Annotated in this window: 46 protein-coding genes and 1 tRNA gene (1 of these 47 only partly in view); 31 read left to right on the top strand and 16 right to left on the bottom strand. The window is 41.9% G+C overall.

Going from position 1 to position 57671, the window contains the following annotated elements:
* On the top strand, positions 1-2780 hold the 3' portion of the coding sequence (locus GSF04_RS01970) for a response regulator (RefSeq protein WP_211857349.1). The gene continues 4 nt to the left of window position 1, outside the view; only the last 2780 of its 2784 coding nucleotides appear in the window; its start codon lies beyond the left edge, outside the window; the stop codon is at positions 2778-2780.
* Positions 2781-2825: 45 nt separating this feature from the next.
* On the opposite strand, the gene GSF04_RS01965 is transcribed toward GSF04_RS01970, so the two are convergent.
* A complete protein-coding gene (locus GSF04_RS01965; protein WP_211857347.1) occupies positions 2826-7313 on the bottom strand; it encodes an EAL domain-containing protein in 4488 nt (1495 codons plus the stop codon).
* 481 nt (positions 7314-7794) lie between these two features.
* On the opposite strand from GSF04_RS01965, the gene GSF04_RS01960 reads away from it, so the two are divergent.
* Positions 7795-7989, top strand: a complete 195-nt coding sequence (locus GSF04_RS01960) for a (2Fe-2S)-binding protein (RefSeq protein ID WP_010375238.1) — start codon at positions 7795-7797, stop codon at positions 7987-7989.
* Positions 7990-8021: 32 nt separating this feature from the next.
* Here GSF04_RS01960 and bfr (GSF04_RS01955) read toward each other — a convergent pair whose 3' ends face one another.
* Together bfr (GSF04_RS01955) and bfr (GSF04_RS01950) are read right to left on the bottom strand one after the other, a co-directional pair.
* Complete coding sequence (bfr, locus tag GSF04_RS01955) at positions 8022-8486, bottom strand: bacterioferritin (RefSeq protein WP_010375235.1); 465 nt, start codon at positions 8484-8486, stop codon at positions 8022-8024.
* A gap of 15 nt (positions 8487-8501) precedes the next feature.
* On the bottom strand, positions 8502-8969 hold the full coding sequence (gene bfr / locus GSF04_RS01950) for a bacterioferritin (RefSeq protein ID WP_010607507.1): 468 nt from the start codon (positions 8967-8969) through the stop codon (positions 8502-8504).
* Positions 8970-9241: 272 nt separating this feature from the next.
* Here bfr (GSF04_RS01950) and GSF04_RS01945 point away from each other — a divergent pair, with 272 nt between their 5' ends.
* From GSF04_RS01945 to GSF04_RS01865, 17 genes are all read left to right on the top strand, one after another.
* Complete coding sequence (locus tag GSF04_RS01945; RefSeq protein WP_045987649.1) at positions 9242-9568, top strand: DUF2946 family protein; 327 nt, start codon at positions 9242-9244, stop codon at positions 9566-9568.
* 380 nt (positions 9569-9948) lie between these two features.
* Positions 9949-11058 (top strand): efflux RND transporter periplasmic adaptor subunit, encoded by a 1110-nt coding sequence (locus tag GSF04_RS01940; RefSeq protein WP_211857345.1) that lies wholly within the window; start codon positions 9949-9951, stop codon positions 11056-11058.
* Positions 11059-11071: 13 nt separating this feature from the next.
* Entirely contained in the window at positions 11072-14200 is a 3129-nt protein-coding gene (locus GSF04_RS01935; protein WP_211857343.1) for a CusA/CzcA family heavy metal efflux RND transporter, read from the top strand.
* Positions 14201-14257: 57 nt separating this feature from the next.
* Positions 14258-15142 carry a cation diffusion facilitator family transporter gene (locus GSF04_RS01930; RefSeq protein ID WP_211857342.1) on the top strand — a complete coding sequence of 295 codons (885 nt, stop codon included), beginning with the start codon at positions 14258-14260 and terminating at the stop codon, positions 15140-15142.
* A 107-nt stretch (positions 15143-15249) separates the two neighbouring features.
* Positions 15250-15768 (top strand): hypothetical protein, encoded by a 519-nt coding sequence (locus GSF04_RS01925; protein ID WP_211857341.1) that lies wholly within the window; start codon positions 15250-15252, stop codon positions 15766-15768.
* A gap of 14 nt (positions 15769-15782) precedes the next feature.
* Positions 15783-16394, top strand: coding sequence for a superoxide dismutase (locus tag GSF04_RS01920; protein WP_211857339.1), 612 nt, complete (start codon positions 15783-15785; stop codon positions 16392-16394).
* 142 nt (positions 16395-16536) lie between these two features.
* Complete coding sequence (locus GSF04_RS01915; protein ID WP_211857337.1) at positions 16537-17895, top strand: AlkA N-terminal domain-containing protein; 1359 nt, start codon at positions 16537-16539, stop codon at positions 17893-17895.
* Positions 17892-18353, top strand: a complete 462-nt coding sequence (locus tag GSF04_RS01910) for a methylated-DNA--[protein]-cysteine S-methyltransferase (RefSeq protein ID WP_039491647.1) — start codon at positions 17892-17894, stop codon at positions 18351-18353. The genes GSF04_RS01915 and GSF04_RS01910 overlap by 4 nt, the downstream gene beginning before the upstream one ends.
* A 104-nt stretch (positions 18354-18457) precedes the next feature.
* Positions 18458-19183 (top strand): amino acid ABC transporter substrate-binding protein, encoded by a 726-nt coding sequence (locus tag GSF04_RS01905; RefSeq protein ID WP_249122359.1) that lies wholly within the window; start codon positions 18458-18460, stop codon positions 19181-19183.
* A gap of 56 nt (positions 19184-19239) precedes the next feature.
* Complete coding sequence (locus tag GSF04_RS01900) at positions 19240-19818, top strand: thymidine kinase (RefSeq protein ID WP_010374832.1); 579 nt, start codon at positions 19240-19242, stop codon at positions 19816-19818.
* 179 nt (positions 19819-19997) lie between these two features.
* Entirely contained in the window at positions 19998-21392 is a 1395-nt protein-coding gene (locus GSF04_RS01895; RefSeq protein WP_211857335.1) for an ATP-binding protein, read from the top strand.
* A 401-nt stretch (positions 21393-21793) separates the two neighbouring features.
* The gene (locus GSF04_RS01890) at positions 21794-23050 is read left to right on the top strand and encodes an HlyD family efflux transporter periplasmic adaptor subunit (RefSeq protein WP_039491639.1); all 1257 of its coding nucleotides are present in this window, start codon (positions 21794-21796) and stop codon (positions 23048-23050) included.
* 14 nt (positions 23051-23064) lie between these two features.
* Complete coding sequence (locus GSF04_RS01885) at positions 23065-23787, top strand: ABC transporter ATP-binding protein (RefSeq protein ID WP_045964506.1); 723 nt, start codon at positions 23065-23067, stop codon at positions 23785-23787.
* Between the two features lie 3 nt (positions 23788-23790).
* Positions 23791-25104 carry an ABC transporter permease gene (locus tag GSF04_RS01880; RefSeq protein WP_211857334.1) on the top strand — a complete coding sequence of 438 codons (1314 nt, stop codon included), beginning with the start codon at positions 23791-23793 and terminating at the stop codon, positions 25102-25104.
* 18 nt (positions 25105-25122) lie between these two features.
* Complete coding sequence (locus GSF04_RS01875) at positions 25123-26325, top strand: FtsX-like permease family protein (RefSeq protein WP_211857333.1); 1203 nt, start codon at positions 25123-25125, stop codon at positions 26323-26325.
* Between the two features lie 106 nt (positions 26326-26431).
* Positions 26432-27772, top strand: a complete 1341-nt coding sequence (locus GSF04_RS01870) for a sigma-54 dependent transcriptional regulator (RefSeq protein WP_211857332.1) — start codon at positions 26432-26434, stop codon at positions 27770-27772.
* Between the two features lie 8 nt (positions 27773-27780).
* On the top strand, positions 27781-29070 hold the full coding sequence (locus GSF04_RS01865) for an ATP-binding protein (protein WP_211857331.1): 1290 nt from the start codon (positions 27781-27783) through the stop codon (positions 29068-29070).
* Between the two features lie 39 nt (positions 29071-29109).
* On the opposite strand, the gene GSF04_RS01860 is transcribed toward GSF04_RS01865, so the two are convergent.
* From GSF04_RS01860 to GSF04_RS01840, 5 genes are all read right to left on the bottom strand, one after another.
* A complete protein-coding gene (locus GSF04_RS01860; RefSeq protein ID WP_211857329.1) occupies positions 29110-29754 on the bottom strand; it encodes a 2OG-Fe(II) oxygenase in 645 nt (214 codons plus the stop codon).
* 63 nt (positions 29755-29817) lie between these two features.
* On the bottom strand, positions 29818-30291 hold the full coding sequence (locus GSF04_RS01855) for a low molecular weight protein-tyrosine-phosphatase (protein ID WP_039491626.1): 474 nt from the start codon (positions 30289-30291) through the stop codon (positions 29818-29820).
* Positions 30292-30419: 128 nt separating this feature from the next.
* On the bottom strand, positions 30420-31589 hold the full coding sequence (hmpA, locus tag GSF04_RS01850; RefSeq protein ID WP_211857328.1) for an NO-inducible flavohemoprotein: 1170 nt from the start codon (positions 31587-31589) through the stop codon (positions 30420-30422).
* Positions 31590-31614: 25 nt separating this feature from the next.
* The gene (locus GSF04_RS01845; RefSeq protein ID WP_211857327.1) at positions 31615-32832 is read right to left on the bottom strand and encodes an NnrS family protein; all 1218 of its coding nucleotides are present in this window, start codon (positions 32830-32832) and stop codon (positions 31615-31617) included.
* The gene (locus GSF04_RS01840) at positions 32833-33057 is read right to left on the bottom strand and encodes a hypothetical protein (protein WP_010374807.1); all 225 of its coding nucleotides are present in this window, start codon (positions 33055-33057) and stop codon (positions 32833-32835) included.
* Between the two features lie 161 nt (positions 33058-33218).
* Between GSF04_RS01840 and norR the strand changes: the two genes are divergently transcribed.
* The 8 genes from norR (at position 33219) to GSF04_RS01800 (ending at position 43874) form a co-directional block, all read left to right on the top strand.
* Positions 33219-34781 carry a nitric oxide reductase transcriptional regulator NorR gene (gene norR, locus GSF04_RS01835; protein ID WP_211857326.1) on the top strand — a complete coding sequence of 521 codons (1563 nt, stop codon included), beginning with the start codon at positions 33219-33221 and terminating at the stop codon, positions 34779-34781.
* A gap of 241 nt (positions 34782-35022) precedes the next feature.
* Entirely contained in the window at positions 35023-35493 is a 471-nt protein-coding gene (gene bfr, locus GSF04_RS01830; RefSeq protein ID WP_010374801.1) for a bacterioferritin, read from the top strand.
* Positions 35494-35496: 3 nt separating this feature from the next.
* Positions 35497-35979 (top strand): bacterioferritin, encoded by a 483-nt coding sequence (bfr, locus tag GSF04_RS01825; RefSeq protein ID WP_211857325.1) that lies wholly within the window; start codon positions 35497-35499, stop codon positions 35977-35979.
* Between the two features lie 152 nt (positions 35980-36131).
* On the top strand, positions 36132-37361 hold the full coding sequence (locus GSF04_RS01820; RefSeq protein ID WP_211857324.1) for an ABC transporter substrate-binding protein: 1230 nt from the start codon (positions 36132-36134) through the stop codon (positions 37359-37361).
* Positions 37358-40669 carry a response regulator gene (locus GSF04_RS01815; protein WP_211857323.1) on the top strand — a complete coding sequence of 1104 codons (3312 nt, stop codon included), beginning with the start codon at positions 37358-37360 and terminating at the stop codon, positions 40667-40669. The genes GSF04_RS01820 and GSF04_RS01815 overlap by 4 nt, the downstream gene beginning before the upstream one ends.
* Positions 40670-40747: 78 nt before the next feature.
* Positions 40748-42901 carry an exonuclease domain-containing protein gene (locus tag GSF04_RS01810; protein ID WP_211857322.1) on the top strand — a complete coding sequence of 718 codons (2154 nt, stop codon included), beginning with the start codon at positions 40748-40750 and terminating at the stop codon, positions 42899-42901.
* 1 nt (position 42902) lies between these two features.
* Entirely contained in the window at positions 42903-43271 is a 369-nt protein-coding gene (locus tag GSF04_RS01805; RefSeq protein ID WP_211857320.1) for a DUF1294 domain-containing protein, read from the top strand.
* 90 nt (positions 43272-43361) lie between these two features.
* Complete coding sequence (locus tag GSF04_RS01800) at positions 43362-43874, top strand: Mpo1-like protein (protein ID WP_211857318.1); 513 nt, start codon at positions 43362-43364, stop codon at positions 43872-43874.
* 48 nt (positions 43875-43922) lie between these two features.
* Here the strand turns inward: GSF04_RS01800 and GSF04_RS01795 are convergent, their stop codons facing one another.
* Entirely contained in the window at positions 43923-44879 is a 957-nt protein-coding gene (locus tag GSF04_RS01795) for an FHA domain-containing protein (RefSeq protein ID WP_211857316.1), read from the bottom strand.
* Positions 44880-45469: 590 nt separating this feature from the next.
* Here GSF04_RS01795 and GSF04_RS01790 point away from each other — a divergent pair.
* Positions 45470-46057, top strand: coding sequence for a CBS domain-containing protein (locus GSF04_RS01790; RefSeq protein WP_039491599.1), 588 nt, complete (start codon positions 45470-45472; stop codon positions 46055-46057).
* Between the two features lie 120 nt (positions 46058-46177).
* On the opposite strand, the gene GSF04_RS01785 is transcribed toward GSF04_RS01790, so the two are convergent.
* Entirely contained in the window at positions 46178-47095 is a 918-nt protein-coding gene (locus tag GSF04_RS01785) for a M14 family metallocarboxypeptidase (RefSeq protein WP_211857314.1), read from the bottom strand.
* Between the two features lie 91 nt (positions 47096-47186).
* Entirely contained in the window at positions 47187-47594 is a 408-nt protein-coding gene (locus GSF04_RS01780) for a hypothetical protein (RefSeq protein WP_010374784.1), read from the bottom strand.
* Positions 47595-48020: 426 nt separating this feature from the next.
* Between GSF04_RS01780 and GSF04_RS01775 the strand changes: the two genes are divergently transcribed.
* Positions 48021-48413 carry a hypothetical protein gene (locus GSF04_RS01775; RefSeq protein WP_017218137.1) on the top strand — a complete coding sequence of 131 codons (393 nt, stop codon included), beginning with the start codon at positions 48021-48023 and terminating at the stop codon, positions 48411-48413.
* Between the two features lie 124 nt (positions 48414-48537).
* Here GSF04_RS01775 and GSF04_RS01770 read toward each other — a convergent pair whose 3' ends face one another.
* Positions 48538-50082 carry a PAS domain-containing methyl-accepting chemotaxis protein gene (locus GSF04_RS01770; protein ID WP_249122357.1) on the bottom strand — a complete coding sequence of 515 codons (1545 nt, stop codon included), beginning with the start codon at positions 50080-50082 and terminating at the stop codon, positions 48538-48540.
* A gap of 358 nt (positions 50083-50440) precedes the next feature.
* Between GSF04_RS01770 and GSF04_RS01765 the strand changes: the two genes are divergently transcribed.
* A complete protein-coding gene (locus GSF04_RS01765) occupies positions 50441-51151 on the top strand; it encodes a MauE/DoxX family redox-associated membrane protein (protein WP_211857468.1) in 711 nt (236 codons plus the stop codon).
* Positions 51152-51206: 55 nt separating this feature from the next.
* On the opposite strand, the gene GSF04_RS01760 is transcribed toward GSF04_RS01765, so the two are convergent.
* Entirely contained in the window at positions 51207-51974 is a 768-nt protein-coding gene (locus GSF04_RS01760) for a DNA/RNA non-specific endonuclease (RefSeq protein WP_211857313.1), read from the bottom strand.
* Positions 51975-52364: 390 nt separating this feature from the next.
* Here GSF04_RS01760 and GSF04_RS01755 point away from each other — a divergent pair, with 390 nt between their 5' ends.
* Complete coding sequence (locus GSF04_RS01755; RefSeq protein ID WP_211857312.1) at positions 52365-52865, top strand: hypothetical protein; 501 nt, start codon at positions 52365-52367, stop codon at positions 52863-52865.
* A 507-nt stretch (positions 52866-53372) separates the two neighbouring features.
* Here GSF04_RS01755 and GSF04_RS01750 read toward each other — a convergent pair.
* The 3 genes from GSF04_RS01750 to GSF04_RS01740 all read right to left on the bottom strand — a co-directional run bounded on the left by GSF04_RS01750 (position 53373) and on the right by GSF04_RS01740 (position 57362).
* Positions 53373-55094, bottom strand: coding sequence for a hypothetical protein (locus GSF04_RS01750; protein WP_211857311.1), 1722 nt, complete (start codon positions 55092-55094; stop codon positions 53373-53375).
* A gap of 609 nt (positions 55095-55703) precedes the next feature.
* Positions 55704-55780, bottom strand: a tRNA-Pro gene (locus tag GSF04_RS01745).
* 163 nt (positions 55781-55943) lie between these two features.
* Entirely contained in the window at positions 55944-57362 is a 1419-nt protein-coding gene (locus GSF04_RS01740) for a sodium:alanine symporter family protein (RefSeq protein ID WP_010607547.1), read from the bottom strand.
* Positions 57363-57671: the final 309 nt, after the last annotated feature.

Below are 57671 nucleotides of genomic sequence, written 5' to 3'. Positions count from 1 at the left end.
ATCAAAAGCAAGCGCTCATCATAACTTTAGTCTTAGGTGTATTAGGCGGGCTGGCCAATCTGTTGCCAATTTGGTTTTTGGATAGCTCTGAGTTTCTTTTTGGCCAGCTGTTTGTACTATTTATCCTGCTACTATGCGGATGGCGCTATGCCATTATTGCTGTGATTATTGGTGCCGGCTTTATTTGGTATCGATGGGAGCATGCTTGGCCCTCTGTGGTTTTTTTCTTCGAAGTGTTGTGGCTTCACTTTGTTTGTGTCCGTTTCGCCAAGCCATTTTTTGTTCGGGGTATCGTTTATTGGATTTTGTTGGGTTTGCCTGCATTATTTATTTTTGGCTATTTTGCCCTCGAATTACCGTTACTCGTTATATTCACTGCACTGGCTAAGTACCTAATCAATGCAGGGATTTGTCTCGCTGTGGTCGACTTGCTGAGCTTTTTCTTTACTCGCAGCAAGTGGCAAGGGATGCCGCTCAATCAAATTCTTAATTCTACCGTCAACCTTGTTATCGTTTTGGTTGTATTGATGACAACCGTTGTATTGACAAACAATTACTACAAAAGAATTGAAGCTGAGATAAAAACACAGCTTGAAGAAGCCTCTGGTTCTATTGTCGCTCAAATTGATGACTACCTTGATGCATATCGTCGCGCGATGGTGATATCCGCAACAGATGTATCCTTAGGGATTGATGCCGACTATGTTATCGAGCGTTTGCTAAAAACTCATGCGAATTTTAGAACCGCGATTGTCGCGGACAAAGATGCTAATGTCACTCACCTTTATCCGCAGCATTTTGCTGATACGATGAAGGGAACAAATGCCAATGTATCTGATAGAGATTATTTTATTAAAGCATCTGAATACCCAGAAGGATTTGTTTCAGGCATATTTCAAGGACGTGGTTTTGATGAAGCACCTATCGTAGCAATTTCAGCACCAATCTTTATCGCTGAAGAGTTTAAGGGGATTGTGGAAGGGTCTTTAATATTTGGCTCGTTTGAACGCTTTATTCCAAAAATTCTTGCTGAAGATGCTAATTTGATTGTGTTGGATAAACACAAAAGGGTCGTTTATAGCTCGTTAAAGACCGAATTTAAAACCCTAGATATGCCAAGTGATGTGGTGTTGCAAGCCTTATTTGATAAGGAATCCTCAACTTTTGAAGATTCTACCGAGCAAATCTTATTTAAACAGGCTGCGGTATCTAAACAATATGAATGGTCAGTTATCACTATGCTCGACCGTAAATATCTTAACTTAGTTGCTGCTGAGGCTTGGTCAGATGCATTGGGACTTGCGCTTGCGATTATTATATTGAGCTCTATTTTTGTCCGTCAGCTCACGCGATTGTTGGTGCGTCCAATTGTGGCGCTCAGTCATGATATTCGTGCTTACGAACCTTCAACTTTAATCGAAAATTCGGCTAATGCAGACAGCAGCTTTCTAGAAATAATTGAGTTGCAGCAACAGTTCAATCAGTTGGCGTTTAAGCTAACACTGAGTTTTACAAAACAAAACCAAGCAAGCTTGGAAAACGAAAGACTTAACCGCAAGCTTACCGACTTCAATCGTGAGTTAGAGCAGCAAGTCGCTGAGAAAACGGAAGAGCTAACCAAAGCCGTTGAAGCCGCTAATGCCGCCAACCATTCCAAGAGCCGGTTCCTCGCCAATATGAGCCATGAAATTAGAACGCCGTTAAATGGAATTATCGGTATGTCGGATAGCTTGATCAGAGAGCAAAGCCTTAGCAATGAGATGGCAGACCAAATAACAATTATACGGCAATCGGCAAAGAATCTAATGCTTATCCTCAATGATATTTTGGATTATTCTAAAATTGAGGCGGGGGCTTTAAAAATAGAACGTCGAGTTGTGAATTTGCAAGAAATGCTCGACAGTTTGGTCAGCATTTTTAAAATTTCCAATGTCAGATATGGCGTTGAGTTTAAGTACGAAAAGGGTAGTGAACTACCTACATACCTTGAATTAGATGAACTACGCGTATCACAAGTGGTAAATAATTTACTCAGCAATGCTGGAAAGTTTACCAACAAAGGCCAGATCACATTCTCCGTCCATTATGACAGTGGGATATTAAAGTTTACCGTTGCTGACACTGGGATCGGCATTTCAAAAGCACAACAGGAAACGTTATTTCATGAGTTTACTCAAGCAGATCTTTCAACCACAAGAAAGTTTGGTGGTACCGGACTTGGCTTAGCGATTTCTAAAAAACTAGTTGAAGCGATGCATGGTGAAATAAGGATTCACAGTGAGCTTGGGCTTGGTAGTCAATTCTATGTAGATATTCCGGCCTCAAAAGGGCAGGGGGTCAAGAGAGAGCAACAAGAAGTTGGGGCACCTGATTTCAACGGCCTTGATATTCTATTGGTAGAAGACAATAAAATTAACCAAGTGGTTGTTGGTAAGTTGCTCGAGAAAACCCATTGCTTGTTAGACAAAGTGGATGACGGAGTCGAAGCCTTAGTAGCGATGAAGGCGAAGAACTATGCCTTGGTTTTAATGGATTGCCAAATGCCGAATATGGATGGTTTTGCTTGTACCAAAGCAATCAGAAACGAGCCAAATATATACGGCAATCCACATATTATTGCGATAACAGCCAACGCCTATGAGGAAGATAAACAAAAATGTATCCAGGCGGGCATGGATGATTTTATTGCAAAACCCATTGATATTAATGAACTCTATCAAAAGCTTAGTGAATGGCAGCGCTCAGAACTGCCTGATAATGAAACGCTAGATAAGGGCTAATGCTTGTTAGCCCGCAGTCACTACATTAAAGTATTGAGCCCGAGATCAAGCTCTTGAGCGTTCATGCTGTTCGTAAAATGCCAGTAAATCGTCAATCGCCATAGGCTTTGCGAAGTGATAGCCTTGCATATATTCACAGCCTACGTCTCTTAGGTAATTAAGCTGAGATTCTGTCTCTACACCTTCTGCAATACACTTCATGTTTAAGCTTTGTGCCAGTAAATAAATGGTTCTAATGATAGATTTATTCGCGGGTTTTGCGCTCATGTTACGTACAAATCCTTGATCAATTTTTATGATATCAAGAGGGAACTCATTCAGGTACGTAAGTGACGAAAAGCCGGTGCCGAAGTCATCGAGTAGTAATACAAAGTCAGCCCGTTTCATTTCGTTGATAGTTGCCCGAGCCTTAACCATATCAGACATAAAGATTGACTCGGTGATTTCAAGTCTTAAACACCGGTTAGTGAGACCATGCGCTTTTAAAATCTCAGTGAATTGGTGGGCAATGTCTGAGCGTAAAATATGAACTGCGCTTAAATTAAGAGATAAATAAAAGTCGGGTTCTTGTGTAAACAATGGACGCAATTCTATCAAGGCTCTGATAAGCGCTTGTTCAGTCAAGGTTTCAATCAAACCGCTTTCTTCTGCGATTGGAATAAAATCGCATGGAGGAATTAGCATGTCATTATTGCGCCAGCGCATAAGTAATTCTACGCCTGCAAGCTGACCTGTAGTGGTATTGATGATCGGCTGATAGTGATTGAAAAACTCACCGTCTTTAACCGCCGTTTTCATTGCGGTTTCTAACCGAAGCTTTTTACTGATCTCTTCATTCATTGACTCAGTAAAGAACTTGAATGCATTTCTTCCCGACTGCTTTGCATGGATCATGGCGATATCCGCGTTACGGATCAAGGATTCTGAGTCCGGTGCATCGAATGGATAAACCGCAACACCAATACTGGCAGATACACTCATGGTGATCCCATCAATTTCAATACGTTCGGGTATGTGCTTCACTAAGCGGGTAACTACTTCACTCACATATTCGATACTAGGGAAGGACTTAATTAGCACGAGAAACTCATCGCCGCTCTGTCTTGCTAAGATACAGTTATTATTTATTTGCTCTTTGATCCGTTTGGTTATCGCGACCAGTAATTTATCGCCGATATGGTGTCCGTAGGCATCATTGATTGGTTTAAATTTATCTAAATCAATAAAGAGTAGGGCGCAGCTTTGCTGTGTGTTGTTTGCGTTAAACAGTGCAAATTCAATATGCTGTAGCATCAAGCTGCGATTTGGTAGCTCCGTCAAAGCGTCGAAATTGGCGAGATATCTAAGTTCATTCTCGGCTTTCTTTTGCTCTGTCAGATCGGTAACAACGACCACGAAGTATTGGAGGTTCACATTGTCCTTGGAAACCGCGCTAATACTAAGTTGAACCGGGTGCACTTTATCCCAGCCGTCTGTAACTTGAACTTCCTGTCTTAGATATTGATTCGGTCCAAGAGATTTTAAATTTGCAATTAAACCGTGGAACTTCTTTTGCCCGATAGCATTAACAAAACGCTCGGTCGTTAAGTCGTTTAACGCTTCGTTTTCCTGCAGTTGAAACGCTCTACAGAAGCTACTATTGACTGAAATGGGTTGTAAATTAGGGTCTAAAATCAAAATCCAATCGTTCACTTGGCTGAAGGCCTCGCCCAGCATATTTGCGCGCATCTGGTTCGCTTTTTGAGTGGTTACATTGGTATAAATGCCGTGCAGTTCAGTGGCTTTACCTTGTGAGTCAAATTCTGCAACTTGGCCAAAGTCATGAAACCAATGCCAATTATTGTCTGCGCAGCGCAGTCGATAAGATAGAGAGAGCTGTTCTTTAGTGGGGTTGGAAATAAATTTCTTCCAAGCACGTTCGACGAGTTCTCTATCATCTGGATGAATGGCGTTATAGTGCTCTTGCAGCGTCATCGTATCGCTCTCAAAGCCCAGCGCTTCGGCCCGCTGTTGTGTGATCTGGCGTGCAGCGAGATCCGCCGACCAAACACCGCTTTTAGTTGATTTCAACGCCAGTTTTGTCTGTCTTCCCGCATGCGTTACGGCTCTAAGTGCCGTTTCAAGCTGACGTTGTTTTTGTTTGTGCTTAATAATGATGAGCAATATCAGCGCGAATGCACTTAGACTGTATAAGCTTAATGCAAAAGGCGAGCGCCAAGGAGAGTGGGCAACATTAAAGCGCAAGTTGAGTGCGTTGCTAAGGTCTTCACTGTCAAGTGAACGCGGTGCAATGATTAACTGATAATCACCAGGGAGTAATTGATTTAGAAATACTTTATTTCGTTTTAAGCTTGAAAACGTCAGTGCACTTGGGCCATGCAAAGAAGCTTGGTATTGAATGTGATGATCGGCATTGAAGTCAAAGTCAGAAAACTGTAGTTCTATGCCCATGTCGTCAAACTTAAAATCAAGTGCTTGCAAAATTGCGTCAGGGGCTAAGTAGGTTTGATCTCTGCTTAAGATATCCATTTGGGTGATCAGTAGTGGGCGGCGCTTAACAGCACTATCTGAAAACTGTTCCGGATCGAAAGTGATAGAGCCGTTTACTGTGCCGAACATCAGCTTGCCAGATTCAAGTGCTGCTGCAGCGCCGCCGTTAAACTCAAGCGTCGGCAGACCTTGATTCGTTCCGAAGGTTTCCAAGACTTTATTTATTGGGTCAAATTTAAACATGCCGCGTTGACTGCTGGCCCAAATCATTCCATCTCTATCTAACAGGAGATTGTAGATAGCATTACTCATCAAACCTTGTTCAGTCGTTAGCTTGTATTCTTCGGCGTAAGTATCTTTATTGATCCCGACAAGACCTTCGGTTGAGGTTGCCAACCATAGCGTTCCAGCTCTATCTACTACCCAACTATTAACGGCTGAGACCAAGTGTTTATCCGATTTGTTGTAAATCGTTGTTAGGGTATCTGTTGACTCATTATATTTGACCAAACTGATGTCCGTACTTATCCAATATTCATCATCGGTCGCACCCAAAGGCGGCAGGATCAAAAAGCTTTGTGCCGCTGCCAGCTGTTTTGATAATCCCTCTAATGCGCGTACCGTATTGGTGGCTGCATCATATTCGTAAAATCCATTGCTATTGATAAATGGAAACTTGCTTTCTGAGTACTTAGCGATACCCCAACTATATGGCTCAAGTTTGTCACCACTTTCAAGCGTAATTGGGCTTAGCTGTTTGGTGTCGATGTTAAGTAGCGCGGTCTCTTGAGTTGTTTGGATTAGAAAGGTATTTTCGTCGAAATGTGAAGAATTAAAAATAGAGAATACGGCATCTGCTCCGTATAGTGCTTTTGCATCTCTATTTTGCAAATAGCTAGATTTCAATTGGCGGGTGCTTAAATCAAACTCGTTAATGCCGTTATCTGTACCAAGGAGCACCGTATTTTTGCTGGTAGGATGAATTGACCAGATATTGTTATTGGCAAATCTGTCTTGAGTACTGATGAATGTGGTAAAACGTAGGGAGCTGGAAGGCCATAAATATGCGCCATCATTATATGTACCCATCCATAGGTTGTTGTTTCTATCTGCGTAAAGCTTAGTGATACTGGGATTAGTGAGGCGATATTGTCCCTCGGTTAAGGATAGGACTTTTGAGCTGGTTTTTTTTCTTCTATCAATAAGAAACAATCCATGCTCCGTAGCAATAAACTCGCCATAGGGAGTGATTTGGTGTCCCCAAATATTTTTCTCAGGAACAAGCTCATAGCTTTTTGAAGCAACCAGTGTTTGGTTACTGACTGGGATGACATATAAACCTTCTACAGTACCAACAAGGAGTCCCAACGATGGGTCGCGTTTGAGTAATTTAACATCATGACTGAGTTCTGATTTTGAATCAGTGTAACTTATTTGCTCTACGTTACCGGTTGCAAGAGAATAAGTGAACAGGCCTTCTGTTGTACCAATAATCACAAAGTTACCGATAATGTTTATGGCGCGAATGTAACTACTTGGTTTGAAGTGAGTGAGTAATTCAGATTTTAACGTATTGCTGTCTAATGTGTAGAGGTCGCTTTCAATGGAAAAGATGATATTTTCTCGATGACCAACAGCTGTGGCGATGGGTTTTGGAACTGCGTTATTGTCTTGGCGTTTACCGTCGTAGATTTGTTGAATTGTGTAGTCATCTACATTTAGTAAAAACGCGCCGCTGGCACCTGTAGAGATCAAAAGCTCATCATTCGATATATTGAATAACCCAACTATTTCTTGTTCATCAAGACCCTTAGAAGCGGCAATATTAATGAGTTGATTGCCGTCATAACGGTTTAACCCTTGCAGAGTACCTATCCAAATGAAGCCATGTTTGTCTTGTGTTATGGCAGTGATTGCAGATTGGCTTAAGCCTTCTTCGACAGAGAATCGAGAAGTATATTGGCCGAAGTTATGGGCGTGACTAGGCGCGACTATGCAACACAAAGAAAATAATATAAAAAAACACAATAGCGCTTGCTTCATTAAAAGACCTTTCTCTATCCAATCTCATTTAGTCCTTTAACAACATGTTACCAAATCAAACTAAGCTGATCCGCGCTAATAAAACTGTTAGCGGTGACGCGCAGTCTAGCGGAAATACTAGATTGAAATCAACTTAAACCTTGGTTTTTATGTAATACATTTAACAATTTATACATGTTTAAGGTTTGTCATTTGTAGCAAATAAAACAATCTACTTGGATGCAAGAGCACCCTTACTCTTATGTGTAAAGTAACGCTTATCAAGTTAATTTAAGCGTAGCAGTTTTATTGGATTTTTCTTAATTTTATAGAAATAACCATCGGCTAGAGAAAGGTGTTTTGCTGAGCATGAATCACTAAGTCTTTGCAGCAGCTTACAAAGAAAAATAATTCGCATTTATAGCTAAGGTATGTGTTGATAATTGTTATCGTTTAGATTAAACTTGTTTGCAGTTAATGAGTTTGAGATTGGTTTTCATTTATGTACGTATGCATTTGTCATGGTGTTACAGATAAAAAGATTGCAGAGACGATAGACAATGGTGCTCGTTCGATGCGTGATCTTAGCCAGACATTATCTGTTGGTAAGCAGTGTGGAAAATGCTGTAACTGTGCGAAGAAAATTTTAAATGAAAAGCTGATTGCTATTGTTGATGTCACGGATCAGGTTGCGTAACAACACATTATCACGCAACCTCAATTCAATACTTATAGTTGAGACTGTAAGTAGTTTTCTATTCCCATCACCTTAATTAGGTGCTGCTGAGTTTCAAGCCAGTCAATTTGCTCTTCTTGCTCGTTTTGAATTTTGTCTAGCGCTTCACGGCTAATGTAATCTTGCTTTTCTTCACACAACTTAATTGCTGCTTGCAGATCAACCAAAGATGCTTGCTCAAATGCCATATTGCAATCAATCATCTCAGCGCTGTTTTCACCAATCTTTAAACGACCTAAATCTTGTAAATTAGGCAGGCCTTCTAAGAACAAAATTCGCTCGATAAGGCGGTCAGCGTTTTTCATTTTTTGGATTGAAACTTTATAATCCGCTTTATCTAACTGGCTAAAACCAAAGTCTTTAAACATACGTGCGTGCAAAAAGTATTGATTGATACCCACCAATTCATTGGCCAATACTTTATTAAGCGCTACGATTACTTCTCTATCACCTTTCATTTGTAGAGTCCTTAATTAAAGCTGAGATTGGATATAATTAGGAGCACCGATAAGATCAATCAGGCGAATTTGCTGCTCTAGCCAGTAAACATGATCTTCTTCTGTATCAAACAACAGCTTTTCAAGCGTTTCTCGAGATTGGTAATCTTGCTCTTCTTCACAGATTTTGATTGCTTCTTTAACGCATTCGACGACTTCAAGCTCTAGTTTTAAGTCGTTTTCCATCATAGACTTAACATCTTGGCCGATGAGTAGATCACGACGTTTTGTCATGTTAGGTACCCCTTCCAAGAAAAGAATGCGTTTGATCAACCAATCTGCATGCGTGGTTTCTTCTTCACGTTCATGCTCAAGGCGTTGGTATAGTTTGCTCAAACCCCAATCTTCGTACATACGTGAATGGATGAAATATTGATCGATAGCTGCAAGCTCATTGGCTAATAGCTTATTGAATGCGTCGATGACTTTTTGTTTACCTTGCATGCTGTTACCTCAAACTGTGAATATGCGGCTAGTCTAACGGATTTATGTGATGTGTCAATGAAAAATCTTTATAAAACAGTGTGTTATATATTGATTATAATTCGCATTTAAGTTGATATTTTGGCCTAACAATGCAAATTATTGTTATTTCATTTTGAGTAGGATCAGTAATGACAGCAAAAAATAAGACTTAAAGCTTAGCGCTACTATTGACAGAACAAGTGCAGGTGGTAAATTGACATCGATCTTTTGTGTTAAAGAGAAATGTAGATTTGAATAAGCTAATCCTGATTTTTGTGATGCTTCTACTTGCGGTGCAATCCGTAAGTGTATTTGCGTCTGAATCTAGCTTCCATCAAATCGAAGTGTCTCACCTCCAACATACTCACGACCATGCTGAAGATGTGCAAGCAGACTCCAGCGGACATCATACAAAAGATTGCCACCACTGTGGTCATTGCAGTGGGACGCATTTGAATTTAGTGATTTTAAAATCTTTTATCCCCTTTGAAATGCGACCAAATAGCGAAATTTATCCTCAATCAGATACCAAAGTGCGCGCTTTTGTAGAGCAAGCACATCGTCCACCGATCGCTTAAGTAGCGGTTATCATTGAAGGTGTGATCTCAATTTAACTTAACTAACCTGAGTTTAGGTTGATGAGTAAATTGATAAATCCAACTTAGCGCAAATTCGTGTTTGTGAGTAAACAGCTAGGCCTGTTTTCTATGCTTAGTTCTGCTTTCAGTGGTACTGCCTACTCCGTTTATACCAATTGTATTAAGTCAATGAGCTACGTTAACACTAATTGGTATTACTCCTTCTTAGCTGATGGCGTTGATTTCAGATAAATCACGTCTGCTTGAGAAGCGCATTCTTGTTCGCGAATTGGCACTGTAAAAGCAATGCTTGGTGCAATTCGCTAAACAAGCTAACGGTTTTGAACGTCAACTTACGTTCTTGAGTAAAAGAGTATCGAATGACAAACTTTAAAATTTTCTCCATCTATTTCGCGGTGAACGCGCTTTTTAGCTCGCTGGCATATGCCGGCGACGGTCATGAAGAACATGAAGAGGAAGAAAATGCCATCGTACTAACGCAACAGCAGATGCGTTTTGCCGGAATTCAGACCAAGGAAGTCAAGCTGGAAAGCCATGAGCGTTTTTATTTTGCACCTGGGGAAGTAAAAGCCAATGGCTATACCAGCTATTTAGTATCGCCAAGAGCCGATTCAATCGTCTTAAAGCGACACACTACGCTTGGTTCTATGGTTAATGTTAACGACCCACTTATCACCTTATTCTCAGAGGCAATGGCGCAGGCCCAAGCGCAGTATTTGGTCGCTTCAACAGAGTGGGATAGAGTTAAACGCTTAAGTAAAGAAACCATCAGTGAGCGTGAACGCGTTCAAGCAAGTGCCGATTTTAGTTCGGCTTATTCAAAGTTGTTGGCACTTGGAGTAACAGAAAAGGAGATTAGAGAAATAGCCACTAAGCCCGCCAGTGAACTTGGCCAATATACGCTCGTTGCTGAGCGCGAGGGGGTGGTAACTCAAGATGCCTTTACTCAGGGCCAGCATGTTGCTTCTGGCACAACTTTAATGGCAATCACTGATGAAAGCGAGCTATGGGTGGAAGCCCGTTTACAACCGAACTCTCAACTTTCGTTAGCTGTTAACTCTAAAGCATTGATTGGCATAGAAAATCAGCAATATGCGGCTCGCGTTATCCAAGAAGCGCATACTATCGACCCCATTACTCGAACCAGACAGATCCGCCTATTGGTTGAAAATAGTGACGACAAGCTACACGCAGGGATGTTTGTAAACGTCAACTTTATCATACCTTCAAAGGAGTCAACCATTGCGCTACCTGCAGACGCGTTAAGTCGCGGTCCTGACGGTGATTGGGTGGTGTACATCGAAGAAGCGCCCGGCGAGTTCCATCCCAAAGAAGTGACTTTAGGTGAAGACTTTGGCGCTCAGGTTGAAGTTATCGGTTTGGCTGTGGGTGAGCGCGTGGCCGTAACCGGAGCGTTCTTTATTGCCTCAGAACAAGCCAAATCAGGCTTCGACCCGCATAACCATTAAGGGGAGCCTCATTATGTTTAATCGAATTATCGATTGGTCTGTAAACAATCGGCTTCTAATTATTCTTTTTTTACTCGTTATCACAGCAACGGCTGGTGTGACTATTCCAAAACTCAACTTAGATGCGTTTCCCGATGTAACGAATGTGCAGGTTGCGGTGAATACTGAAGCGCCGGGACTGGCAGCGGAAGAGGTTGAGCAGTTAATCACCTATCCAATTGAGGCTGTGATGTATGCCTTGCCTGATGTGCAGCAAGTGCGTTCAATTTCTAAAACAGGTCTATCTGGCGTTACGGTGGTATTTAAGGAAGGTACCGATATCTATTTTGCCAGACAGTTGGTATTTGAGCGCCTCCAAGCTGCAAAGGAGTTGATCCCAAGTGGTGTGGGTACGCCGGAAATGGGGCCAAATACATCCGGGCTTGGGCAAGTATTTCAATATATGCTGATGAGCGAGCCGAACTCTGAATATGATGCAATGGCCTTGCGTAGTCTCAATGACTGGGTGGTCAAGCTGTTAATTATGCCAATTGACGGAGTAACTGATGTATTGGCTTTTGGCGGCGATGTGCGTCAGTATCAAGTCAATATCGACCCAAATAAGCTATTGGCTTATGCACTCACTCAGCAAGATGTGGTGAGTGCCATCGAGCGTAATAACCAAAATGTCGGCGGCTGGTATTTAGAGCGCGGTCAAGAGCAGTTGGTGATCCGCGGAACTGGCTGGTTTCAAAGTGGGGAGAAGGGGATCCGGGAGATTGCCAACGTACCCGTCAAAACCATTGATGGCACGGTCGTGACTGTGGCTCAGGTTGCCACTGTATCGATTGGTGGAGAAATCCGTCAAGGCGCGGTGACGATGTCTAGAAAAAGCGCCTCTGGTGAAGTGGAACAGCTCGGTGAAGTCGTAACAGGTATAGTGCTTAAGCGAATGGGAGCAAACACCAAAGCAACCATTGATAGCATTAACAACCGCGTGGAACTTATTAATAAAGCACTACCTGAAGGGGTAAGGTTTGAGCCGTTTTACGATCAGTCTGATTTAATCAGCAAAGCAGTACAAACAGTCGTTGAAGCCTTGGCACTGGCATTTATTTTTATCGTTGTGGTGCTCGCGCTATTTTTAATGAACCTGAGAGCGACTTTTCTGGTGCTCATCTCAATTCCTATTTCAATTGCCATTGCACTTGTGGTTATGGCGTGGCTTGGCGTCTCGGCCAACTTAATGTCGCTAGGCGGTATCGCAGTCGCGATAGGGATGTTAGTTGACGGCTCAGTGGTGATGGTAGAAAACATCTTTAAACACCTAACAAGGCAAAAGGAAAGTGATGACTTTTCTGTAGGACTCATTGTTGAGCTCGCAGGAAAGGAAGTGGCAAGGCCAATCTTTTTTGCTGCCAGTATTATTTTAGTGGTGTTCACCCCGTTATTTAGTTTTGAAGGGGTTGAAGCTAAATTATTTCAGCCTATGGCAATCAGTATTATTTTGGCTGTCATTGCGGCGATATTTGTTGCCCTTATCATTGTCCCAGCGCTTGCGACCTACTTATTTAAACATGGTGTTAAAGCGCGAGAGAGTATTATTCTCGTCGCGCTAGAAAAAGGCTACCGCTGGATGTTAAATCGAGTGTTGCATAGGCAAAAGTTGTTGATGGCAATGGTCATATTATTGATGGCGGCGGCCGGTTTTACGTTCACTAAAATTGGTACCGAGTTTGTCCCTGAACTTGAAGAAGGCACCATCAACTTAAGGGTAACGCTGGCACCATCCGCCAGTCTTGAAACCGCGCTTAATGTTGCGCCTGAGCTGGAAAAAATGCTGCTCACTTTTCCTGAAGTAAACTACGCGCTAAGCAGAATTGGTCGAGCGGAGATAGGTGGCGATCCTGAACCGGTAAATAACATTGAAATCTATATTGGCCTTGCGCCAGTAGCACAGTGGCAAAGCGCAAATAATCGCTACGAATTACAAGCTTTGATGGAACAAAAGCTGTCGGCTTACCCCGGCTTACTGTTTAATTTTTCACAGCCTATTGCGACGCGTGTCGATGAATTACTCTCAGGTGTTAAAGCGCAGTTGGCGATTAAGTTGTTTGGCCCAGACTTAGCTGTGCTTGCAAAAAAAGGTAAGGAAATTGAGGCTGCCGTGGCGCAAGTTGAAGGAACAGAGGGCGTACAACTTGAGCAAATAGCTGGTGAGTCACAGCTGATCATCACCCCAAAACGTCAAGCGTTATCGCGCTATGGTTTAGCTGTTGGCGACGTTATGGCATTAGTGCAAGATGGCATTGGTGGCAGTAAAGCGGGGCAGGTCATCAACGGTAACGAACGCTATGATATTTATGTCCGCTTGGCACCTAAGTACCGTCAAAGCAAACAGACCATTGAAGAAATACGTTTACAATCAAGTTCAGGGGCGTGGATCCGGTTGGCTGATGTTGCGAATGTTGAATATCAATCTGGTCCACCGCAAGTAAGGCGAGATGACGTTCAACGTCGAGTGGTGATCCAAGCTAATGTGCAAGGTCGGGATATGGGCAGTGTAGTAAATGATATTCGCGCGGCTATTGATAGTAAAGTTGACTTACCAACAGGTTATGGTGTTGAAATCGGTGGTCAATTTGAAAACCAGCAACGAGCACAAAAGCGCTTAGCAATCGTGGTGCCGCTATCTTTGGCGCTAATAGCACTCCTACTTTACTTTGCATTTGGTTCAATTGCTCAGGCTGCGCTTATTTTAGTGAATGTGCCGCTTGCGGTCATTGGTGGGGTATTTTCTTTATATATTTCAGGACAATATCTATCGGTCCCAAGCTCGGTTGGGTTTATCACCTTATTCGGTGTCGCGGTACTCAATGGTGTGGTCATGGTTGAGAGTATAAACCAGCGATTGGCTGCGGGAGAATCGCTTCATTCAGGTGTCTTTGAGGGAGCAATTTCAAGGCTTAGACCCGTGCTTATGACTGCGATAACCTCAGCACTTGGACTTATTCCTATGCTGTTATCGACAGGAGTGGGCGCTGAAATTCAAAGGCCGCTTGCCAGTGTAATTGTTGGTGGATTATTAACGTCAACCTTGCTGACTTTGTTTGTATTGCCAGCACTTTATCCACTATTCTCAAAGCAAATTAAAAATTCGTAATGCCTGTGGGGGCCAGTGAAAGTGGCCCCTTCTTCGGATCAATAAATAGGATTGAGTATGTCTCATGCACATCATCACCATCATGGAAACAAGCTCGGTTGGGCCGTATTTGTTAATATTCTACTGAGTGTCGCGCAGGTCGTTGGTGGCATTCTTTCTGGCAGTCTCTCTTTGGTTGCTGATGCGTTACATAATTTAAGTGACGCCGGTGCGCTTATTATCGCGTTAGTCGCTCAAAAAGTTGCAAGAAAGCCGGCCTCACTTGAACTCACTTATGGCTATCAACGCGCTGAAATAATCGGGGCGTTAATAAATAGCGCGACACTCATTGTTGTTGGGGTTTATCTGCTATTTGAGGCGATTTCTCGATTTTTAAATCCAGAGCCAATTGATGGCTGGATAGTGGTGTGGCTCGCGGCCTTGGCGTTAGTTATCGATGTTATCACAGCGCTTATTACCTATTCTGCAGGTGCAAAAACCAGCCTAAATATTCGTGCGGCATTTATTCACAATGTTTCTGATGCTGCGGCTTCCGTTGCGGTGATCGTGGCTGGAACATTAATCATCTTATATCAATGGTATGTGGTGGATCTTATCGCCACTGTGTTGATCTCCGCGTACGTGATTTACCATGGCGTAGAACTGAGTAAAAGTAGTATTAGAATTCTCATGCAGGCAACGCCAGATAATATGAATATTCAAGAAGTGAAGGAATACCTTGAGACTCAAGAGAATGTTAAGACAGTAAGCCATATTCATGTTTGGCAGCTCAATGAGCATGAATATATTTTAGAGGCGCAAGTTGTCATTACGTCCTTGAGCGACCAAAGCACGCTAGTGCGGTTAAAAGAGGGGTTACAGTCGCGGTTTGGATTGTCGCATACCACACTTGAATTAACCGAGGACTCTTTGGTAACACATCAGTGTGTAGAAATTAAATAAATACAAATGAAAATGGTTTGCATTAATGTTTGTGTGATCGTATAGTGCCCCAATAGCTTATACTGGTTTGCTTGCACAAGTAAGCTAGTTCGGTAATAGGGTAGAATATGAAAAATCGCATGGACCTTAGTGCAAATCGCTTCGCCAGCGGAGCTTGCGCGTTATCTTCAGTGCTGTCACCTTGGCAAGCTAAAATACTCTCTGGTAATCAAGCATATCAAGCGCAAATATTTCTGCGTGCTCGTGACGAATATCAAGTTGCATTGACACTCGCAACAGGTATTTTAGATGAGTTTTTATTATGTCAAAAAGACAGTGTCGTGATGAGTGCCATAGCGCACAGTTTACCTGCCGTCGTGGTATCCGCGCATAATCTAGCTGACACCTTTATTGCACTTGATCAACCAAATAGAGCGTGCCAGCAACTTATCTCAATCCATCTGAAGATACATGCAACCTACCTTGAATATAACAACGAACTTGCACCTATCGTCTTGCATCATTTGCATAAAACTCGACAAGAGTTAATCCATTTTGCAAAACGCTATCCGCACTTACCTGAGCTGATTCATCAAATTAACGAAGCGATGCTGGTTACGCACCTGCATTCTCGCGTTTTACATTAACATTTGGAGGTCGAATGGCTTATACCTTACCTGAGTTACCGTACGCATATGATGCACTGGAACCACATATCGACGCGAAAACGATGGAGATCCATCATACTTTGCATCATCAGACATATATAAATAAAGCAAATGCCGCGTTAGAGGGGACGGAGTTCGCAGGCAAAGACACCGAAACGTTGCTGAGAAATATTAAAACGTTACCTGAAAACTTACAAAAAGCAGTGCAAGAACATGTCGGCGGGCACAATAACCATAGTTTGTTCTGGCAAATTATGACTCCAAATTATGCGCCTCTATGTGACGGGCCGTTAAAACAAGCGATAGAAAGTGAGCTCGGTGGTTTTGATAGCTTTAAAACTGAATTTACAAACGCTGCTGTCAGTCGATTTGGCAGTGGCTGGGCATGGTTAGTTGTAGATGAAAATGGCAAGTTAGCGGTGACGAGTAGTCTTAACCAAGATAGTCCCTACATGGAGCAGCACACCCCAATATTGGGTTTAGATGTGTGGGAACATGCTTATTACCTCAAATATCAGAATCGTCGACCAGAATACATCGCGGCTTTTTACAACGTCATTAATTGGTCCGAAGTCGAGCGCAGATATAATCAAGCAATAGGTTAGTACTTTTCTTATTTCCTCAGTTAGTTAAGCCCCTAGTGGGCTTTTTTCATGAATACTCCAAACATGGTTGAGTACCAAAAATGGCTAGTTTGCTATAGTGATAGCTATTAGACTGAGTGAAAACGAAGTACGAGCGAAAGTCATGTATACACCAGAAGTTTGTTCTCAAGCTAGAAATAGTCGCGATGCTAGATTTGATGGGTTGTTTTTTGTTGCGGTCAAGAGCACCGGCATTTATTGTCGGCCAATATGCCCAGCACCTGCTGCAAAAGAAAAGAATGTAGAGTATTTTCAATTTGCCCACAATGCTGCGCAAGCAGGCTTTAGGCCTTGTATTCGCTGCCGTCCCGATAGTGCACCGGGTAGTTATGCATGGCTTGGCACTGAAACAACCGCAGTTAGAGCCAAAAAGTTAATCGATGAGGGAGCCTTAATACGTCATTCGACAGAAGACTTAGCCGATAGGTTAGGCATTTCGGTCCGTTACTTAAATAAAGTATTCAATCAATACTTTGGTACCAGCCCCAAACAATATGCACTTTATAAGCAATGTGACCTAGCTAAGCAGCTGTTACAGCAAAGTGACCTTCCTGTTACGCAAGTCGCGTTTGCCGCCGGCTTTAACTCATTGCGACGCTTTAATGATGCATTCCAAAAGCTGTATCAGTTATCACCAAGTCAACTCAGACAAGACGCAGGTAGTGGCTCTACCATTGCGATTTACTTATCCTATCGACCACCATACAACTGGGGTAAAATGCAGCAGTTTTTAGCAATGAGAATTGTGCCAGGTATCGAGTGGTTAACAGAAAACAGTTATGGGCGAACCGTCATGATACAAGGTGAAACAGGGCGTTTCACCGCGACAATCGAGCCTGAAAAACATCGCTTTAAAGTGGCTATCGCGCTCAGCGATTTATCCTTGTTAGTTCAGATGATTGCACAGATCAGGCGGGTGTTAGATTTAGATGCGGACACCTGTTTTATTGAGTCTCACCTTCATGAAGCCGCGCCTGATTTGCCGCTACAAGAGGGACTCAGATTACCCGGGATCTGGAGTGAGTTTGAAGCGGGCATGAGAGCTATTTTAGGTCAACAAATCAGTGTTCACGCGGCGAGAAACTTACTCGCTTTATTGGTCGAAACGCTCGGTGAGGTGGCTGAAGATGGCATGCGTTATTTCCCTAAGCCTAAGGCCGTATTTGATAGTGATCTTGCCTTTTTCAAAATGCCTGAGCGACGAAAGGCGGCTATTAAAGCTTTTGCTGAGCAATACGTTGGTTCGGAACATATTGAACTTGATAACTGGTTAAATATTAAAGGTATAGGTCCTTGGACTGTCGACTATGCAAAAATGCGCGGATTGAGTCACCCAGACATATACTTGGGTGGTGATTTGGGTGTCAAAAAGGCAATGGAAAAATCCTTAAAAACAATAGATATTGAAAAGTGTGCTCCTTTTCGTTCTTATCTAACTTTTCAACTATGGCAACAATTATGATTGAAACTACATTAGCCTCACCCACTGGAGAGTGGATAATACAAGCATCCAACAATGGTTTACGATATGTCGGCTTTTTTCCAAAAGCGCGCTACGAGCAAGGGGAAAATCGGCATACAGAAATGGCAAAAAAACAGTTAACAGAATACTTTGCTGGCAAACGCCAACGCTTTGATGTGGCGCTTGATGTGGATGGTACGCACTTTCAAAAGCAAGTCTGGCAGGTGTTGGCACAAGTACCATTTGGTGAAACGCATAGCTATGGTTGGATAGCTGAGCGCTTAGGTAACAAAAATGCTGTTCGTGCAGTTGGCGCTGCTAACGGCAAAAATCCAATTAGTATCATCGTGCCTTGTCATCGCATTATTGGTGCAAATGGCAAACTAACAGGATATGCTGGCGGACTTGAAGCGAAAGAGTGGTTGTTACAACATGAGGGAGTGAGCTTCAAAAAATAGAGTATACTAGTGGTTAATCGTTGTTATTTCGATTTACTACATGTTTGGAGTGAATGTTGAGACTGCTATTTATTGCTTTTTGCGTTTTTACTTCGTGGGCCTGTATGGCAACAGAGGTTCGCTTTTGTTATGAAGATAAACATGCTCCACCCTTTATCCATGGTGCAGGACAAACTGTGCCATCGGCAAATCCAGGCGTCACGATCCAGATAGTACAACAGCTTGACGAGCACGTAAAAGAGGTGAGCTTCACCTACACTCGAAAACCATGGAGCCGTTGTTTGCATGAGCTGGAAAATGGCAAAGTTGATGCTGTGGTGGCAAGCCATCGAGCGTCTAGAGAAGGGCAAATGGAGTATCCAAAGAATCCCGATGGCACGATTGCACAGCAATATGCAATTAATCGGATCAGCACTTGTTTACTCAAAAGCAAAACTAACAAAGCAACATTAAATCTGAGCAAAGAAATAGAACTCGCAGTCCCTCGTGGCTATGCTATTCGAGAAAGTATGCCTAAGCATTTTTCCATATTTGAAACCGACTCGTTGGAGCATGCTATTGCACTGGTTGAAAATGAATTACTTGATGCGACCATTGGCCTTTGCCAAATCGGTAATATGCCTATCACATTATCGCCCCCCTTTAACCACTTAGAAGCGGTTTTTCCACCGTTAGAAACGTCGTTTGGTTTTATGGCATTTTCTGAGCAGTTTTATCAGCAGCACCCTGAGTTAAGCTGGCAAGTGTGGCGTGCAAGTCAGCTTATTAACCTCGATACCTTATATAGTGAGTATTTGCGTTCGCAACCCAGCCAAATGGATAAGCAATAGATCTTTTAATCGTTAGCCAGTAAACTAGCGCGAATTTGTATTTCGAAATATCTATTATGGCCCAGCTTTATTTTTACTATTCGGCAATGAATGCCGGTAAATCTACGACTTTATTGCAGTCAGCATTTAACTACCGAGAGCGAGGCATGCGCCCGTTTATTATCACCGCTGCAATTGATAACCGTGCTGGAGTGGGCAAAGTAGCGTCTCGTATCGGCTTAGAAGCTGAGGCGCAAGTTTTTGAAAGCCAAACAGATGTGAAAGCATTACTGATGTCTGCCCATACAGAGAATAAAATTGACTGTGTATTGGTAGATGAGTGCCAGTTTCTAACAAAAGCTCAAGTCGCAGAGCTGACGGATATCGTCGATGAGCTGCGGATCCCGGTATTATGCTATGGTCTTAGAACTGACTTTCGTGGTGAGCTGTTTGAAGGCTCGCAATATTTGCTGGCGTGGGCAGATAAATTGATTGAGCTAAAAACCATCTGTCACTGCGGTCGCAAAGCAAACCGAGTGCTTCGCACCGATGAGCACGGTAAAGCTATTGCGGATGGCGATCAAGTTGTGATTGGTGGTAACGATAGGTATGTTTCTCTTTGTAGAAAACACTATAAGGATGCCCTAAGCGCATAAGTATATTCAAACCTGATGTACTGTGAAGAGTGGCTTCTTAACAGTACAGATCCCGTTCTTGTCACTCAGCATTTCTTCCTACCATAGTGCTAAATATATACCATTTTATGGTGCGAATAATTTGGTAAACCTGCGGATTTGTACCATCCTTAAGAAATAGGAGTAAGGGTGTCATTTTAATGAGTCAGCAGCCATTATCTTTCTTAAACGTTTCAGAGCCTGATGAACAAAGCCTAGGTGAGTGTGCATCTCCTTGGGTCGTGTTGATTGTCGATGATGAACCTGAAGTCCACGATGTGACTAAACTTGTGTTAACGGCTTACAGGTTTGAATTAAAACCGCTTGAACTACTCCATGCCTACAGCAAAAAAGAGGCAATTGATATCCTTAGCAATCGAGATGATGTTGCATTAGTGTTGCTCGATGTCATCATGGAAAGCGAAGAAGCGGGTTTAGAATGTGCGCAATACATACGTGAAGAACTTGGCTATCATAACGTGAGAATAGTACTACGCACCGGCCAGCCCGGCAGTGTGCCGGAACATGAAGTCATGCTGCGCTATGATATCAATGACTATAAAAACAAAACTGACCTCACAAAATCTCGTCTATTCACTATGTTAACTAGCTCGCTGCGCTCTTATCGAGATTTAAATCGACTTGAGTTGTTGACCGATGAACTAACCAAACTTAACGAAGGATTGGAAGAAAAGGTCAAGCAGCGCACCCATGAACTTGAGTCGTCAAATGATGCCTTAAGAGAGGCATATAATCGTATTGCTGAGCAGCAGCAAGCCTTAATCCAATCAGAAAAGCTCGCTTCAGTAGGACAGTTTGCTGCTGGTGTAGCCCATGAAATAAATAATCCGCTTGCGTACTTAAAAAGTAACTTAGAGTTTGTACAAAGTTCGTTGGTTAAGTTGTATCGAGCTTGGCAATTTTTGGCAAATAACTCGCAACTCTCGCCTGAATGTGCAAAATCGCTGAGTGAATTGGAAAAAGAGTATCAGCTAAACTGGGCTTTGAGTGAAAGTGATGATGTGATGGCTGAAATGCACTCAGGACTCGACAGAATTCAACTGATTGTTAAAGAGCTGAGTGTGTTTTTTGAGAGCAATCAAACTCAGTTTCAGCAAGTAGAATTCTATTCTCAAATTATGGATTCTGTGATGATTAATTTGGAGTTGGATGGTACAAACTTGAGCCTAATTGAATTTGAAAAAGGAGAGCGGTTTGAGTTGCACTGTGCCCCAGCACTCCTAGAACACAGTATTTACTGCCTCATAAAGAACGCTTTAGAAAGTACGGGTAGAATGCGAAAGGCCATTAAAATAAACACGAAAGTTGAGGATCAAACACTCTCTATCGATATCTTCGATTGTGGTGAGGGGATTGCGGATAAGCTGGTACATCGAGTATTTGATCCGTTTTATACCACTAAAGCCTCAGAAAAGCATGTGGGACTTGGGTTAACTATTGCATCGAATATCATTAAATCTCACGGTGGTGAACTGCTCATAAAATCTACTATCGGTAAAGGCACCAGAGCGACTATAAATTTGCCACTTATTTGAGTTCCACTCTGGTTAATGCACTCTCCAATTATTAAATCTGAACTTAAAGAAATCAGTTAGTTCGCTATCTATCCAATCCTTAGGTTATCTCTTCAGTCGATATATTAAGATGCAGAAATGTGGCGACTGACACTTATAGCGCTATAACTTTAGGTGAAGAAGTGTCCGCTGCGGACACTTTTTCCGTCCGCGGACACATTTCATCCACTTCTAAAATAAAATAAATCAATAATATCAATACCTTAAATTTTGGCACAAAGTTCGCCTCTTTTACTGCATACAAACTAATGAAGAAGATACGTTATGTGGTTAAGTACTGCTTTTTTAATTTCACCCTTGATGATGTTGGCTGTAGCAACGGTCGTGGCGGTATTTGACTCGTTAATTCGAGGAGAATCATTATGATTAAAGACACAAGCGGGCAAGACGAAGTGCTACAAACTGGTAAATCCAAAAAGAAGCTTGGTCTTGTAATAGCGGGTGTTGTAATTATTGCAGCGCTTAGTGCACAAGTCGTGTTTGGTGGACCCAATGCGAGTAGCTCCGTGGCCAAAGATAGAGTGCAAATTGCAGCCGTGACTTTCGGCGAGTTTACCCGCGATATTGCCGCCACAGGTTTTGTCGTTGCTGCAAATGCACCACAAATTTACAGTCCGGAGCAGGGTTATGTCTCTTTACAGGTTAAAGCGGGTGATAGCGTGACTCAAGGTGAAGTGCTAGCCACGGTCAAAAGTCCAACTTTAACCAACCGGCTCCAACAAGAAGAAGCGGAGCTGCAAAGACTGAGTGGTGAGCTTGAAGGGAAAAAGTTAGATGTTAGACGTCAAAACTTGGCGTTAAATCGCTCCTTAGATCTCGCTCGTGTCGAACTATTAGCGGCAGATAGAGAGGACCGACGAGCTCAGTTATCTATCCAAAAAAACCTCATCAGCCAAATTGATTTAGAAGAAGCGCAAGACGACCTCGCGCGGGCAAAATTAAACTTCAATCATGCAGAGCAAGAAGTTGCGCTAGGCAAAGATACCTTGGCCTTTGAACTTAAATCTGTTGAGAATCAGCTTGAGAGGCAACGTTTAATTGTTGAAGAATTAAAACGTCAAGTTGCAAGTTTAGATGTGATTGCGCCGGTTTCAGGCATAGTCGGTAATTTACTAGTTGATCAAAATGCGCTTGTTAATGCCAATCAGGGGTTGATGAAGCTCGTTGACTTAAGTGCTTATGAAGCCGAGCTGCAGGTTCCTGAAAGTTATGCGGCAGAGCTTGGGCTCGGGATGGCTGTCGAACTTAGGATTGGCAACCAAAATATTTCTGGCGTGTTATCTGCGATTTCTCCAGAAGTAAATAACCGTGAAGTCACCACTCGAGTACGCTTTTCGGACGAAAACATTGATGGCATTAGACAAAATCAACGTTTGTCTGCTCGGATTTTACTAGAGCACAAAGAAAACACCTTAATGGTCAAACGTGGCGCTTTTATGAGTGAAGGTGGACACATTGCTTACAAACTAAGTGGTGATATCGCTGAGCGAATTGAGATCACTACCGGTACCTCAAGCATCAGTGAAGTTGAAGTGCTTAATGGCTTACAGCAAGGCGATCAAATCATCATCAGTAGTTACGACGCATTCGAACGTGCGCCCAGCATCTTATTAAGATAAGAAGGAAAATAATAATGTTAGTTATGAATAATATCGGCAAAGTATACCAAACTGATATGGTGCAAACACACGCACTCAGAGATTTTAACCTGCAAGTAAATGAAGGAGAGTTTATCGCGGTAACAGGTCCTTCAGGCTCAGGTAAAACGACCTTCTTAAATATTGCTGGGATGCTAGAAGGGTACTCTAGTGGTCAATATATGCTAGATGGGATTGATGTTGGTAAGCTCAACGACAATCAAAGAGCTGATCTGCGAAACCAAAAAATCGGTTTTATTTTTCAAGGCTTTAACCTTATCCCAGATTTAAACTTGTACGAAAATGTTGAAGTGCCATTACGCTATCGTGGTATCAAGGCTGCTGAGCGCAAGCGCAGAATTGAAAACTGCCTCGAGCAAGTTGGTCTTGCTGGCCGCGCAAAACATTTGCCACAACAGTTGTCCGGCGGACAGCAGCAGCGTGTGGCTATCGCAAGGGCGCTTGCTGGTGAGCCACGCTTTTTACTCGCCGATGAACCAACGGGGAATTTAGATAGTTTAATGGCGCGTCAGGTGATGGAATTACTAGAACAAATTAACCGTGACGGCGCAACGATAGTAATGGTTACCCACGACCCGGAGCTCGCAAGGCGTACACCAAGAAACATCCAAATTGTAGACGGACAGGTTGCGGATTTTACTTTGTATCAAGGTAAAGATGCGGCTTCACAAGCGTTGAAATCTCAGGTAGGAGCGTAAGTTATGTTTGCCCATTACCTTGATTTGGCATGGCGTAGCCTAAAAGCCACGCCGCTTGCGACTAGCCTAATGGCGCTGGCTATTGCCATTGGCATTGGCGTCACTATGGTGAGTTTGTCTGTGTATCACATGATGTCCGCCGATCCAATTCCAAGCAAAAGTAGCAAACTCTATGCTGTACAGCTACAAGTGATGGATGAGGGACAAACCTATCATTCAGCTGATGATATTCCCTTTCAGCTGACATTTTTAGATGCGAAAAACCTGTATCAAACGCTAAACATCGACAAAAAAGTCGCGATGTTTAAATCTGGTTTTGCGGTTCATGTAAACAACCCCGAAGTGAGCCCCATGTTGCAAACGACACGGTTAATAACCCGAGAGTTTTTCGCTATGTTTGAGCTGAATTTTTTGTATGGTGGAGTGTGGAGTCAAAGCCAAGCAGACAATGCTGCACCAGTGACTGTTATTGACGAAACTATCGCACAAAAGTTATTTGGTCGCAGTGATGTGGTGGGAGAAAGTATTTATTTAGCGCAGCGAAGATATCAAGTAGTAGGGGTCACTAAGGAGTGGCAGCCAAACGTTAAAATGTATGACTTAAACAATGGCGCGTTTGCTGATGCCGAGCGTATCTTCATTCCCTTCAGTCATGCGGCAGCTTATGAGATTGATACTTGGGGAAATACAAACGGTTGGAAGCGCGAAGAGATTAACAACTTCACGGACAAAATGAATTCAGAAATGCTTTGGACTCAGTTTTGGGTTGAATTAGAGAATGAAAAAGAGCAACAAGCGTTAGCAACACAACTAGATAATTACATCCAAACCCAACAAGATTTGGGAAGATTTAACCGTAAAACACGAGAATTTTCACTTCGAAATGTCACTGAATGGCTTGAGTACAATAATGTGGTTAGTGAAGATAACAAAGTCATGATTGGTTTAAGTTTTATGTTCCTTGCTGTTTGCTTAGCCAATATTCTTGGATTGTTACTTGCGAAATTTCTTAAACGTGCCCCTGATGTTGGCGTAAGAAGAGCACTTGGCGCAAGTAAAACGCAAGTCTTTTACCAACACTTGGTTGAAGTGGCGTTGCTTGGTTTTATGGGGGGGGTGATAGGGATAGTTTTTGCTCAGCTTGGCTTATGGGGGATCCGCAAAACTAGCCATGTCTACGAAAGTCTTGCAACGATGGATGTCTCTATGCTGATAGCAGCGCCGAGCATCGCTATTGTGACTTGTATTCTTGCAGGGCTTTACCCAGCTTGGATAGTGTGTAAAACATCACCTGCTACTTATTTAAAAGTGCAATAAGGCAATAAGGAGAGTCCCATGTTGGAATTAAAACCCATTATCAATGCGTTATTGCGCTCTAAAGTCGGTGCTGTACTTGCTATCCTACAACTTGCCTTGACGTTGGCAATTGTCAGCAATTCGCTTTCTATTATTAGTGAGCGCGTCACCTATCTCAATAAGCCAACTGGCTATCCAGAAGAGTCGATAATCACCTTCAGTGTCATGTCGTTTGACGACAAGATAGATGCAAACCAGCAGCTTATCGTTGATGAGAGAATACTAAAAAGTATCCCTGGAGTTATAGAAGCCGTGGGAGTGAGCTCGGTTCCGCTTTCAGGAGGAGGCAGCAATTCGGGATTCAGCTTAACTCCAGAAGACGATGGTAAACATACAAACTCGGGGCATTTATACGCCAATGAACAAGTGATCCGTACCTTGGGCGTAAAATTGATAGAAGGCCGTGATTTCACATCTGGAGATGTCTTGATCTCAAGTGAATACGCTAAGCAACCAGATGTTGTTATTGCCAGTAAGGCTTTTACGGACGAGATATTTGGTGAGGGTAAAGGATTGGGCGAAACGATTTATTATGGTGGTGGCCCGTTAAAAGTCGTGGGGATTGTTGAGCGTATGACTAATGCTTGGCCGCGGTTTAGAAATGCTGATCGCTTAATTATTTTTCCCATGGTGAATGCGAATGGATTTCAAGATTTCTTAGTTCGCACCGATCCGAGTTTGCGTGGTGAAGTAATGAAAAGAATAGAGGCGGCGCTGCTTCAAGAAAATCCTAGTCGTGTGATCACAGGCATTAAAGGGCTTGATGAGGTGAAAGGAAAGTACAATTCTAAAGACCTATTGATGCTAAGAATGTTGCTAGTGCTAATCACTGCATTGGTCGTCGTGACGGCGCTGGGAATATTTGGTCTTACTCAGTTTAATATCAGTAAACGTACTAAACAGATTGGTACTCGCAGAGCTTTGGGGGCGCGTAAGTCTGCAATTGTTCGTTACTTTGTGGTAGAAAACCTCATTGTTTGTGCAATTGGCTTAGTACTTGGCACTGTGGCTACGGTTTTCCTAGGACAAAAGCTAATGTCTTTGTATTCAGTGCCGCCGCTAGAAGTAAGCTATATTTTGATAACGGCGCTGGGGCTTATCGTGCTCTGTATCGCGTCAGTTATTTTTCCTGCTAAAAAGGCGGCGAACATTTCACCGAGTATTGCAACAAGAAGTGTATAACCCTTATGCTAATCAGGTTGTGCGAGCAGCCTGATTAGCATTACGTAACTTGCCTTGTATTAGTTGTGCTAGTATAGGTAACACGTAATAACAAGAATAAAATCATATGGATAAAATCTTAATTGTGGATGATAACCCAGCAGTGCTTGATGCACTGTCATTGTTACTTGAGCTGCATGATTATCAAGTGGTTACCACGTGCTCACCGTTAGAAGCAATTAAAGTGGTGTCGTTTCAGCAGATTGCACTAGTTATCCAAGATATGAACTTTAGTGCAGACACCACATCAGGAGAGGAGGGGGCTGCGCTATTTCACCAATTGAAAGCATTAAATGCAAAACTCCCTATTATCTTATTAACGGCTTGGACAGAGCTCACCACGGCGGTTGAACTGGTAAAAGCAGGAGCGGCAGACTATCTAGCTAAGCCGTGGGACGATCAAAAGTTACTCACCACGATTGCAAACCTCATTGCGCTTGGTGAGGCACATAAGCAAGTTGCAAACTTTGAACGGGCTGAACAAGAACGCCAACAGTTTAATCAAGGTGCGGATTTATGCGGGTTTGTATATAAATCGGTGGCGATGCAGCGAGTCATAGATATGGCGCTGCAAGTCGCTAAATCTGATGTGTCAGTGTTAATAACCGGTCCAAATGGTAGCGGTAAAGAAAAAATCGCAGAGATCATTCAAGCGAACTCACCACTAAAAAACCAACCCTTCGTAAAAGTGAATGCAGGCGCGCTCCCAAGTGACTTAATCGAAGCTGAGTTATTTGGTGCTGAGAGCGGTGCTTATACCGGCGCGAATAAGCAGCGTATTGGTCGCTTTGAAGCTGCTGATAAAGGCACGTTATTTTTGGATGAGATTGGTAATTTACCTCTTCCTGGGCAAACAAAATTGCTACGTGTTTTGCAAAGTGGCGAGTTTGAGAGGTTGGGTTCAGTCGAGACAAAAAAAGTCTCGGTTCGTGTCATCTCAGCAACGAACGCGGATCTGCTAGCGGATATTCGAGGGGGGAAATTTCGTGAGGATCTATATTATCGCTTAAATGTCATCGAGCTAAACTTACCCGCGCTGTCAAAGCGAGTGGATGATATTTTACCTTTGGTCGCGCATTTTTTACCTGCAAGGGGGCTTACTTCGGATGCCCAGCAAGCATTATGTGAACACCCTTGGCCTGGTAACGTACGGGAGCTTGAAAATGCCTGTAAACGGGCGGCTGTATTGAACCCTGATGGCGAGCTCAGTGCGAAGGATTTTGGTCTTGATGTGCAGGCAAATACAGCACAAGTTAGCGTATCACATACCATACGAGAACCCAGTAAAGAAGAATTGGAGCAGGCGCTCAAGACTCATCTTGGTGTGATTGCGAAAGTGGCGCGACACTTTAACATGAGTAGACAAGCGCTTTATCGTCGCTTGCAAAAGTTTGGCATTGAATATTAAGGACAATAATGACGACATCGCAGCAACATGCATTGATCATAGCTATCAGTATTATGATTGGCCTTATTCCTTTATGGTTTTTACTCGATGATCACAGCGGTTTCATTGTAATAGTACTGGGCTCCGTCAGTGTTGCGCTTGTGCTGTATAAACTATTTATGCGTGAAAACAAAGCGGGGTGGGAGGCATTAGAAGTCGGCTTGATGAACTTTAAAGATGGCGAATTTTCTACGTCCATTACCTATAACGCTAACAATGAGCTCGGTCGACTGTGTCAGCTATTCAATGAAACGGCAAAACAGTTAAGAGATGAAAAACAATGGATTTATCAGCGTGAGCTGATGCTTGATAAAGTGCTAGAGTCGTCACCTCAGGTACTTGTCCTCGTCGACTCACAAGATGTGGTGGTATTTGCCAACAATAGTGCAAAAACGTTTTTTAACTGTGAGCATCGCCTTGAAGGTGAGCGTTTTAGTAAGTTGTTATCCGGAGTTCCCGATGAACTTCAGCACGCTGCAAACAACCAACTTGATGGCTTGTTCTCAATACAAAACAGCTGTGGTGAGTCGCAAATGTGGCATCTCGCCAACGGTGAGTTATTACTCAACAACCACTTTCACAAATTATATATTTTTAAGCAATTCACTCGAGAGTTGAGCCGCCAAGAAGTGCAAGTTTGGAAGAAAGTGATCCGCATCATTAGCCATGAGTTAAACAACTCATTAGGGCCTATTTCATCTATGCTGCACAGTGGACAGATCTTGGCTGAACGCGTGGATGAACCTAGGCTAAGTCGAGTCTTTGCGACGATAGAAGAGCGCATTGTGCACCTTAGTGAGTTTGTTCAGGGCTATGGTAAGTTCGCTAAACTTCCTCTGCCAAACATTGAATCTGTGGATTTGCAGGTTTTGTGTGAGCGGCTGCAAAGCCATTGGTCATTCCAATATCAGCTTAATCAAACGCAATTACAGGCGGACACGACACAGTTAGAACAGTTACTTATTAATTTGATAAAGAATGCGACCGAGTCTGGCTCAGAGATAGAGGAAATCTGTGTTCAATCTGAGCAGCGCAGCGACGAAGCTTATATTTGGGTGCTCGATAGAGGCGAAGGCATGAGTGACACTGTGATGGCGAACGCCTTAATTCCATTTTACTCTACCAAAGCGTCAGGAACAGGGCTTGGTTTAGCGCTGTGCAGAGAAATTGTGGAAGCACACAACGGTAAGATCAGCCTCTATAATCGCGAAGGTAAAGGTTTGTGCGTCGAAATTCGGTTACCGAACAAATTATCCTGAGTTTACTCAGGATAATAAACTTAAGACTGAGCTCATCAATTATTTTGGTGGATCAATCGAATGATTAATGCTGGCGTTAACCCTAAACCACCCTGCAATTGAATAGCGCTTTTCGTTGGCAACCAGTACTTCATGAGGAAATTCATCACTTAAAAAGGTAACTAGCGTGCCGTAACTTGGCAGTACCGTTGTGAGTATCTCGTCGTGATTATCGGGATTGTAAACAACTAGTTCGCCGCCATTGTCTGACGCCCAAGACTGATTTAAGTACAATACCGTGGTCAGAATTCGGTTGGTCTTTCCCTTAAAGGCGTCCATATGCTTTTTGTAAAACGCCCCTGGAGGATAAATGGCAAAGTGGCTTTCATAACTAAAGAGTCCCATAAACAGCCGTCTGTTTAAATAGGACTTTAGCTCGCCCATGTAGTTGAGCCAAACAGATTCCAACTCATTGCTGGTGTCTAACCAGTGAATTTTATCTCTGCGAATTTTCTTATTTTGCTCGTGAGAGGCTAAACGACCAATTCCAGCTTGCTTAAAGTCGTCACTGCTGAGCTCTGCTATTCTCAATTCTAACTTGGATAAAACGTCGGGACTGACAAAATTTGGCAAAATACTAATGCCTGTGGTTTGTAAGTCCTGAGCTAATTTCTCGAACGGAAATTCTAAGTCTAAATCTAACAATAGCGACGCCTCTGAAAAAGGTCTTTTTACCGCTTTGTTTGGTACCGATCCAGCGAGTTAATTTCACCTTGTCGATAAGCGAATTTTGTTAATGATGTTTTCACTGGCGGCTTCGATTAAATCAAGCACATGTTCAAAGCCACGTTCACCACCATAATAAGGATCAGGCACTTCATGCTCAGTCATGTCACCAAACGCTAAAAACAGCTGAACTTTATGCGCTAAGTCGTTAGGACAAATGGAGAGTAGATCGCGGTAATTAGCGTTGTCTGCACACAAAACTAAGTCGTAATCTTCAAAATCGCTGGGTTTTACTTGCTGCGCAGATATGCCTGAAAAGTCATACCCTCTTGCGCTGCCTGCCGCGACACTTCGTGGATCTGGAGGGTTACCTTGATGATAGCCAATGGTGCCAGCGGAATCGATACGGATTGTTAACTCTGTTGCTGCGAGTTTATGCTTTAATACCGCCTCCATAGTTGGAGAGCGGCAGATATTACCCATGCAGACGACTAAGATACTAGAAATTGCGCTCATATTGTTGTCCTTCAAGTACGCTTTTATACCAATAGTATTCATTCTCCAAGTCTACCGACTTTTTAATTCAGAGCAAAATATAAGGCGCCGGCTAATACCAACAGTATTAGGGCGCCAAATTTAACTCGTTAGTTTGGAAGGTTTTCGTGAGGACCGAATACCTCATAGAATATTTGCTCGGCTTGTACACCGGCATTCATCAGTTGGGTTTTGATAAAGCACATAAAGGCAACCGGACCGCATAGGTAGAACTCTCCATCTGTGAGCGGCAAAGTATCTTTGATTGCGTTGATATCCATCAGTCCGGAATGCGTACCGTCGGCTTCTGACTCCAACCAAGTAACCACATTAAAATCTCGGATATTGCTACCAAGATCATTGATTTCTTGGTTGAAACCTAAGTCACTGTGAGTTTTATTCGCGTGTAAAAAGTGTGCTTCGACTTCAGGTGAATGTTGGCTATGAACACCAAGCATGCAAAGCATAGGGGTTATTCCAACCCCTGCGCTAATGTATACCTTTGGACTGGCTGTGTGTTGTCTGACAAAGTCTCCAGCTGGTGGAGTGAGCTTGAGGGTGTCGCCCGCCTTAAGTGTATGAAGATATTGCGATACTGCACCGTCGTGTTTAGTAGAGATCCTAAGGTACGAACCATTGGGGGCAACAGACAAAGAGTATTGGCGGATCTGCTGAAACCCTGCCACTTCTTTTGGTACAAAGACAGAAACAAATTGTCCAGCTTGGTAATGAGGTAGGGCTTTACCGTCGACAGGCTTGAGATAAAAGCTTTTAATATTTTCAGTATTGCTTATCACCTTTTCAATTGTAAATTCACGAGTTCCTTGCCACCCACCTTGCTGCTCAAGCGCGGTTTGGTACAGGCCATGCTCTGCGGTGATAAATAAATCGGCTAAAAACTGGTAGGCACTAAGCCAAGCTTGCTCTATTTCATCTGTGAATTGATCGCTGAACTCGGCTTTGAGCGTTGCAATTAAATGTCGGCCAACAATAGCGTATTGCTCCGGTAAAATCCCAAGGCTAACGTGCTTATGGTTGATACGTAAAATGGCGTCACTGAGCACTTCTGGTTGATCAATGTAATTGGCATAGGCCGCTAATGCTGAAAATAGTGCCAATGGCTGTTTTCCCGAAGCTTGATGGGATTGGTTGAATACCCCTTTTAACTCTGGGTGTTGATTGAACATCCGATGATAAAACTTGGCGGTGATCTCGGGACCAACCTGAGCCAATAGCGGTGCACTTTGTTTTACCAACTCAATCGTATTGTGTGTAAGCATTAATATCTCCAGTTTGAGAGTAGAGTTAACCTATTCGCCCATCGACGCGTTTTTGTATCAGCATGGGCGTGAAGGTAATGGAAAAAAGCATAAAACCAAAAATCCAAGTCACAGCACTTAATAGCCATGCATTGTGCGGGTTTATAAAATGAATAAGGAATGCGCGGATAAGACCTGATACCGCGATACAGATAAATGCCAGTGTAGTTGTCGTGCCTACCTGTAATAGTCGACCAGTGTGGCCCAAGGTAACGCGAGTCATCATGGCTAAGATCATTAATCCCATGCCATTAATTGCCACTAAGTGAAGGTGGCTACGTAAATGCTCTGGTGCAAAGGTATTGTTGTATGCGTTAATTATTAAACCCACTGCGATTGCACAATATGACAGGTACAGTGACCAAAGCAGCGGTACGTTAAATAATTTACCGTTAAACCAATAAATTGCTCTTATCGAGTGCAGTAGCCCAAGGAGCAGAAGTGCAGCACTCAAATAGTGAGTATTGGGTATTGTAAACTGCAGGATATAGGTGAAAACGCAGATGATGGAGAGGTAAAAGATCGCCCTGTCTAACCTTGGAGTATGTGGTTTTTGTGCTTGCTGCAATCCTCGGGCAATAAAAAACGGAATAACGCGGCCACCCACCACACCAATCAACAGCATGTAAGCAATAAGTGTTGCTTGGCTTGCAGCGCTTAGCAATGAGAAGTGCTGGTTGTGAAGTAAAATTAAAAATACGATGTTGCAGCCACACAACATGCTTACAGCAAAAATAAAAACACGATTGTTTTTGGATTTTGCATCAACAATTACGCTCGTTAAATTGAATAGTATAATGAGCCAAAAACTCAGTTGTAGTAGCAAGGTGATGATGATTGATGGAGTTGCCACAAAAAAGCTCAGCCTAGCGGCACACCAAATAATACAGAGTGACAGCAGTGCGCCACCATGTAATGTCTGTCTTTGCGTCCAATTTTTTGCTGCGGTTAGCAAAAATCCGGCGACGACAGCACCGCCAAAGCCAAACAGCATCTCGTGGGCGTGCCAATAGGTCGCTGGGTAGCCATTACGCCAAACAACATTGCCATTGAGCAATAAAGCCCATACAGAAATGCTCACGACAGCGAATAACCCCGCGAGTAAAAATAGCGCTCTAAAGCCGAGCATCAACACGGGCCAAGTAGATGGTAAATACCAACACACTGCTTTTGGACTGGGCTCTTCTAGTTGGATTAAACTCATTTATTTAACCTCCAAACCTAGGTGGTATAGACAAACAAGGCGGATGACGTAGGCGAGCTTAATCAAGGCGGCCAATACGATAGTACTAATATGTGCTGCAATTTGTGAGAAGAGGCTGAAGCTTTCAACGCTAAAAAAACTCACTTGCAGTGACAGCATAAACGCTGCGAGAGAAGTGAAAATGGCGATGTTGCTATATCTTAAAAGTTGGTATGCACGGCTCATCGTTAACTCTGCGAATGTTGATATATAGACTGCACATTGCAGGTGTCACGCCAACTTTAAAATGCTATATAAATCATTGTATTAGTATTCTATTATTGATATTTGAGTCAAATTGACCTATCTTAATTAGTGTTTATTTGAATAAATTGAGTCTTTTTGACATGAATTCGTTAGCACTCTCCAAATTGCTTGAGCTTAGTATGTCGTTATCACGACTTTCGTTGGCGCAAGAAGGCCGCGAGGTTAAGCAATACGCTAAGTCCTTGCTTTCAGCATTGAGTCAATCTGTTACCGCTGATGCCATCGCCATTCTTTATGGCGATCAGCATGCATTAACTATCCTAGCTTGCAATGGGTTGAGTGCGGACGCTGTTGGGCGGCAATTTTTGCTTACAGAGCAACCTAGATTGAAGTCCATTTTCGAGTCTGACGAACTAGTTAGTTTTCCTGCCAATAGCGACTTACCCGACCCTTACGATGGTCTGTTGCTCGCCGAAGAAAGTCGCTTACCAGTGCATGCCTGCATGGGATTTAAGGTCGCGCTCCAAAGTAGCACCTTATTGATGACGTTTGATTGTCTTAAACCGGATAGCTTTGAGCACTTGTCTGAGGTTTATATGAAAACCCTACAAGCAATTGTCTCAAGTAGTGCATTACGCATGTTTGAGGCTGAGCGCCTCTATGAGCAAGCACGTGCATCTACACTTACCCAATCTCAAAAGTCCGTTAAAAAGCAAATTTTAGTAGGAGAGAGTGCGGTGATGCACTCGCTTAAATCAGAAATTGAACTGGTTGCTGGTTCTGAATTTAATGTTCTTATTCAAGGCGATACGGGAACGGGTAAAGAGTTGGTAGCAAAACACGTACACTTTAATTCCCAACGAAATGACAAACCGTTTGTACAAATTAACTGTGCGGCGCTACCTGACTCGATAGCAGAAAGTGAACTCTTTGGTCACAAAAAAGGGGCGTTTACTGGGGCCGATAAAGACCGGTTAGGCAAATTTGCAGCCGCGGACGGCGGCACGCTGTTTTTAGATGAAGTTGGTGAGCTGAGTTTGACTTTACAGAGCAAACTATTACGTGTGCTGCAAAGCGGTGAGGTGCAAGCGGTAGGTGCTGACCACATTCATATTGTCGATGTTAGAGTGGTTGCTGCGACTAATCGCGATTTAAAAGAAGAGGTGAGGCGCGGAAAATTTAGGGCTGATCTTTATCATCGCTTGAGTGTGTATCCTTTATTTGTCCCTCCACTGATCGAAAGGCTAGATGACATCCCGCTGCTGGTTGGGTTCTTTTTAGAGCAGCTAAGAGGTACGCTCAACGCAAAACAAGTGGTGATGGATAGGCAAGCACTCAGCCGGTTAATGCATTACGACTGGCCGGGTAATGTCAGAGAGCTTGAACATTGTGTCAGTCGTGCAGCGTTAAAAGCTAAACATCAACAGTGGCAGGCTAATATCATTGAGATCCATGACATAGATATCGCGCCAAAACACCATCAACAAATTCAGCAGGCTGAGTGCATGACCACGCAAGAGAAAGCACCTCCTGTCGCCATGAAATTCGCCGTCGAGCTACTACAAAAAGACATGATCGTTAACGCGATGGAACGTCATGGGTTTAATTGGTCGGCAGCTGCAAGAGAGCTGGAAATGGATAGAGCAAATTTAGTTCGACTGGCAAAGCGTTTAGGGTTGGATGTTAAAAAGCAGATGAGTTGAGTAACCGGAGCTGCTTTTATCAATCTCAATAACTTAGCAAGTTTTTTATTCAAAGTTTTGATTGAATACAAGCTGTTCAAAAAATGAAACCCTAAATGTAATGAAAATTGTTATTAATACTCTTATAAGTTGTTTATTTTAAAAGGGTATATTAAGAAAACTGTTATTTTTATTTAATCTTGCGAAGAATAAATATTGAACTAGGGTTATAGGGCGTCACTCGACATTATTAGGGGGCCCTATGCAGGGTAATAAGCAAGTCATAACAGCGCTAAATCAAGTGCTTACGCTAGAGTTAACATCGATAAACCAGTTTTTTCTACACGCAAGAATGTACAAAAATTGGGGGCTTGAAGAGCTAAACGAGAAAGCGTATAAAAAATCAATCAAGGACATGAAGCAAGCAGATGACCTTATCGAGCGCATATTATTCCTTGAAGGGTTACCAAATCTCCAGCATTTAGAAAAGCTGCGAATAGGTGAGCATACAGAAGAGATGATGGCGTGCGACTTAGCGTTTCAACTCGATCAGCTTCCGACACTGCGCGATGCAATTGCGCTGTGTGAACATGAACAGGATTATGTTAGTCGAGAGCTACTTGAAGATATTCTTGAATATGAAGAGGGCTATGTGGATTGGCTCGAAACACAACACTTCTTAATCAAAAATACTGGCATTGAAAACTATCTGCAATCGCAGATTGAGGGGTAAGTTATGCAAGGCAATTCTACCGTTATCGACTTACTCAACAAACAACTTACGCTTGAGCTTTCTTCTATGGATCAATATTTGGCTCATGCCAAAATGTATGAAGATTGGGGACTGGAGAAGCTACACCATAAGTTATCTCACGAATACGAAGAAGAGCTTGATCACGCTAAGCGGATCTCGGAGCGCATTTTGTTTTTGGAAGGCACGCCAGATACCGCTTCTCGTGCGCCGATCCACGTCGGTACTGACGTGAAAGAAATGCTAGAAAATGATTTGGCTGCGGAAATTCTGGTAAAAGATCACTTGAAAAAGGTGATAGCAGTGTGTGAGCAAGCGCAAGATTATGTTACCCGTGAAATGCTCGAAACCCTGTTAGATGACACCGAAATGGATCACATTTATTGGCTTGAACAGCATATCAATTTAATCAAACTAATTGGTTTACCAAACTACATTCAGAGCCAACTTGCTAATAGCCCAGAATGATCCCAATCACCGCGCCTACCTTTGGGTGCGGTTTCTTTGTGCGCCATGCATTGTCTTGCTAATTTATAACGAGCAAGGTATTCGCTATAAAATTGAGCAATCACAATGATTTGAACTAAAGTTTAGTTATGTATTGAGTGATTAGTAATACGATGAAAATATTATTACTGTTTTTCTGCCTCCTGAGCTCGGTTTGTCTTTCAGCAAACTCCAAGCAAGTGTTTCGTATTTATCATGACGCTGATTATTCTAATTTAAATGAGTCAGCCGAAGCGATAAAAATGGGATTTCTAACCGCATTAGATGAAGTAGATAATCAAATCCAAGGTTATAAGGTTGAATTGGTGGCCAAAGACCATCGTGGTAATAGTAATCGTAGTTTGCTTCACTTTAAGCAATTTTTAAAAGACCCGAATGCCTTACTCGTGCTTGGTGGTGTTCATTCTCCTCCTTATATTAAATTTCGTAAATTTATCAATGAGAGTGAAGCGCTGCTGTTGGTTCCTTGGGCCGCTGGTGGGCCAATTACAAGATACCCGAGTAAGGATAATTGGATTTTTAGGCTTTCTGTGGATGACACCAAAGCGGGTAAAGTACTCATCAATTATGCAAAGCAACAAGGTTGTGTTGCACCTCATTTACTCCTTGAGGATACCGCATGGGGGCGCTCTAATTACGACACATTGCTAGAGGAATATAAAACGGCCAAGCCTAACAACGCGCTGCCTGTATCTTGGTTTAACTGGGCAACACAAGAGAATGAAGCACGGATCATGGTCCATAATATTATTGAAAGTGAGCCGCAATGTATCATTTTTGTTGGTAATGCGATTGAAGGCGCTGAATTTGTAAAAGCCATGGCAAGTATTGACGAGGCACAGCGCCTGCCCATTGTTAGTCATTGGGGGATAACTGCGGGTAACTTTTTTAAAGTGGTTGGGGATAAGCTATCTGCAGATGTCTCATTGGCGGTCCTACAAAGCTGTTTTTCTTTTGAGAATAAACCATTCAGTGCGTTTTCGGCACGGGTATTTAATCGTGCAAAACAGCTTTTCCCGACCGAGTTTGCCAAGCATGGATTTGTTCAAGCAGCTCCCGGATTTATCCATGGCTATGACATTGCCAAGCTTCTTATTGCGGCAGCGGAGCAGATAAAACTGACAGATTCAGTCGCGACCAACAGAGCCTTATTAAAAAGCGCGTTTGAGGATTTGCAATCGCCGGTCAGCGGTCTAGTAAAAACGTATCAACGGCCTTTTAGTGTCTGGAGTGATAAAAATGATTCAGCCCATGAAGCGCTAACCGTGCAAGACTTGTGTATGGGGCAATACCAGTCTAATGGCAGTATTAAACTAGTTTATAGTTACCCGGGGTCGCATTGAAAACTAAATTCACCTTTACGAGTAATCGCGCTTTTTACACCTTTTTAGGGCTAACTGCTATCGTTTCACTTTTGCTCAGTGCACTTTTTGTTGGGCTGAGAGCAAACGTCATTGTCGAAGACTTAGTGAAAGAAACGAATGAAACCCAAGCTCAACTCGCAGTTAACAATTTAACTCAGTATCTTGAGAGCCGTAAACAAATACTATTCGATCTGTCTACACACCCTATTATTGTGAATGGTGCGATGGGTACGGGACTCTCCGCAGCGAAGTTACGAGATTTTTTGCGCAGCTTTCAAATTATAGGCAAAGAAGAAAAGCTGATGGTAATCAATATTCTCGGAGATGTGGTGTATGCAAACTTTGACTCCCATGAAGTGTTAGATCAAGAACCAAAATGGCTAGAGAAAGTGATTAACGCTGAAGTGGGTAATGTGATCGATTTAACCACGGTCACCAATGAGCACTTTTTTACTGTCGCGGTACCTATTTATTATAATGGTTTTGCTGAGGGGGCATTGATTGGTGAGTTTTCGACCAGTCTTGAAACGTTATTGGCAACCTCTTTAGAACACCAACTTCATAGTATCTCGTTAAAAGGCCAGTGGCTTGAGTTCTCTGATGTTGAACGCGTAGAAGATTACTTTAGTATTAAGTCATTAGCTATCGGGACTACCGGACTCCAGTTAGACTATCGCTTGCGAAAAAGCTTGGTCACTGACGAAGTGAAAAGGTTTGTGTGGGATCTTATTGGTGCTATTGCTTTTGGACTATTCCTATCATTTGGCTTGCTCTATTTGTTTGGTAAGCAACTTCTGTTAAACCCATTCAAAAAACTTGAAGAATCAAGAACAACACTCAAACGCAGCGAAGAGCGATTTAAACTCGCAATATTTGGTAGCGATGACGGTCTTTGGGACTGGGACCTTGAGCGAAATGCGGTGTTTTATTCAGACAGATTCAAATCTTTACTAGGCTTTTCGCAAGAGACACAAGCCTTATTCTCTGCGCATATTTCTAGTTTATTTGACCGAGTCCACCCAGAAGATCTCCCCAATTTAGAAAACTCAATTAAGTTTCATATGACGGAAGAAGAGCCTTTTGGTGTCGAATGCCGAATAAAAATGAGGCAAAACAGCTATCGCTATTTTTGGCTAAAAGGTGCGGCGGCACTTAAAGATGGACAAGCGAAGCGGATAGTTGGCTCACTTTCGGATATTACCGATCAAAAGCTTCATCAAGAAGCACTGAAAAAGGCAAAGGAACAAAATGATTTACTCGCTCAAGCAATAGAGTGCGCAAATGTCGGCATAACGATTGTTGACGCGACTAAGCCTGAATTACCAATCGTATTTGCGAATAAAACATTTCAACAAATCACCGAATATGGTGATGAAGTACTGGGTAAAAACTGTCGCTTTTTGCAAGGTGAACATACCCAACAGCAAGCGTTAGATGAAATCAGGGAAGCAATAATAGCTCACGAATTCGTCAAAGTTGAATTGATCAATTACACCAAGTCTGGAAAGGCATTTTGGAATAGTTTGCAGATCTCTCCGGTGTTCAACGAACAAAATCAATTAACAGCATTCGTCGGTATCCAACAGGATATTACCGCTGCTGTTGAGGCGAAAAAAGAGCTAGAACAAGCGAAGCAAGCGGCGGAGCAGGGCGCGCAAGCTAAAAGCGAGTTTTTAGCGTCAATGAGCCATGAGATCCGCACGCCAATGAATGGTGTAATAGGCATGTTAAGTCTGCTAGAAGATGAGCACCTTACTCAAACTCAATTACATAAAGTGAGTCTAGCAATGGGCAGCGCCAAGTCGTTATTAAATCTTATCAACGATATTTTAGACTTTTCTAAAATTGAAGCGGGTAAGCTTGAGCTTGAGTCACTAGATTTCGATGTTAGGGCATTGCTTGGCGAATTGATTGAATCCGTTGCGTTGCAAGCACAGAAAAAGGGACTTGAACTTATTCTAGATGTTACCCAACTTGAAAAGCCATTGGTGCAGGGAGACCCGAGCCGCATTCGACAAATAATTACCAACTTAATTAGTAACGCAATCAAGTTTACCGAGCAAGGCGAGATCATCATCCGAGCTTGGTTCAGTGAGGTAGACAATAAACTGAGATTTCATTGCTCGGTTGAAGATACCGGCATAGGGATACCAGAGGACAAAGCGGATAGGCTTTTTGCTAAATTCTCTCAAGTTGATGCCTCTACTACTAGAAAGTACGGAGGGACTGGACTGGGGCTTGCCATTGTCAGACAACTCTGTGAATTAATGGATGGCGATATCGCCGTTAGTAGTCGGTTTGGACATGGTAGCCAATTTGAATTTTTCGTATCTTTGATCCATGGCGACAATACTCAATTCGAAGCTGCAAAAGTTGATTTACAAGGCAGCAAAATACTCCTAGTTGACGATAATCTCTCTGCCTTGACGAGTTTGGAATCTCAATTGCGGCACTGGGGGGCGGATGTGTATAAAGCCAGCTCTGGAATACAAGCACTATCTCTATGTGAAGCTGAATACCAACGTGATAAAAATGTGTTTGATATCGCCTTATTGGATATGACGCTTAGAGGTATGTCGGGTGAGCAGCTCGGTGCTGCACTAAAAAATGATAAGCGATTCAAAGCAATAAAGCTTATCATGATGACGCAAATGGGTACTAAGGGGGATGGCCAGTTTTACGCGGATCGTGGCTATTCAGGCTATTTTCCAAAGCCCGTGACAACCAAAGACCTTTTTGATGCGTTAACCATTTTAGCTGAAGATGGCAAAGCGCTGGCGAATGCGAAACCACTAGTTACGAGTCACTATCTGAAGCTAGTAAGAAAGGCGAACGAAGCCGAATTTACGTGGCCAAAACCTTGTCGTATTCTACTGGTTGAGGATAACAAGGTGAACCAAGTTGTCGCATTAAGTATGCTCAAAAAATTGGGGATAACCCATATTGAAGTTGCTGAAAACGGACTGCTTGCTATTGAGCTGCTCAAGTCACATCAAGATGAATGTCAATTTGAGCTAATTTTAATGGATTGTCAGATGCCAGAAATGGATGGCTATCGGACTACCGAGTTAATCCGAGACGGAGCTGCAGGTAAAAGTTATCAGGGCGTGAAAGTGTTAGCCATGACAGCCAATGCAATGGCTGGTGATAGGGAAAAGTGTCTAAATGCAGGCATGAACGATTACCTCACAAAACCCATTTCGGAAGAGCCACTGAGCGAGAAACTACAATATTGGCTATACAAAAGCGAATACGCTTCCACAGACGATACAGAAGAAACGACTTAAGGGGGTAACTGAAGCAAATTGGCAATATTTCCTATCTATGATAATCTTTACTGTATATAAAAACAGTTATCTGAATTTGTGTTGAGAAAAGAGTTACCCGCCAAATATTACTTAAGCCACTTTAGTGAGCTTAGCGATTATTTACTTAAAGTATGTCAACCGCTATTAAGTAGTGCTCAGCGTGAGCTGCTGGCTGGGCTACACCGCTTGCCTGAAGATGAATTGTGTTTGTTAGTGCGGTTTATTTCCCGCAAAACTCCTTTTCTGGATATCAATTCACTGCGCTACGAAGAGATCAATAATATTTGTGAAGTCGCGTTTTCATTAAAAGCTAAGGGATTGCTTCGTCAAGTACAGCAAGACGACTTTCAAGCACTGCTACATTGCTTAACTAAACCATGTTTAATGGAACTTGCCGAGCGAGAGAGCTTAACTAAACTGCCAAGTAAATCGGCAAAAAAATCGCTCTGGGTAGCGCATATCAATCAATCTGTCTGCGTTGAACATCTAAATGCACAAGAATACCTATCCCAGTATCTCACGCTCTCATTTCAAGCCGATATCGACTACTTTCTATTTTTGTACTTTGGCAAGGTAGGCTTTAGCTTAGCGCAATTTTCGATGCGAGATCTTGGTGTAATGAACACCCGGAGCACTGACGCTGCTTACCATGCACATTTTGAACAAAAAGCAGAAGCCGTGAGCGCGTTTTATTATGCAAATGCACTCAGTGAGCTCAAAAATGCCTCTGAAGATGAATTAGTGTGGCGTGCTAGACAGGCCGCAGCGCAACAATTGCCTAAGGTTGATGGGCAATATGCAGTGACTGCACATGCAAAGTACCTGTTAACGCTTGCCAGAAAGTTAGGTCCTGAATTTTCCCATTTTAAAACCTTACTGGGTATGAGTGAGCACCCTCAAGCTTGTGAGATGTTGATACGACATAATTATAAACAAGGTGAGATTGAGCTGGTGAGAGAGCAATTAGAGCGCATATTGCAGGGGGAAAGCGATGAAACATTGATGATCTTCGCGGAAGACTTTTATCAGCGTAAATTTAACCAAAAACGCACTTCTGTACTTACGGATATGCTAAGAAAAAGTCAACCTGCGATCCAAATTGATGAGGCTTTTAAGGGACAAACAGAGGCTGGCGTCATTGCTTATTATAAACGTCATGACATTGAGGCCTATCATGTTGAAAATGAAATTTGGCTGGCCTTATTTGGATTGAGCTTTTGGCAAGAACTGTTTTATCACCCAAAAAGTATCGTTGCTAATGGGTTTTCTAGAACTCCGCTGGCGTTAAAAGAAAATCGCTTTTACAGCGAATTTGAGGAGGAAATTGAATGTCGCTTAGCGAGTTTTACAGATACTTCTGCTTGGATGAACTGGCTTTTACGCCAGATGAGCGAACATTACGGAGAACCTAATCGGTTGTTTATTTGGCACGATAAGATGCTCGACTCAATAAAAATATTATTGTCTAACTTGTCAATTGAGGATGTCAAACCTGTTTTAAGGCTAATGTGTAGTGATTTTCATCTGATGAAATCTGGTTTTCCCGATCTGATGATAGTCGACAAAAAAGCGGGTTTAAGGTTTGAAGAAATCAAGGCACCTGGAGATAGTCTTAGCCGAAGTCAGCTAGTTAACATTTCTAAACTTTTGCAATGCAATATTCCCACGCGACTGCAAACCGTTGAATGGCATATTTGCAAAGAGCAACCTTATGTCGTTGTCGATATTGAAACCACCGGTGGCAACAAGGAGTTTGATCGCATTACCGAGGTAGCCATGGTAAAAGTCGTTAACGGCGAGGTCGTTGCTAAATGGCAATCACTTGTTAATCCGATGCGTCGTATCCCACAAAAAATCACTGAACTGACAGGGATCACTCAGGCAATGGTGAGTGATGCTCCAGTTTTTTTTGAAATTTTGGAGCAAGTTGAGCTGTTTAGCCAAGGTGCTATTTTTGTCGCGCACAATGTGAACTTTGATTATGGCTTTATTCGACAGGAGTTTGCTCGAGTCGGCCGAGAGTTTTCTCGTGCGAAGTTATGTACTGTGCAGTTAGGCCGAAAGTTTGTGCCGGGCCTGCGCTCTTATGCGCTCGGGGCGTTTTGCCAGGCGATGAATGTATCTTTGATTAATCATCACCGAGCGATGGATGATGCTTATGCTACCGCTAAAATTTTCATTCAAATCAATACAATAAGACAGGAAAAGTAGCATGTCAGCGGTTCGTTTAATGCATCAGCAGATGGGCCTGTTTTGGGGAGCAGGCGTGTGGTTAGGGGCGCTTTGCGTATCTAAACTACCTTGGCAAGCGATTATTTCTGCAGTGGTGTTGTTGGCTATCAATGTATTTATATTTGCACTTTTTTGGTGGGATAAGCGCGCTTCAACGCTTGCTCAATCACGCATTCCTGAGCGTAATTTACTACTGTGTGGGTTACTTGGGCTCAATATTATCACACCAGTGGCAATGTATATGCTCAGGCATAAAACCATCAAACCTAGCTTTAATTTTAAGCTGTTGATGGTGTTCATAATGCAGACTATTGTATTCGGTATGCTGTTTATTTGGTTATTTATATAGGCCCTAATACGCTAATAGAATTTTTTATTGATAAATTTTCTTTGTTGACTAATTATCAGTAGGATAATTGGTATCAATGAGAGAACAATAATGAACAAACTAGAGACGTTATTAAGCCAATATGCGTTGTACCATCGCAGCAAAAGAAACATTCTGACTCACTTTTTTGGGATCCCGTTAATTGTGATTGCTGTTGTGGGTATGACTTTTATCCCGCTATTCAGTGTATCAGGAGTGACCATCACCCTTGCCGCGCTGATAGGGGGAGTTTTATGTGGCTATTACCTGATGTTATCCCCCATTTTTGGGCTCATGATGAGCACCATCATACTGGCTTTTTATTTCCTTGTTCAAACGTTGAATCCGCTCATCGTTAATGCAGGAATAATGACGGTATTGTTTTGGGCTGGTGTTTTCTTTGTAGGTTGGGTGTTACAGTTTATAGGGCATTATTTTGAGGGAAAAAAGCCTGCGTTTGTCGATGATTTGATTGGTTTAGCAATTGGACCACTGTTTGTACTTGTGGAGATTTTATTCGTATTGGGGCTATGTAAAGATCTCGAAAACAAAATAGTGAATAATGCTGGAGAGTATAAAGCGTAGGTAAATAGCTGGGCCGAAATGCTATTTCTGCCCAGCTAACAATACCGCTTAAGTTGTCATGCGAGTTTCTAATTTAGAGCCTTTTATTATCGTGATATCTTGGCAATTCAATCTTACTCGACCACAGCGAGTTTCTAATAAAAAGGTTACTTCTGGGTAATCTTCGCCACCGGAATCGACAAATTGCTTGCGTGCGCGGTGAACCATAATGTTCATGTGGTTTGTTTGTACGCCGAGTGCTTTTGCTAAGTCATCGCGGTAAACCCAACCTTGAACATCCGATTCAAGGCCTGCATCTTTATCTTGGATCCGAGTTCTGGCAAGCAGCAACAGTAAGTAATGATGACTTCTGACGCCTAAATCTAGGTGTTTATCATCAACACTTAGTGTTAGTTGAGTATCTTCCTCGTCTTGACTTACATTGAACTCTAGTGCCATTGGCTTGGCTGCTTTTTGGCATTCAAGGTGTTTAGTTACCGCGATGGTCGTGGCAGAAAAAAACATCCATTGGTCGTTCATCAGCGATAAAATACTGCCATCTATTAAGGCTTGTCGATCTGAGGTATTGAGATCTTCTAAAAACCAATAGTTGAGCAATTTATCATAGTAAATGATGTGTTTAGGGTCATCTTCACTAGGAAGGAGAAGTTGATTCGTTACTTCTACTACTTTTTGGTTGTTTGACTGAGAAACTAAATATTGACACTCGGTTTGCAAGTTCGCCGCTACAAACGAGTTTTGACCAGGTGCTGCAAAATCAATCTTATCATTTTCGAATAGCTGATACGGCAGGTTCTTGTCGAGCTTTTTATCGTTTATCCAGATGCCGTTTGTACTCACATCTCTGATAAACCATTTGTTTTCATTGAGTTCGATAATGGCGTGATGTCGCGACACTCCCGGCTTGTCTATCAAGGTGTCTACACTATATTTATAGCGGCCTACCGTATGATAGCTTTTAAGATAGACTCGTTCGAGTTTCTGTTCGTCGATTAAATAAGCCATAGTTAGTTCCGTATAACTTTGATGAAAATTACATGCTTATACAAAATAGATATCACAATTCAGCAATGCGTAAATTTCATCTATATCAATGTATAAGTGCCGTGAAGCATACAATTTTATTTCCTTCTACTCAATGATAAAGACCCACGAGGTGGGTCTCGTTGAGGGAAGAATTCACCAGTACTTACGTACCGGCTTGGTCTAATTTGGAATTACAGTTTTTCTAGTTTGACGCGGAATTCCAATGCCTAAACCAATTGTTTGATATTAGGGTGATAAATCCTAGCAAACATCTTCAGTCTAATTCGTTTACTTAAATTTAGCTATTACACGGCATTACACTGAGATTACAGGAGTTTTAGACTTCATTGACTTGAATATATGCACTGTATAAACCATATTTTAATTAGAGAGGTGTGAGATTCGCTCTCATGTGCTCGAACTTTCGTGATCTCTCTTACTTTTCCAGTTACCTAAAATAATTTTTTACTGCCTTTACACTGGTTGTTCTTTTTATTTTTAGTTGTGGATTGTTCACAGCAACATAAAAACCAGACTTTCGAAGGGCTTTATAAAAGCAGGAGTATAAAATGGGCCAATACAAAGCGTTAAAAACCGTTAAGTTGGAAGGAGTATTTCAGCTTTGTGATCACTTCGATTCAGAACCGTTAAATATGGACAGTAGTGCGGTTAAGGTGGTGACCGACTTTACTCGCAGGCAGCCTCAGGTGATAGCAAAAGACGTCGATATTGATCATGCTTTATACATGATGAAAAATGGCCATGTGCGCTCAAAACTCGTTGTTGACGAAGATGATAATTTCTTGGGAGTGGTAAACTGTCGTGACCTCACCGGCAGAAAGGTCTTAAGTGTTGCACAAAGAAAACAGGTGTCGAGAGAAGATGTGTGCGTTGAAGATGTGATGGTGACAAAAGAAGAGCTCTATGCTGTTCCCTATGAAATGGTTGCTAAAAGTACGATAGGGGATGTGCTTGAAACATTACAGAGTTTAGGATTGCAGCACGTTTTATTGGTTGGTCCGGAAGGACTAAGAGGTATGATCTCAGCTAGCGATATCGCAAGAGCATTGCATATTCCAGTGAGTATTTTGCAAAAACCAACTTCATTTAAAGAAATCTTTGGGGTGGTTAGCGGTAAGGAAGACTTAGCGAATTAGGCTTTATTATAACAGGCCGTGTTGTTTTCATCGAAAAGTTTAACGCTGCATAATATGACAACTTGGTAGGTTCTGTTCATTCTCCTAGGTGTGGTTTGTTAAACCACACCTTCTTAAATCTTATAGGTTCTCGCTTTGTAAGTACTTAATGGCCCCTCTAATTGCTGCCACTTGACCCGCGATACAGTTTTCTGGTGTTGCGTTTTGACCATCAGGGTAAACTTCAGTTGTTGTTACAAAAGCGGCATCTGTCATACCCATACATAAGCCTAGCGCAGTGCCATCATAATTTATTACACCGTACTGTTCTAAATCAACACCTATTAGCTGCCCATGATCATCGGCATCGGCAATTTGCGTTACCGCAGCCACTTCTTCGATAATGCGTTTTTGAAATTTAGCTTCCGGTTTTTGAGTGTGTCCGACTAAATAGAAACCGTCAGGAATGTTCCAATTGCGATTCTCTTTACCATCTCTTGCTGCCAATGCAGGGCGGAATTCAGAATTATCAGAATCTGTGGTTTCGTGTAAATCAACATGACACAGAATATCTGCTGCTTTCTTATTGACAAAATCCATTGCTGATCGAGATTCAGGTGCTGGACTATCCGCATAAAAAGAGCGATTAGGGTCAACGGCTTCTGGATTCCAGCGGTTTATCGTTTCATAGCCCCAAGGACTTAAGCAAGGCAAAATAATGAAATTATAAGCCTGTTCATATTGTTGTGCTTCTGATTTTGCAAAAGCGAGCGCACCATGTACACCACTTGTTTCATAGCCATGCACGCCACCGGTAACGAGTATGGTCGGTTTGTTTTGCTGCCAGTTTTTTGTTGTTAATGCATATAATGAATAAGTTTGGTTGGGGTAGTCAAGCTGACCATACTCGGTGATGTCAAAAACGTGCTTGAGCGCTTCTATTTGAGTTACGACCTCTTCAAAGTATGAGCGTTTGATCGATTGGCTTTCCAACCACAATGTTTTTTCTTTGGAAGTCCAAGGTACGCCGGGCGTACCTATAGCATATTGTCTTTGCATAATAACCTCGTTATAAATTTAGGTTATCTTACTCAATGCCTCGTTTTGAAAGCAACTTTATAAGGTCTACTACACACCAATAAACTTGGAATTAAATATATCCCAGTAGTTTAAGGCTTTGTTGTTGCGCAAGGTTGGGTTTGAAAGACCAAATTCTTAGTACACCGCTTGTCAGATAAAGCTTGGTATAACTAAACCAAAGTAATCGTTCCACAGAGATTTTTTCCACTTCTTCTGCTGGAATATAGTGCTTTTGGCCTAACAGGCTGTGATAAACCACGCCTTGATTGCAGATGATTACTCTACTTTGACCACTGAATATTGCCCATAGCCCTGTAACAATATAAAACATGATTGCTGCAGATAGCGTTAATTGGACAAAAGAAACCATGCTGATTCTTTCTGACACGATTAAGGCATCTAGAACAAGTAAGGTAAACGCTATAATAGAAAGGGAAATGAAAAATGATAAGTTCATTCCTAGTTTTAACTCTTTCATTGTTGTTCCTATTTTTCTTTGATTGATTCTGAGAGTGTGCAAATTATTTCAACAAAATGAATCAATTGTGGAGGTAATGATCTTTTCTTACTAAATCAAACTTTATAATTGATATTTCCTCTAAAGGATGCTTCTTTAGTAGTATGTATTAGAGGTATTGCTTCGTAGGGATAACGCTTTTTAGCGATAGCGGTGATAATGTTGGCAGTGTTTGGGAATTTTTTAATTGTGAAAAGTGTAATGTAATAAGTGGAGCCTTCTTATTTTTTCGACTTTTTGACGGCCTACGGAATGTGGTGTAATTGAACTTGCACTTTTTTAATATGACAAATGGAAAAAGTTAGCATATGTTTAAATCTTAGCGTTTTTTGTTCCGTCTTGAAATATCTGTGATCTTGTCTTGCAGAAAAGGGTTAAGGAAGAATTATGAAATTTGAACAGCTACTCAATCACTTTGACACAGGTATTTGTGTCGATCAGATGCAAAAAGAAGCCCTAATTGATATCGCATTATTATTTATTGGTGTTGATGGCGTTATCAGTGAAAGTGAAAAACATGTTGTGAGAAAGTGGGCAAAAAGTCTGCAGTGGAACTCTGCAATCGCATTAGACGATTACATCGAAGATAGCCTTTCAAAATCTGTTGTTGCGATAAAAAATAATGACATTGAAGCTTATGTGCAACACCGCATGAATAACATTATCGATGAGCCAATGCGTAAACTTGCGAAAGACTTAGCCGTGCGTGTTATTGAAGCCGATGGCAATGTGAAACAGGCAGAAAAGGACGCACTCGCCATTCTTGAGGCCGAACTATAATACTATCTTTAGCTGCAAAGTCAGTGGACCCAAGGTATACAATTAAATACTGAGGTCCACTGATATCTAAGCGTCTTTTTGGCTCTGAACTACGCAAATAATAAGTTGTGGTCTATTTGGTGTTTCATGTTTGAGAAAACTGTTGAATTAGGCGTGTTTGCTGCTCAATTTGACTTAGTAATTCTTGACTTAAAGTAAAAGATTTCTCGCCGTGTTCTGTGCCTCTCTCTGCGAGCGTAGTCACGCTGTCAACGTTTATGCTTATTTGTTTTACCACACAACTTTGTTGTTCAATGGCGGCGGCAACACTGCGGTTTAAATCGGCTAAATGCATGACATGGCTTTGAATGGTATCAAGGCTCGAACCGTTATTTTTTGCAAGGTCAACACTTTGATTTGATAGACTATTACTTTTTTGCACTGACTCAACAGCGGAGCTGGAAATATCATTTAGCTCTTTAAGTAATTGCGTGATTTCTTCCGTGGAAGTTTGTGTGCGCTGTGCAAGTGTGCGAACCTCGTCTGCAACAACTGAGAATCCTCGGCCATGATCGCCCGCTCGGGCGGCTTCAATTGCGGCATTTAGCGCAAGCAAGTTGGTTTGATCGGCAATAGAGTTGATAACACTAAGAATATTTTGAATGCGATCATTTCCTGAGACTAAGCGATTTACGGCATTGTTCACTTCCATTAAATGCTCATCAAGATAGTGAATAGAATCGATAACATCCTTTACTGCGGCTTTACCAAGCCCAGCCTGGTGCTCTGAATTATTGGCTGCATCTGCAGCATGGTTTACGTTTTCTGAGAGTTCATCAATCGTTTGCGAAAACTCGTCCATGCAAACAACCATTTCTTTTGCCTCGCTTGTTTGCTGCTTTAATAACTCGGCAACAAATTGACCGCTTTGTGTGGTAAGTTTTGCATTTTCACTTACTCGAACTGATACATCGTTCACTCGACCTACTACCGCAAAAATTTTCGCCTTTTGCATTTCGAATGCCAGTGTAATATCGGCAACTCTGTCTCGAGATTGACCGTATATCACAGACATTAAATCATTATCAAAAATCGTTTTAGCTTGTGTGAGCAAAGCTTTATATTTAGAACGAAAACGTGCGGTTAACGCAATCGTGATGCATAACAGAGCCAATGGTAGCAGGGTAAACCAATGGTTGTTTAATAGTGACGCTAGAGGCAAAGTTATCGCGACGAAAAGCAATAAAATAAATGAGAGTCGCGTGCTGTCATAGCGGCTCGTTTTTTGTTGGCTATCAAGAGTGCGATAAGCATTTTCTGCGCGTTTAATTACTTCGGGAGAAGGGCAAGTTCTTACAGATTGGTATTCAACTATGTTGCCTCGCTCGTCTTTAATTGGAGTGACGAATGCGTTTACCCAATAGTAATCCCCATTTTTTGTTAAGTTTTTAACCGGTCCCATCCAAGATTGACCGTTTTGAATGGTAGACCACATATCTCTAAATGCCGCTTTTGGCATATCCTGATTACGAACTAAGTTGTGCGGCTGACCAAGCATTTCTTCAATGCTAAAACCCGCGGTGTCACAAAATGACTGATTTGCGTATGTAATTCGACTGTCCAGATCCGTTGTTGAAAGCAATACACTGTGCTTGCCTAACTTTATTTCCCTACCCATTATTTTTGACATTTGTTTTTTATCTCGGTAGCTAAAGACAAGGCGAAATATAAATCTAAGACTTTATAGTCAGAAGGTTTTTTTAACCGAACCGTGGTTTAATAAAAGGTTTGCTGACCAAGATCAGGTTTATCTATGGTTACCTTAACCGAGATTAATTTGATTGTGATACATCAATAAATTCAACCCGCTTTCATGTTATTGAGTGTAATTAAAGGTGGTATGGAATTCGCTTTAATCACAATCATTAAGCTGAAATTGCGCTAATGCCGGCAGATTTTTCTTAGCTTATTTACTCGGTCGGTAATTTCTACTTATGTTTGTAATAGAATAGGGAGGGCCACCATTGAAAAATGCGACACTTTACCGAATGCATACCTCATCGCACATTTGCCCTTTTGGTCTCAGGGCTAAGGATTTGCTTTCACGAGAGGGTTTTTGTGTAGATGACAGAGTGCTCAAGTCAAGGGCACAGACGGATGAATTTAAAGCCACTCATAACGTTGACACTACACCACAAATATTTATTAACGATCAACATATTGGTGGTTATGAAGCGCTACGCCGATATCTAGGCAAGCCGTTACATAAGGAAAAGAAAAACGTATACTGGCCAGTACTTTCAATATTTTTAGTCGCGCTGCTGGTCACATTCGCGACACAATTTCCTGCCGATAATTTTGTAGAATGGGTAATGTCCTTTATTGGGTTTTCCATGCTGTTACTCGCGGTACAAAAAATACGCGATTTTCATAGCTTTACAAACTCCTTTATCACTTACGACTTGTTAGCGATGCGTCATCTAAAATACGCGTATACTTACCCCTACTTAGAGTTATATGCCGGCGTTTGTATGCTAACAACTTTGCCAGCCATTTATTATGCACCAGTGGCAATATTCATAGGGTTTATAGGCGCAATCTCGGTGTTTAAGGCCGTATACATTGATAAAAGAGCGCTTAAGTGTGCATGCGTTGGTGGTGACACTGATGTGCCCTTAGGCTTTATATCACTAACTGAAAATGTAGTTATGTTTGGTGCAGGGTGGCTTATGTTGCTCAGCTATTTTAAGCTAACCTAAAGTTCGAATAAGACCTGCTAGGCACTAAAGGGCTACCAATTGGTAGCCGTCATAATTAGCAGCCTAGTTGTGAGCTAAGACCGCCGACTCGAGCCTCAATGTCGGTGGTTTTATAGCTTGGCAGGCTAGGTAAGATATTCAGGCCTGCTCTTTGTTCTACTTCGTCGATGGTTACTTCTGTTTTGCAGTAATCAAGATATCTACCAGAAGTTTGCTCCATGATAAAAGCAGAAGCCTTCACATTTGAGCCTGCTATTGTGACAACGACCTTAAAATAGCCTGACGGAATAGTGTGAGATTCATCAGCACCAGGCAAAGTAGCAAAGTAATATTCATACAAGGGACCCGTGAACACATAGGCATTTTCGCCCGTTCGCACTAAACTTCTCACTGCATTTTCTAATTTAACCCATGGGCCTTGATTAAGGTTTGATGATTGCGGGGTAATGTTCGAGAGGTAGTTAGTATCGCTCCAATTGGATGTATTGGAAAACGACGCCAAAGGCACTTGATGACCTCTATCTGTATGGATAGTTGCCCACGCATCGCTGTAGTCACTTGGCTCTAGCGTGTATCTACTTGCAATTTTAGGGTCTGATTTCCAAGTCCTTGAACGGCTTGGTCCGTCAATTGTGCTTGGTGTGACTTTGTATGCTACCCAGTCCGCAAACTTTGTTGCGCGATTATTGCTAAGCACATATATAGGTCGCTCAACGATATCATTACTTGATGGTGTGCCAGTTGGGCAACCGTAGTTGCTACATATGTTGGTGTTTGCATTTGCAGTCGCACTGACTGCAAGCATGAGTATTGCGAATTTCATTTTAATCTCCGTGCTTAATTGAAAGTCACGCAATACTAGGTTGGTTATTTGTCAGTATTATTACTTTAATGTAAATATATTGTGCTTTTTGATTGCTAATGTTAGTTGAGAACTACAGTGAAAGAGCCGATTTATAAAGCGTTATAGCTATAAAGTATGTTAAAAATCCCTTATTTTCATTTTACTAATTAACTGGAAAATAGAGGCTAGGAGCAGAGTTGAGGTAATTTACTTAAATGCTTACAAATAGACTAAGCTGTGATAGTTTCGGTTAACTTACATATACAGGACTACGAAGCAATGAACTTGACGTTTATATTTGGCGATCTTAGCTTAAACTGTTGAATGGTTTTTATACTGATTCTTTGCAGAGATTACGGAGTGTAAATTGTGAATCTAACAGAGTTAGGTCTATGGTTTAGTGCAATAGGCGCGATTGGTGTGCTATTTGCTGCTTACACATTTTTTAAAGGCCGAAAGATCGAGCATGTAGGTTCAGTGACGTTACCAATAATATCTAAATCCCCTGAAAAAATACCGTGTGAATTTGAAATTGTGAACTACGGTTCTCGTCAGTTTTTTATCTCAAGGTTGTGCATTGAGCTGAAAGCTTGGAATAATTGGGAATCAAATATTAATTTAGCAATTCATGGACTCGTGCCTTTTAAATTAGAGGACGGTGAAATTTTCAAGAAAACACTTTGTCTGCATAAAGAGATTCTAAGATTAGAACAGTGGTATCGTGAAAGTGCAGGCACTTTAGATAAATGTATGCCTCTGAGAGTTAATTTCTACTTAATCACAGCAAAAGAGCAAAAATTGAAGTTAAAAGTATCTAGAGCATTAAAAGAAAAGCTCATCAATCGCATAAATAAACATTCAATACAATGATTTCAATTGTTGTCCACTATTAGCAATCTCGCCTTGAACCCTTGTCGGCAAATTACTCAGCTTATATTTGGGCACTCTGTATGGTTTTACAATTCTTGCTTGATCAGGAATTTTTCATCCAGACTAGATAAGGTAGTAGCGCCTTTGTCGATACAGAAATCGGTTGAGTTGGAAGGAGCGCGCAGGTTTTGAGCCTTAAAATAGTTACATGCTGACGTCTGCAGGATTAAACTTTTGATTTCAAAGTTCTCAAATCCATAAAGCTTTATTACTGCTTTGGAGAAAGTTGTGTAGTGGTCAATGCTTTTTGGCCACCACATTATAAATTCTCAGTATTGCAGTTCTTGCATAATAGTAGAGGTAACCATTGTTGTGCTGATGATAGAAATTCTCCTTATAAACTATTTAACTTTATGGGAAAGTTACACCCACATGCGTCAATGTGCCATGATCGTGTCTACTCTCACGCAAAGCGTTTTGCGGTATGCTTTTAAAAGGTCGCCTGGTCTAGCGAGCAATGCTAATATCATCTAAGATGATTGACATGTTTTGGCTTGGCGTAAAACTAATATTTAATATTATCTCATCAGTATTACTACTCTCTGCTATAAGTTCGATAGGAAAAACAACGGTCTGAAGTAATGGCTCTGTAGGTGGATAACTTACATCTTTGTTCTCCAGCTCTGAATAGTCTGAAGTTAACAGCGGAGAAATGCTTCCTGGGGAAGTAAAATTCTGATTAATTACGACGCCATACTTATTGAGAATTTTTATTTTTATGTCAGACAACAGATTATATGGGCTACATTCTCTGTTCTTTTCAGAGTCCAACACTGCTATTGCAAAAGTTAAAAACTTATCTTTCATCGTCAAGCCATCGATTGACGCTAATTTAACTTGAAAAGAAGTTTCAACTTGTTTCTTGAGTTTCAGAGCTAATACATTGTTTGGTGTATCTACGCCACCTCTTAATTGCTCCTTTACAATTGAAGGCATGCCCAATTGCTCCTGGCCATCAACCAAAACCTTATACCTTTTACGATCTGTATTGAGAATGTCAAAGTTCTCAATAACTTGAAAAGCTGAAGTTATATATCGAGAGACATAGATGTCCTTGGGAAGATCAAACTCTGAGATTGGAGGTCGTCTTAGTATATTTTCGTATTCTTTCTTCCCTAACAAAGTGAGATCAATGAAGGCAGATACAAAGACTTTGGTCAACTGCTCTTGCTGTTTAGGCGACAATAGCTTTTTATAAAATCTTTTGCTTCCTCCCCAATGAGTATCATTAGACATATCTTGATTAAAATTTATGTGGTTAGCTTTATATACGTAAATTGAATACTTTACATAGTCATTACTGTCATCAAATAACGTTCTTTGCCATTGCTGACTACCAAGAAACTGATAAACGTCAGCATCGTGCCCTCCTTGCAGTACTAAGTAATTAGTGTTTCTTAGAATGTTTTTGCCATTAGCATGTTGATATTGACCATCCATTGGTGCTAACGCGACTACCGATTTAATACCGAAACCAAACTCTGTAAGCTTATCGCTATTTGGTAAGGTTTTTAAATTATTGAATGTAGAGGCTAAGGAGACTGCTTCCCCTCCTCTAGACATACCAATTAATGCAATGTTTTCCAAATCAAGTTTGTTATAAAAAATGCTATCCTGTTTTCGATTCCAAGAACGCAGTAGCTTAAGGTGTTCCAACAATACCCAGCCACGAGCGCCGCTTTCTCCCATTAAGCCATTTAAATAAGTTTGATCTACCTGAACAACGACGTAACCGCGACTAGAAAACAACTCACCTAAATAATCAAAACCTGGGTCTGAATTGCCATGAACTAAAAGAATAACAGGCTTCTTCTCTGAAGTATCAGGAAACCAAACTTTACCATCTAGCGCTAAATTTGCGCTTTCAAATGTATGGTATGCGTCATATTTATAGCCCTGATTTTTGGAATATTCAGCAAGAAAGCTTGGTAGCGTGATGGTAGGAGTAATTATGTCGGGCTCATCAATAGAGAATAAAAATGGCTTTTCCCCGTAGGTAATCACGTCAAATTTATACTTCCCTCTTTCGGCAGGGTTTGATAAGCCACTCTTTTGTGTTTTAGGAAAAATGTATTTATCTGAAACACACTGTAAAACCTCATAGGCAGTAGCTGAATGGGAAATAGATAGAATGATGATAGATACTAAATGTGCAAGTACACGTTTCATTATTATCCTTAACACTTTATTTACTGAGTTTTATGTTAACAATGTAGGAGTTGAGGTTTTAGACGCAAAAAATATAAAAAAGGTTTAAAGGTTTTGAGAATATGACTAGTCAGCATCCTTTTTTCTGCGATTGCAATTATTCTGTGTACTAACTTATTCCTCTTCAAAATTAAGTTAGATCCAATGTCCATTTCTTGTAACTTGTAGTGATCAACTAATTCCTGACAGTGAACTAAGTTTTTCTTCTGCTACTGCTGGAGCTTGCATATCGTTATGACTATGTGGCCTTCTCCAGTTGTAATAGTTCATAAAGTAAAAGCTAACGTATTGTTCAGCTTCTTTAAATATAGTGGAGTTTAGTTTCGGGGCGCTTCTCACAAAAAGATTCCTTCTAGTCTTTCAAGCTTCAATTTCATCTAATTAAGATCTAAGAGCAATTCTACTCATTAGAGGTGCTATTAGGTGTCGTCCTATAAATCCTCCCCTAAAAGGCGCTGAAAGGACAAAATAATTTTATTGAAATATGGTGCAGCAAGTGTGCGATGAAACTAATGTGCGATAAGAATGATAGTAGATAGAGTTAACTTATTGAACAGGGTAAGGAAAAGCTGGTCGGCATAGCAGGATTTGAACCTGCGACCCCTGACACCCCATGACAGTGCGCTACCAAGCTGCGCTATATGCCGACTTGTGCTTTACTATACGGGTTTTTTTTTGAAAGGCAATAAGTGGTTGGTTTATTTGGACATTAAATGAACTCAAGGGCGTATTTTTGTGTTCTTCGTCATTAAATCTGAGTTTTATAAGAAGAAAGCGCACTAAATATAAGCACTAGTGCGCTGTATTGGTCTATTTAGTCCAAATGCCTTTTGGTAGTGTTTTTTCTACTTCAGGGTTGGTACTAGGATCAAACTCTGGTGTTACGCCAGCTTTAAGCTGCTTTTTATAATCGTTGGCAAGCCATAGCACGACTTTGCGAAGCATAAAGAGTGCAACCACGTTAACTACAGCCATTAAACCCATTGAAATATCAGCGAGTGTCCAAACCAGTCCAAGTTCGCTTACCGCACCAAACATTACCATACCTAATACACAAGCTCTAAATACCATCATGCCTTTCTTTGAATGGTGATCTAAGAACAGTAGGTTGGTTTCTGCATAACTATAGTTGGCAACAATGGAGGTAAAAGCGAAAAATAGAATAGCTACCGCAACGAAAATTGCGCCCCATTCCCCTACATGATGAACCAATGCAGATTGCGTTAGTTCAATGCCAGTTAAACCTGAGTTTGGCTCGAGCTGACCAGATAAAAGAATAAGCGATGCGGTCGCGGTACAGATCACTATGGTATCTACAAATACACCTAGCATTTGTACATAACCTTGTGATGCTGGATGGTTTGGATTTGGTGTTGCACTTGCAGCAGCGTTTGCAGCGCTACCCATACCGGCTTCATTTGAGAATAAGCCGCGCTTGATCCCTTGAAGCATCGCTTGCATTACCGCGTAGCCAATAGCACCAGCACCCGCTTGCTCAATACCCATTGCACTTTTTACTATTAACATGAATATATCTGGTAGCTGCGCAAAGTTCACAGCACAGACGTAAAGTGCAAGTATAAGATAAGCAACGGCCATAAAAGGCACGACGAGTTCGGCAAAGCGTGCAATAGTTTTTAAACCACCGAAGATAATAATCCCAGAAGCTGCTACTAACGCAATACCCATTACATATTTAGGCACATCAAAGGCAACGTTAAATGCTGCAGCAATGGAGTTGGCTTGTACTGCATTAAAGACAAAACCAAATGCAAGGATAAGGCAAAGTGAGAACAACACCCCCATCCACTTACGTTTTAAACCTAGCTCCATATAATAAGCAGGGCCACCACGGAAGTTTCCGTCATCATCTTTTGTCTTATATAGCTGCGCTAAGCAACTTTCAGCAAAACTAGTCGCCATACCAATCAAGGCAATGAGCCACATCCATAATATAGCACCAGGACCGCCCAAATAGAGCGCAACGCCAACACCTGCCATATTTCCGGTACCAACCCGTGCGGCGAGTGAAGTACAGAATGCTTGAAAAGAGGAGATACCATCTTCAGCACCTTCGCGGCTTTGCATCATTACCTTCACCATATATGGAAATTGAGTGAATTGAATAAAGCCAAGCCTAATTGTGAAGAATACACCTGCAGCTATTAAGAGGTAGATAAGTAGATGGCCCCATAAAAGACCACTTATCGAGTTTAAGATATCAGCCATGTATTTAGCCTTTTTCTAAGAACGAGTAAATAATGGGGCGGTAATCTACCACAAAGAAAAGCAAAAGCCGAAATTCCTGTGGGTTATCCACAGAAAATGTGGATAAGTTGTTAGGATTCGGTGGGCTAAAAAGCATTTGAAAAATAAATAGAAAAAACCGAAAAAAAGGGTTGCACTAAAATCGGATCGCCCTATAATGCGACCCCACTGACACGGGGCACTACGCTGAAAAGCAAAGCAGCAACGAGTTAGCGTCAAGTAAAACTTAGTTTTGAAAACTTAAGAGAAAACTTCTTCTCAAGAAATTCA

This window comes from Pseudoalteromonas sp. A22, from assembly GCF_018141345.1.
Classification (GTDB): Bacteria; Pseudomonadota; Gammaproteobacteria; order Enterobacterales; family Alteromonadaceae; genus Pseudoalteromonas; species Pseudoalteromonas maricaloris.
Note: the sequence above shows the minus strand (reverse complement) of the source record. Positions and strands in the feature narration are given on the sequence as shown.

Coding starts and splice junctions, on each gene's coding strand:
- GSF04_RS01920 (WP_211857339.1), top strand. CDS start 15,783: ATGGCTTATACCTTACCTGAGTTACCGTACGCATATGATGCACTGGAA.
- GSF04_RS01880 (WP_211857334.1), top strand. CDS start 23,791: ATGTTTGCCCATTACCTTGATTTGGCATGGCGTAGCCTAAAAGCCACG.
- GSF04_RS01760 (WP_211857313.1), bottom strand. CDS start 51,974: ATGAAATTCGCAATACTCATGCTTGCAGTCAGTGCGACTGCAAATGCA.
- bfr (WP_010374801.1), top strand. CDS start 35,023: ATGCAGGGTAATAAGCAAGTCATAACAGCGCTAAATCAAGTGCTTACG.
- norR (WP_211857326.1), top strand. CDS start 33,219: ATGAATTCGTTAGCACTCTCCAAATTGCTTGAGCTTAGTATGTCGTTA.
- GSF04_RS01910 (WP_039491647.1), top strand. CDS start 17,892: ATGATTGAAACTACATTAGCCTCACCCACTGGAGAGTGGATAATACAA.
- bfr (WP_010375235.1), bottom strand. CDS start 8,486: ATGAAAGGTGATAGAGAAGTAATCGTAGCGCTTAATAAAGTATTGGCC.
- GSF04_RS01960 (WP_010375238.1), top strand. CDS start 7,795: ATGTACGTATGCATTTGTCATGGTGTTACAGATAAAAAGATTGCAGAG.
- GSF04_RS01885 (WP_045964506.1), top strand. CDS start 23,065: ATGTTAGTTATGAATAATATCGGCAAAGTATACCAAACTGATATGGTG.
- GSF04_RS01855 (WP_039491626.1), bottom strand. CDS start 30,291: ATGAGCGCAATTTCTAGTATCTTAGTCGTCTGCATGGGTAATATCTGC.
- GSF04_RS01805 (WP_211857320.1), top strand. CDS start 42,903: ATGTCAGCGGTTCGTTTAATGCATCAGCAGATGGGCCTGTTTTGGGGA.
- GSF04_RS01775 (WP_017218137.1), top strand. CDS start 48,021: ATGAAATTTGAACAGCTACTCAATCACTTTGACACAGGTATTTGTGTC.
- GSF04_RS01750 (WP_211857311.1), bottom strand. CDS start 55,094: ATGAAACGTGTACTTGCACATTTAGTATCTATCATCATTCTATCTATT.
- bfr (WP_211857325.1), top strand. CDS start 35,497: ATGCAAGGCAATTCTACCGTTATCGACTTACTCAACAAACAACTTACG.
- GSF04_RS01940 (WP_211857345.1), top strand. CDS start 9,949: ATGACAAACTTTAAAATTTTCTCCATCTATTTCGCGGTGAACGCGCTT.
- GSF04_RS01790 (WP_039491599.1), top strand. CDS start 45,470: ATGGGCCAATACAAAGCGTTAAAAACCGTTAAGTTGGAAGGAGTATTT.
- GSF04_RS01965 (WP_211857347.1), bottom strand. CDS start 7,313: ATGAAGCAAGCGCTATTGTGTTTTTTTATATTATTTTCTTTGTGTTGC.
- GSF04_RS01780 (WP_010374784.1), bottom strand. CDS start 47,594: ATGAAAGAGTTAAAACTAGGAATGAACTTATCATTTTTCATTTCCCTT.
- GSF04_RS01935 (WP_211857343.1), top strand. CDS start 11,072: ATGTTTAATCGAATTATCGATTGGTCTGTAAACAATCGGCTTCTAATT.
- GSF04_RS01785 (WP_211857314.1), bottom strand. CDS start 47,095: ATGCAAAGACAATATGCTATAGGTACGCCCGGCGTACCTTGGACTTCC.
- GSF04_RS01740 (WP_010607547.1), bottom strand. CDS start 57,362: ATGGCTGATATCTTAAACTCGATAAGTGGTCTTTTATGGGGCCATCTA.
- GSF04_RS01840 (WP_010374807.1), bottom strand. CDS start 33,057: ATGAGCCGTGCATACCAACTTTTAAGATATAGCAACATCGCCATTTTC.
- GSF04_RS01875 (WP_211857333.1), top strand. CDS start 25,123: ATGTTGGAATTAAAACCCATTATCAATGCGTTATTGCGCTCTAAAGTC.
- GSF04_RS01870 (WP_211857332.1), top strand. CDS start 26,432: ATGGATAAAATCTTAATTGTGGATGATAACCCAGCAGTGCTTGATGCA.
- bfr (WP_010607507.1), bottom strand. CDS start 8,969: ATGCAAGGTAAACAAAAAGTCATCGACGCATTCAATAAGCTATTAGCC.
- GSF04_RS01845 (WP_211857327.1), bottom strand. CDS start 32,832: ATGAGTTTAATCCAACTAGAAGAGCCCAGTCCAAAAGCAGTGTGTTGG.
- GSF04_RS01890 (WP_039491639.1), top strand. CDS start 21,794: ATGATTAAAGACACAAGCGGGCAAGACGAAGTGCTACAAACTGGTAAA.
- GSF04_RS01905 (WP_249122359.1), top strand. CDS start 18,458: ATGGCAACAGAGGTTCGCTTTTGTTATGAAGATAAACATGCTCCACCC.
- GSF04_RS01795 (WP_211857316.1), bottom strand. CDS start 44,879: ATGGCTTATTTAATCGACGAACAGAAACTCGAACGAGTCTATCTTAAA.
- GSF04_RS01930 (WP_211857342.1), top strand. CDS start 14,258: ATGTCTCATGCACATCATCACCATCATGGAAACAAGCTCGGTTGGGCC.
- hmpA (WP_211857328.1), bottom strand. CDS start 31,589: ATGCTTACACACAATACGATTGAGTTGGTAAAACAAAGTGCACCGCTA.
- GSF04_RS01770 (WP_249122357.1), bottom strand. CDS start 50,082: ATGTCAAAAATAATGGGTAGGGAAATAAAGTTAGGCAAGCACAGTGTA.
- GSF04_RS01765 (WP_211857468.1), top strand. CDS start 50,441: ATGCATACCTCATCGCACATTTGCCCTTTTGGTCTCAGGGCTAAGGAT.
- GSF04_RS01900 (WP_010374832.1), top strand. CDS start 19,240: ATGGCCCAGCTTTATTTTTACTATTCGGCAATGAATGCCGGTAAATCT.
- GSF04_RS01865 (WP_211857331.1), top strand. CDS start 27,781: ATGACGACATCGCAGCAACATGCATTGATCATAGCTATCAGTATTATG.
- GSF04_RS01820 (WP_211857324.1), top strand. CDS start 36,132: ATGAAAATATTATTACTGTTTTTCTGCCTCCTGAGCTCGGTTTGTCTT.
- GSF04_RS01925 (WP_211857341.1), top strand. CDS start 15,250: ATGAAAAATCGCATGGACCTTAGTGCAAATCGCTTCGCCAGCGGAGCT.
- GSF04_RS01800 (WP_211857318.1), top strand. CDS start 43,362: ATGAACAAACTAGAGACGTTATTAAGCCAATATGCGTTGTACCATCGC.
- GSF04_RS01895 (WP_211857335.1), top strand. CDS start 19,998: ATGAGTCAGCAGCCATTATCTTTCTTAAACGTTTCAGAGCCTGATGAA.
- GSF04_RS01915 (WP_211857337.1), top strand. CDS start 16,537: ATGTATACACCAGAAGTTTGTTCTCAAGCTAGAAATAGTCGCGATGCT.